The sequence below is a fragment of the Streptomyces sp. NPDC006207 genome (assembly GCF_040613835.1).
In the GTDB taxonomy this organism is placed as follows: Bacteria; Actinomycetota; Actinomycetes; order Streptomycetales; family Streptomycetaceae; genus Actinacidiphila.
Genome location: NZ_JBEXSX010000032.1, coordinates 2,748 through 59,020, shown reverse-complemented (window position 1 = coordinate 59,020; position 56,273 = coordinate 2,748). Strand labels below are relative to the sequence as shown.

Here is a 56,273-nt window from a genome sequence, read left to right as displayed (position 1 = left end):
AACGGGGGGTCAGCGTGGTTCCGCGGCGGCGAGTCCGCCCCAGACGACGAGGCGGTGGGTGGAGGTGAACTCGGGGGTGCAGGTGGTGAGGGTGATGTAGCGGCCGGGTCCGGTCATGTGCCGGCGGGGGTGGACGGTGCTGTGGGGGACGGGGGCGATGACGGTGCCGTCGGAGGGGGTGGTGCGGGGGACGGTCTGCTGGACGACGTAGGTGTAGCGGGTGGTGGCGGTCTCGACGAGGAGGGTGTCGCCGGGGCGGAGCCGGTCGATGCGGCGGAAGGGTTCGCCGTGGGTGTTGCGGTGGCCGGCGAGGGCGAAGTTGCCGGGCTGTCCGGGGCCGGCGGTGTGCGGGTAGTGGCCGGCGTATCCGTGGTTGAGGACCTTGGCGCGGCTGATGCCTTCGGCGATGGGGGCGGTGACGCCGATGCGGGGGATGCGGAGCACGGCGTAGGCCTGGGAGGGGCGTGGGCCGGCGGTGGCGTTCCCGGTGCGGGTGGTGGTGCCGTTGGCCTGGGAGCGGTTTGTGGGTGCGGTACCGGCGGCGACGGCGGCCGTGGATTCCTCCGATGTATCGGAGGTGTCGGCGTCGTCCCACTGTCGTTCCAGGGCGGTCACCCGGTGTGCGGCGGCGGATTGCGCCCGCAGGTTGGTCCACCACAGTTGATGGGCGACGAGCAGCAGGAGGACGGCGCCGAGGGTGAGGGCGGCTTCGCCGGCGCCCCACAGCGCGCGTCCCTGCCAGCGCAGCGGGGCGTGGGCGTGGGCGCGGGTGGGCATGCGGGCACGGTAGATGACGCAGCGTCAGATTCCCAGGGTCGCGGCTGGGCCCGCTGCCCCGCCCGCGGGCTCCCTCACCCGGCCAGGAGCCGGGACACGCTGTAGATGGCCAGGCCCGCCAGGGCGCCCACGACGGTGCCGTTGATCCGGATGAACTGCAGGTCGCGCCCGACGTTGGCCTCGATCTTGCGGGTGGTCTGCTCGGGGTCCCAGCCGGCGATGGTGTCGGTGATCAGCGCGGTGATCTCGTCGCGGTAGGTGGTGACCACGTACGTGGCGGCGTCCTCCAGCCAGCCGTCGATCTTGGCGGTCAGCCGGGGGTCCTCGGTCATCCGCGCCCCCAGCGACAGCAGTGAGGCACGGGCCCGCAGCCGCAGCTCGCTGCGCTCGTCCTCGGCGGCGGCGACGATCATGCCGCGGACCGAGCCCCACGCGGACTCGATGAGTTCCTGGACCTCGTTGCGGGCGATCAGGTCCTTCTTGAGCCGTTCGACGCGGGCCCGGGTGTCCGGGTCGGACTGCAGCTCGAGGGCGAAGTCGGCCAGGAAGCGGTCGATGGCGCCGCGGGCGGGGTGCTCGGGCATGTCCCGCATCTCGGCGGTGAAGCGCACGAGTTCCTTGTAGACGCGTTCACCGACGCGGCGGTCCACGAAGCGCGGTGTCCAGCCGGGGGCGCCCTCCTGGACGGCGTGCATCACCGAGTCGGAGTGCTCGACCAGCCAGTCGTGCGCCCGGACGCAGACCAGGTCGACCACCCGCCGGTGCCCGCCGTCGGCGACGACGCGCTCCAGCATCTTCCCTATCCCCGGGGCGATCTCCTGGGCGTCCGCGCGCCGGGTGATGGCCTCGCCGACCACCGCCTGGACGTCGGAGTCGCGCAGCACGGTCAGGGCGCCGCGCAGCGCCGCGGCTCCCTGCTCGGTGACGCGGTCGGCGTGTTCGGGGTGTTCCAGCCAGGCGCCGAGCCGCCGGGCGATGCCGACCTTGCGCAGCCGGGTGCGGACGACCTGCGGGGACAGGAAGTTCTCGCCCACGAAGTCGCCGAGGGTGCGGCCGAGCGCGTCCTTCTTGGTGGGGATGATCGCGGTGTGCGGGATGGGCAGGCCGAGCGGCCTGCGGAAGAGCGCGGTCACCGCGAACCAGTCGGCGAGGGCACCGACCATGCCGGCCTCGGCGGCGGCCGCGACGTAGCCGGACCATCCGCCGGCTCCCGCCGACTCGGCCCACTTGGCCAGCGCGTAGACCGCGGTGGCCACCAGCAGCAGGCCGGTGGCGATCACCTTCATGCGTCGTACGCCCCGCCGCCGGCCCTCGTCGGCGGGGCTGTATGAGAACGCCGGAGTCGGGTCTTGGTCCGATCCGGTCACCGGGGCCGTTTCCATCCGTCGTATCCACTCCTTCCGCGTATCGTCCACACCACACTCTTCGAGTGGAACGAACAACGAGTTCCCGGCGTCCGACAATGCAGACGGGCAGGCCCGACGTCTCCATGGGATCATGGCGGCAGCGGATCGCGCCGGTTTCCCGCCCTTTGATCCCAGGAGTGAAGCACCGCATGGCCAGATCGACGGGTTATGCACTGCTCGCCGGAATTGTCGCGCTGGTCGCGGTCATCTCCGCCGCGATCTTCGTCACCGTCAGCCGCGCCGACGGCTCCGGCCGCTCCGGGCAGGACACGGTGGGGGCCGGACTCCCGGGTGTCCCCAACCAGGCCGCGCCCGCGGCGTCGGGTGCGTGGGTGGGCACCTGGTCGACGTCTCCCGTCGGGGGCGAGCCGAACAGGCCGGACGGCTACGCCGGGTGGTCGATCCGCAACGTCGTGCACACCAGTGTCGGCGGCACCTCGGCGCGCGTCCACCTCTCCAACCTCTTCGGCCGGTCGTCCCTGCTGATCGGCCGGGCGACGGTCGCCGTCGCGGCGGACCCGGGGTCGCCGGCGGCGGCGGACGGCACGATGCGGTCGCTGACCTTCGGCGGGCGGACGTCGGTGCGGATCCCCGCGGGCGGTGAGGTCGTCAGCGATCCCGTCCAACTGGCCGTGCCGCACGCGACGGACCTGCTCGTCACGACGTACACGCCGAAGGCCTCGGGCCCGGTGACGTACCACCCGCGGGCGCAGCAGACCTCGTTCATGGCGGCCGGTGAGCGCACCGCGCGGACCGACGGTTCCGGGTACACCACCTTGACCCCCTACTGGCGCTACGTCACGGGGGTCGACGTCTTCACGCGGCAGGCGGCCGGGTCGGTGGTGCTGTTCGGCGACTCGATCACCGACGGCATCACCTCCACCTCCGGCGCGAACCACCGCTGGCCGGACCGCCTGGCGACGCGGCTGCGCGGCTCGGGGGACCGGGGGCTGCGGCTGGGCGTCCTCAACCAGGGGATCAGCGGCAACCGGGTGCTGCGCGACGGCGAGAACGGCGGCAATCCCAGCGGCCTGAGCCGCCTCGACCGTGACGCGCTCTCCCAGGCCGGCGTCCGCACGCTCGTCGTCGAGCTGGGCATCAACGACGTCATGCGACCGCCGCAGCGGACCGGCGCGCAGGAGATCCTCTCCGGGCTGCGGGAGATCGTGGCGCGCGGTCGTGAGCGCGGGCTGCGGGTGCTGGGTGCCACGCTGACCCCGTGCGGCGGCCACCCCGGCTCCAACACGCACACCGAGGCGGTGCGGCAGCAGGTGAACGCCGCGATCCGGGCGGGCACGGTCTTCGACGAGGTGATCGACTTCGACCGGGCGCTGCGCGACCCCGGCCGCCCCTCCGCGCTGCTGCCCGCCTACGACTCCGGCGACCATCTGCACCCCAGTGACGCCGGCTACCTGCGCATGGCGGAAACTGTGGAGTTGTCGCTGCTCAAGGGCGGCGCGGCGGCCAAGGTGTGACGAGTACGGACGGACGGCGACACCCATGACGGAGCACACGGGCGGTCTGCCCGGTTACGCGGAGCACTTCAGCGAGCCCGAGGGCTACCTGGACTTCGCCCGCTACGGTCCGCCCTCGCGGGACGTCCTCGACGCCACGGCGGCCGCGCTGGCGGCCTCCGCTGAGGCCGACCACGCCACCGTCAACGACCTGATGCGGGCCGAGCCGCGCGCCCGGGCCGCGGCGGCCCGTCTGGCGGGTACGGACACCGGGCACGTGGCGCTGCTGCCCAACGCCTCCACCGGGATCTTCCACGCCGCCTTCGGCGTGCCCGGCGGCACCGTCCTGGTGCCCTCGGCCGACTTCCCGGCCAACCACTACCCGTGGCGGCGCACGGCCGCCCTCGGCCGGGCGGTGCCGCGCTGGCTGGACGGCGCGCCGACCCCGGACGCGGTGCGCGAGGCGCTGACGGACGACGTGGTGGCGGTCTCGATCAGCGCCGTGGACTTCCGCACCGGCTACCGGGCCGACCTCGCGGCGCTGCGCGAGGTGATCGGCGACCGGCTGCTCGTGGTGGACGCGATGCAGGCGTTCGGCGTCGTCGAGCAGCCGTGGCAGGCGGCGGACGTGGTCGTGGCGGGCGGCCAGAAGTGGCTGCGGGCCAGCTGGGCGACCGGGTTCGCGGCGCTGTCGGACCGGGCCCTGGAGCGGCTTGAGCCCACGCTGACGGGATGGACCGGGGTCGAGGACGTCGCCGTCTTCGACGACACCGAGCACCCGGTCGCGCCGGACGCGCTGCGCTGGAGCATCACCAATCTGAGCCCGGTGACGGCCGCGGCCTTCGCGGCGGCGCTGGAGCTCGTCGAGGGTGTGGGGGTGGCCGCCGTCGAGGCGCACGTCGCGCGCCGGGTCGACGAGCTGATCGACGTGGTCCGCTCGGCCGGCGGGCAGGTGCTGTCCCCGGTGGCCCGCGCCGAGCGGGCGGGCATCGTGTCCTTCGCGCTGCCGGACGTGGACCCGGACCAGATCGCCAAGGCGCTGCACGCGCACGGGGTCACCCCTTCGGTGCGGGCGGACTCCGTCCGGCTGTCGGCCCACGCGTCGACCACGACGGGCGCCGTGGAGCGTGTACGCGCCGCGCTGGCCTCGCTGCGCTGACCGGCCGCGCCTGGCCGGTGCGGACGTACGTCAACGTCATGGACGGGGCGTAGCCCCCCTCGTGGGGCGTTCGTGCCGGAGGGCGAGCTAGGTGTATGCGGTGATGGAGCCGAAGGCGGTGTCGGTGAGGACGCCGGCCGCGGGGGCCACGCGGTAGGTGGCGTGGCGCCGGAAGCCGTCCGCCGCCACGGTCGCGCACAGGAGCGTGGTCCCTCCTCCCGGTGCGGGGAACGGCTCCACCCGTTGGCGCGCAAGCGCCCGGTCTTACGCGCGGTGACCGCCGGGTGCCGCGGAGTTTTCACCCGCCGGGGTGGTGGGCGTCACGCTTTCGGCCTGTCACAGGCTTGTCACGGATGCGCCGCGATGACCCCATTTGTCCAGATGGTGGGAGAGTGTCCGGCGGGCCGTACGGCACGATTGACCCAAGATGTTCCGCCGGCGGCACAACCCTCGGCGGCCGCGGAGGAGTCAGTACAGACATGAGCAGCAGCAACGCTTCCCCCGGCGGCTGGGAGAACCGGCCTTCCGGCAAGAAGCCGAAGCGCACCGGTGCCCGCAGACTGATCCCGAGCTGGCGCGCGGTGCTCGGCGCGTTCCTGTTGGTCGTGCTGGCGTGCGCGGGGGCGTTCATCATCGGCTACCAGCTGGTCGACATCCCCAAGGCGAACGCGGGTGCGGTCGCGCAGAGCAACGTCTACCTGTACTCCGACGGCACCCAGCTCGCCCGGGACGGTGCGGTCAACCGCGAGAACGTGGGCCTGGACCAGGTGTCCGAGGTCGCCCAGCACGCCACGCTGGCCGCCGAGGACCGCAACTTCTACCACGAGTCCGCGATCAGTCCGAAGGCGATGCTGCGCGCGGCGTGGAACACCGTCACCGGCAAGGGCAAGCAGTCGGGTTCGACCATCACCCAGCAGTACGTCAAGAACTACTACCTCAACCAGGAGCAGACGGCGGTCCGCAAGGCCAAGGAGTTCTTCATCGCGATCAAGCTGGACCGCGAGAAGACCAAGGAGGAGATCCTCGAGGGCTACCTCAACACCAGCTACTACGGCCGCAACGCCTACGGCATCCAGGCCGCCGCCCAGGCCTACTTCGGCAAGGACGCGGACGAACTCGACGCCGCCGAGGGCGCGTACCTGGCGACCCTGCTCAACGCGCCCAGCGAGTACGACATCGTGGCCCACCCGGAGAACAAGGCCAAGGCTCAGGCGCGCTGGGACTACGTGCTGGACGGCATGGTCAAGGAGGGCTGGCTGAGCGAGGGCGAGCGCGCCGGGCTGAAGTTCCCGACGCCGCAGAAGGCCAAGGCCGCCACCGGGATGTCCGGCCAGCGCGGCTACCTGGTCGAGGCCGTCAAGGACTACCTGTACGGGGCCGGGATCCTGGACGAGGAGACCTTGCGCTCCGGCGGTTACCGGATCACCACCACCATCGACCGCAAGAAGGAGAAGGCCTTCGTCAAGGCGGCCGAGGAGCAACTCCTGGACAAGCTGGACCCGAAGAAGCACCCGGTGGACAAGTTCGTGCGGGTCGGCGGCGCGTCCATCGACCCGGCCACGGGCAAGGTCGTCGCGATGTACGGCGGCGTCGACTACACCAAGCAGTTCGTCAACAACGCGACCCGCACGGACTACCAGGTGGGCTCCACCTTCAAGCCGTTCATCTTCGCCTCCGCCGTCCAGAACGACTCCACCACCCAGAGCGGCCGGCGCATCACCCCCTACACCGTCTACGACGGCCGGAACAAGCGCGAGGTCATCGGTCCCGACGGCCCCACCGGTTACGCCCCGGGCAACGAGGACGGCGTCTCGTACGGGTCGATCACGGTCACCAACGCCATGGACAAGTCCGTGAACTCGGTCTACGCCCAGATGGCGCAGGACGTCGGCCCGGGCAAGGTCAACGACACGGTGCGGGCGCTGGGCATGCCGGAGAAGGTGAAGCTGGTGACCACCCCGGCGATGGCGCTCGGCACGATGACGGCGAGCCCGCTGGACATGGCGCAGACGTACGCGACGCTCGCCAACCACGGCCGCTACGTCCCGTACACCATGGTGGTGAAGATCACCAAGAACGGGCACGACGTGCAGCTGCCCGCGCGCCGGCCCACCCAGGCCGTCCACCGCGAGGCCGCGGACACCACGACCTCCATCCTGCGTTCGGTGGTCCGGGGCGGCACCGCCACCGCGGCGCAGGCCGCGGGCCGGCCCGCCGCGGGCAAGACCGGCACGGCGGAGGAGGACAGGGCCGCCTGGTTCGCCGGCTACACCCCGGACCTGGCCACCGTCGTCGCCGTGATGGGCCAGGACTCCCAGACCGGCGCCCAGAAGAAGCTCTACAACGTCACGGGACTGCCCCGGGTCAACGGCGGCGGCTACCCCACGCAGATCTGGGCCCAGTACACGGCCGACGCGCTGGAGGGTAAGCCGGCGAAGAACTTCAAGCTGCGGCTGGAGCCCGGTGCCCAGGCCCCGCCGACCTCCGCCCCGCCGGCCACCTCCGCCCCGCCCACCACTTCGGCCCCGCCGACGACCTCGGCCCCGCCGGAGTCCTCCGAGCCGCCCGGCACGGAGGAACCGCCCACCAGCGAGGCGCCGACCGAGCCCAGCGGCCCGGCCAGCCCCGGCGAGGACGGCGGCACCGAGGGCGGCGGACTGCCCATCGGCGGCCTGGACGGCGACCCCGGCGGCGGGGACGACTTCCCGTAGACACGGGGCCGGGCGCCGCCGGGGTTCCCCCGGCGGCGCCCGGCGTGGCCCGGTGCGGCCTGGTCAGCGCAGGTCAGTGCCCCGAGGTCGCCTTCAGGCCGACCACGGACACCAGCAGCAGGCAGATGAAGAAGATCCGGGCGGCGGTCGCCGGCTCACCCAGCACGACGATGCCGAGCACCGCCGCGCCGGCTGCCCCGATCCCGACCCACACCCCGTAGGCGGTGCCGATCGGCAGCGTCCTCGCCGCGTACGACAGCAGCAGCATGCTCGCCACGATGCCGAGCCCCGTGCCGACGCTGGGCCACAGCCGGGTGAAGCCGTCGGTGTACTTCATGCCGATCGACCAGCCGACCTCGAGCAGGCCGGCGGCACACAACAGGACCCATGCCATGACGGGCACCTCCACGATCCTCAAGGGGTCAGAAGGCGTCGTCTTTGCATGGGCCCTGGTACGGCGCGTCTCGTCAGGGGACGAACACGACGATAACAAATCAGAGGTAGAGGCCGGTGGAGTCCTCCGAGCCCTGCAGCCGCTCCGCCGCCACCGCGTGCAGGTCCCGCTCACGCATCAGCACGTACGCCGTGCCGCGCACCTCGACCTCGGCCCGGTCCTCCGGGTCGAAGAGCACCCGGTCGCCGACCTCCACGGTCCGTACGTTCTGTCCCACCGCGACGACCTCGGCCCAGGCGAGCCGCTTGCCGACGGCCGCCGTGGCGGGGATCAGGATGCCGCCGCCGGAGCGCCGCTCACCCTCGGGGACGTCGGAGCGCACCAGCACGCGGTCGTGCAGCATGCGGATGGGCAGCTTGTCATGCGTATTCGAACTCACAGGTACGACGTTACCGGCGTCGCCGGCGCAGTGAGAGCCCGGCCACCACGGCGACCAGCGCCACCGCCGCCACCGCGACCGGCACGATGCGCTCCACGCGCGGCGCGCCGTCCTCCGCCACGAAGTGGCCCCGCAGCTCGGTCACACCCCGGTTGACCGCCACGTACGCACGGCCCGCGGTGCGGTCCACCGCGGAGGCGACCTTCGCCTTGGCGTCCGCCGCGATCGTGCTGGGGTGCACCCGCACCGCGATCTCGTCCAGCGTCGCGGCGAGCGCCTGCCGCTTGAGGGCGATGTCCGCCTCGATCTGAGCAGGACTCCTGCCATCCGACACTGCTCCGCCTCCATCGTCCTTGTCGACCGGTACCGTGCAGACAGTCTGTCAGCCCGTCCGTGCCGATGCCCGTCGGCACCCCGAATCGGAGAACTGCACCATGAGCGAGCGCCTCCAGCCCGGCGACACCGCCCCCGCCTTCACCCTTCCCGACGCCGACGGCAACGAGGTCTCCCTCGCCGGCCACGCGGGTCGCAAGGTCGTCGTGTACTTCTACCCGGCCGCCCTCACGCCCGGTTGCACCAAGCAGGCCTGCGACTTCACCGACAACCTCGACCTGCTCGCGGGCGCCGGCTACGACGTCATCGGGATCTCGCCCGACAAGCTGGAGAAGCTGGCCAAGTTCCGCGAGAAGGAGTCCCTGAAGGTCACCCTGCTCGCCGACCCCGACAAGTCGGTGCTGGAGGCGTACGGCGCCTTCGGCGAGAAGAAGCTGTACGGCAAGGTGGTGACCGGGGTGATCCGCTCCACCGTCGTCGTCGACGAGCAGGGCAAGGTCGAGCACGCCTGGTACAACGTCAAGGCCACCGGCCACGTCGCCAAGCTCATCCGCGATCTGGGCATCTGACGCCCCGTCGGGCCGGGGCCGGTCACGCCCGGGTGTGCGAGCCGGTCAGCGCCGCGTACACCACGACGTTCGCCGAGTAGGACTGGGTGGCGTGGTCGAAGGTGCCGCCGCAGGTGATCAGCCGCAGCTCGGGGCGGACCCCCGAGCCGTACACCCGGTCCGGGCGGAAGCCCGTCTTGTCGACGATCTCCACGCCCTCGACGGCGAACTCGGCGACCGAGCCGTCCGAGCGGGTGACCTCCACCAGGTCGCCCTGGGTGACGGTGCTCAGGGCGTAGAAGACCGCCGCCTTGGTGCGGGTGTCGACGTGTCCGACGATCAGCGCCGCCCCCGCGTCCCCGGGGGCGGGACCGCGCCCGTACCAGCCGGCCACGTTCGGCGTGGTGAACGGCGGCGGGTCCACCGCGCCGTCGGCGGTGAGCCCCCGTTCCACCAGCTTGGCGTGGATGCCGGCCGTGGGGATGTCGATCCGCAGGGGGCGCGCCGGGGACAGCGGCGTGTGCGCCGCGTAGACCTGGGCGGGCCGCCCCGCGGCTGCGGCGTCCGCGGTCGCGGCGGTCGCGGGGGCGCCCGACCCGGAGCCCGGTGGGCCCGGGTGGACGTATCCCCTCAGCCACGCCGCGCCGAGCACCACGATGGTCGCGAGGGTCGCGACAGTACGTCCCTGCACCGGGTCAGTCCCGGGTGCGGCGACGGTGCACGACCAGTCCCGCGGCCCCTGCCACGGCCAGGACCCCGGCCGCCACGATGCCGGGCACGCCCGCCGGCTGCTGCTCCTCCGCCGCGGCCGGGTGCGCCGCCATGGCGCCGCCGCCCGCGGGGACAGGAGCGGACGGGAAGCCGGAGGCGGCCTCGGTGACCTCCAGCGTGCCCTCGTGGGACTTGCCGTCGCAGGTGATGGAGACCCGGTAGGAGCCCGGGGTCAGCCCGGATCGGACCACGGCGGAGGCGTACATCCCGCCGTCGCTGGCCGGGGCGAGTGTGACCGGGGTGACGAACGCGGAGGAGCTGACGGTGCCGGTCTTGGCGCGGTCGCACTGGTCGGTGCGGACGTCGACGTCGCCGCCGGGACCGGCCGTGCCGGGGGTGATCTTCACCGGGCCGCTGCCGACGCCCCCGACACCGCCGACGCCTCCGACACCGCCGACGCCTCCGACACCGCCGACGCCTCCGACGCCTCCGACGCCTCCGACGCCCCCGGTCCCGCCGATGCCCCCGGTGCCGCCGGTGCCTCCGGTGCCGCCGTCGTTGTCGGGGCCGTTGTCCGAGCCGTTGTCCCCGCGGTCGTCGTCGTCCCGACCGGAGTCGTCGCGTCCGGAGTCGTCACGGCCGCCGTTGTCGCGGCCTGAGTCCTCGTGGTCGTTGTCGCTGTTGTTGTCGCCGTTGCCGCGCCCGCTGTCGTCGTCATCGTCATCGTCGTTGTTGTTGTTCTGCCGGCCGTTGTCCTGGCCGTCGTCGTCGCCCTTGTTGCCGAACTGCAGGAGGGGGTTGTTGCTGCCGCCGTCCTGGTCCCCGTCACCCCCGCCTCCGCCACCTCCGCCGCCTCCGCCGAACTGGAACGAGGTCCCGCTGGAGTCGTCCGGTCCGTCGTCGGCCACGGCGGCGGGACCGCACAGCGCGATCAGCGTCGCCGCCGCGGCGGCGCACAAGGGAACGCGGGCGGCTCCCATGACAGAGCCCATGATCACAACCTCCACTCAACCGGGCTCACGTCGTCGGATTGGTCGGCCCCGGTGTTTCGAAGGTCCCTTCCCGCGCGGGCCCTCGCATGCGGTGGTGGTCCGGACGGGTCGGGGGGTCGCCCGGACCGGGGACAAGGGCGGACGCCGCGCGCATGTGCACAGGTCACCCGGCCGGACTAGAGTCCGCAGCCATGACAGCGCGCAAGCCCATCGAATCCTGGCTCACCGACATGGACGGCGTCCTGATGCACGAGGGCATCCCGGTGCCCGGCGCGGACGCCTTTATCAAGCGGCTGCGGGACTCGGGCCGCCCGTTCCTCGTCCTGACGAACAACTCGATCTACACACCCCGCGACCTGGCGGCGCGGCTCAGCCGCATCGGCCTGGACGTGCCGGCCGAGAACATCTGGACCTCGGCGCTGGCCACGGCCCGCTTCCTGGACGACCAGCACCCCGGCGGGACGGCGTACGTGATCGGGGAGGCCGGCCTCACCACGGCCCTGCACGACGCGGGCTACGTGCTGACCGACCACGAGCCCGACTTCGTGATCCTGGGCGAGACGCGGACCTACTCCTTCGAGGCCCTCACCAAGGCCATCCGCCTGATCAACGCGGGGTCCCGGTTCATCGCCACCAACCCCGACAACACCGGGCCCTCGCCCGAGGGGGCGCTGCCCGCCACCGGCTCGGTCGCCGCCCTGATCACCAAGGCGACGGGGAAGGACCCGTACTTCGTCGGCAAGCCGAACCCGCTGATGATGCGCACCGGCCTCAACACCATCGGCGCGCACTCGGAGACCTCCGCCATGATCGGCGACCGCATGGACACCGACGTGCTGGCGGGCCTGGAGGCCGGGATGCAGACCTTCCTGGTGCTGACCGGCCTGACCAAGGCGGGCGACATCGACCGCTTCCCCTACCGGCCGACCACCGTCGTGGACTCCATCGCGGACCTCGTCGACCTCGTCTGACGACGGTGCGCCCCCGGCCGCGACCGGCCGGGGGCGGTGGCACCCTCCACGATCCGGTGCGGCCGCACGGTGACGCCGCGCCGCGGGACGTTCACCGGATGATCATCCGCCGGGCGGCGGGAGTTGGGGGCGGCGGAGCAGGCTCTCCCCCGCATTTCCTCAGCGATTTTGGAAGGGCGTCCACCGATGCTGTCCCGCACCCGCACGGCCACCCTCGTCCCCGGCGCGGTCGCCACCGTGCTCGCCGCCACGATGGTGCCGCTCCTCGGCACCCCGGCGGGCGCCGCCTCGTACGGCACCCCGACGATCTCCCTGTCCGCCTCCTACCTCTCCGGCGCGGTCGGTGCCACCGCCGACCCGACCGTCACGGTCACCGTCGCGCAGAGCGGCGCGGACGCCTCGGCGCTCACCGTCGCCGCCTCCGCCAGCACCAGGACCTCGGTCGCCGGCACCGGCGACGTGACCGTCACGGGCACGGGCGGCAGCCGCACCCTGGCGGTCGCCCCCCGCGCCCGCGGCTACGCCGACCTGACGGTCAAGGTGACCGGCCTCGGCGGCAAGACCGCCACCAAGACGCTGCACTTCGCCGCCTCCGCCGCCGTCACCCACGCCGCCGACACGCGGTACACCACCGGCTCCAGCGACGCCTCCGCCGCCGTGGACGTCGGCGGCGGCTACATGGTCGTCGCCGACGACGAGAGCAACGTGCTGCGGCTGTACCGGCGCGACGGCTCCGGCGCCCCCGTGCGCACCTGGGACATCGGCTCCAAGGCCGGCGCCTCCTCCGAGATCGACATCGAGGCCGGCACCCTGGCGGGGGACACCATCTACTGGACCGGCTCCATGGGCAACAACAAGGACGGCGAGGTGAAGGCCGACCGCTCCACGCTCTTCGCCACCACCGTCACCGGCAGCGGCGCCGACACCCAGCTGACCGTCTCCGGCTACTACGAGGGCCTGCGCGCCGACCTGATTGCCTGGGACAAGGCCGGCGGCAACCGCTACGGCTTCGCCGCGGGCGCCGCCTCCGGTGAGATACCCAAGGCCATCGACGGCTTCAACGCCGAGGGCATGGAGTTCGCCCCCGGCTCGACCAGCACCGCCTACATCGGCTTCCGCGCGCCGCTGGTGCCCCCGGCCTCCGGCGGGAAGGCGCTGCTGGTGCCGGTCACCAACCTCGACAAGCTGGTCGGCGGCAGGCCCAACACCTCCGTCCACGCCACCTTCGGCACCCCGGTCACCCTCGACCTCGGCGGCCTCAGCGTCCGTGACATCCGCCGCAACGCCGCCGGGCAGTACCTGATCCTGGCCGGTTCCTGGGCCGCCGACGACAACAGCGACCCGTACGCCCTCTACTCCTGGGACGGCAACGCCGGCAGCACGCCCGTCAAGCTGCTCGACCTGCCCACCTCCGACCCGGGTGCCTGGGAGGCCATCGTGGACGTCCCGGACCTGACCGCGGCCGGTGCCCGGGCGCAGCTGATGACCGACAACGGCGCCGCCGACCTCTACGGGGACGGCAAGGAGGCCAAGGACCTCAGCCACCCCGAGTGGCAGAAGTCCCGCAGCACCTGGTTCACCCTCGGCGGCTGAACCGCAGGGCCGCACCGCCCATGACCAGCAGCACCCCGGCGCCCGTGAGCATCAGCGCGGGCGCCCGGTGCTGTTCGCCCGTGGCGGCCAGACGCGGTGGGGTGCCCGGTGCGCTGCCCGGGGCGGTCTCGTCGCCCTTGCCGGGTACGGGTGCCGGCCCGGATCCCGTACCGGGACCCGTACCCGGTCCGGTGCCCGGACCGGCGCCCGGCCCGGCGCCCACGGAGGGATCCGGTGCCGGGGACCCGCCCGGGCGCGTGCCCGGCCCGTCACCCGGTCCGGTGCCTTCCCCGCCGTCCCCGCCGTCCCCGCCTTCGCCGCCGTCCGGCTGCCCTTCGTCTTCCGGCCGGCCGGGGCGCGGGGACTGCGGCCCGGCCGTGGCGTCCCGGTGGGGGACGACGTCGAAGTCGTAGCCGGCGGACTCCCCGACCCAGTCGCCGTCCGTGCCGCGACGCTCCATGATCGTGGCCGAGGCCGTGACACGCCCGGCGGGCGTGGGCGCGGTGAAGCGCAGCCGCAGGGCGATCGCCACCTTGCGGCGCGACGGCAGTGTGGTGCCCGGCCCGTCCTTGCCGCCCACCACGGCGATGTTCTCGTCGTTGTCCGTGCGCTCGACGGCCACCGGCCGCCACGAGCGGTCCCGTGCGCTCCGCGATCCCGCGACGGGGGCCGGCACCCGGTACTCCAGGCGGATCTGATCGGGCGCCAGCTTCCGTCCGCGGTCGACGAAGACGAGGACCGGGTGCACGTCGCGCAGCGGCCCGCTCGACGTGTTCTCCAGTTCCACCCGGAACTCCTCGGGCCCGGCCCCCGCCGTGTAGGTGTGGGGGCCGCCCAGCAGCCGGGCGGTGACCGGGAAGGGCTCCGCGGCCGACTGGGGGGCCGCCGCCACGACCGCTGCCGCCGCGACGGCCAGAGCGCTGCACCACCTCATGGGCAGCGAAGCTCCCACGGTCATCCGCTGATATCACCGCGCGACGCGGCGACGGCCCGCCCCCGCACCCGTACGGGCGGCTAGCCGACCGCCGTCTGGCCGAAGAGCGGCGCCAGCGCCAGCAGCGCGGCCCCCTCGGCGACCACGCGCCGCCCGGCCGCGGCGACGGTGACGGGCACCGTGCGGCCGGCCGCGCGCAGGGTGCGCGGGTCCATGGCGGCGGCCACCTCGCGCGCGAAGAGCGCGGGGTCCGCCAGCACGGTGCGGCCGCCGAGCACGACCCGGTCGATGTCCAGCAGGGAGACCAGGTTGGCGGCGCCGACGCCGAGCAGCCGCGCGGCCTGCGCCGTGTCGCCGCGGCCGACGGCGGCCAGGCACAGCGCCTCCAGGCAACCCCGGTTGCCGCAGGCGCACACCGGGCCGTCCAGGGCGACCGCCTGGTGGCCGAACTCGCCCGCGCCGGTGCGGGCGCCGCGGTGCAGGGTGCCGTCGAGCACGAGGCCCGCGCCGAGGCCGGTCCCCAGGTGCAGGTAGCCGAACGAGTCCCCGGCACCCCGGCCCGCCCCCGCGCCGTGTGCACCGTCCGCGCCGTCCCGGTCCCCGTCCACGTCCCCGCCGGGCGGTAGCACGGCGAGGGCCGCCGCGTTGGTGTCCTTGTCCAGCACGACGGGCAGCCCGAGGCGTTCGGCCAGCGCGTCGCGCAGCGGGTAGCCGTCCCATCCCGGCAGGCCCGTGACGCGGTGCAGCACCCCCGCGGTGTGGTCGAGCGGGCCCGGGCAGGCCAGCCCGGCGCCGAGCACCGCCCCGTCCGCGCCGGGCGTGGCGCCGACGGTCTCCCGGACCAGTCCCGCCACCGCCTCCAGCACCTCCCCGGCCGGGCGCCGCAGGTCCAGGGGGACGGTCCCGGCGTCCACCACGCCGCCCGCCAGGTCGGCGAGCACCACCGTCAACTCGTCGCGGTCCAGGTGCACCCCCACGGCGTACCGGGCGCGGCGCGCCAGCCGCAGCAGGGTGCGCGGCTTGCCGCCGGTCGGGGCGCCGCGCCCCGCCTCGTCGACCAGGCCGTCCGCCCGCAGCCGTGCGGTGATCTTGCTGACGGCCTGGGGGGTGAGCCCGGTGCGCTCGGCCAGTTCCAGGCGGCTGATGCCGGCGCCCCCGCCCACGGTCGCCGTCCGCAGCAGGCCCAGGACGAGAGCGGCGTTGTGGCTGCGCAGCGCGGGCAGGTTGGCCCCGGAGATTCCCCTGTTCACATCTCCCATTGTCAGCTTCGCTTGCGCTTTGGCAACAGCGTTGCTTAAGTGGTGCCATGGCTCCCGCACCTCTTCGCGTCGGGCTGGTCGGCTACGGTCTGGCCGGCTCGGTCTTCCACGCCCCGCTGATCTCCACCACCGACGGCCTCGTCCTGGACACCGTCGTCACCGGCAACCCGGAGCGCCAGGCGCAGGCACACGCCGAGCACCCGGACGTCCGCATCGCCGGTCACCCGGACGAGCTGTGGAAGCGCGCCGGCGAGCTCGACCTGATCGTCCTGGCCTCGCCGAACAAGACCCACGTCCCGTTCGCGACCGCCGCGCTGGAGGCCGGACTCGCGGTCGTCGTCGACAAGCCGGTGGCCGGCACCGCGGCCGAGGCGCACGCCCTCGCGGACCTCGCCGACGAGCGCGGCCTGCTGCTCTCGGTCTTCCAGAACCGCCGCTGGGACAACGACTTCCTCACCCTGCGCGGGCTGCTGGAGCGCGGCGAACTGGGCGAGGTGTGGCGCTTCGAGTCCCGCTTCGAGCGGTGGCGGCCGAGCCTGAAGGGCGGCTGGCGCGAGTCCGGCGACCCCGCCGAGATCGGCGGCCTGCTCTACGACCTCGGCAGCCACCTCGTCGACCAGGCGCTGACCCTCTTCGGGCCCGCCGTCCACGTGTACGGCGAGCTGGACGTGCGACGGCCCGGCGCCCAGGTGGACGACGACGCCTTCGTGGCCGTGACCCACGCCGGGGGCGTCCGCTCCCACCTGTGGATGAGTGCCACCACCGCCCAGCTCGGCCCCCGCTTCCGGGTGCTCGGCAGCGCCGCCGGATACGTCAAGCACGGCCTGGACCCGCAGGAGGCCGCGCTGCGCGACGACGCCCGCCCCGCCACCGGCGCCGTGTGGGGCACCGAACCGGAGGCCGAGTGGGGCGTGCTGGGCGCCGGTGACGAGGTGCGCCCCGTGCCGACCGTGCCGGGCGACTACCCCGCGTACTACGTCGCCGTCGCCGCCGCCCTGCGGGACGGCACCGCGCCGCCGGTCACCGCCCGCGAGGCCGCCGACGCGCTCACGGTCATCGAGGCGGCCGCCGTCTCGGCCCGCGAGGGGCGGACCGTGCGGCTCACGCCGAAGGCCTGACCCCAGGCTCTTCCCCGGGGCGTACAGCGCCCGGCCCGCGGTCCGCTCCTCCCGGAGCCGCCGGCCGGGCGCTCCTCACCCTCGGGCGCCGGGACCGCGGGAGTGGTCCGGTGCGTCAGGGGAGAGACGGTGGACCCGCCCCGGGCCGTCCGGCGGCTCCGCAGGCACGCCGACGGACACGGTGGGCGCGAGGACGTAGCCACGGGCGACCCCGACCGCCGCCCAGGCCACCCGTGTCGCCGACGCGCCGTACGCCAGGACTTCCGGCACCGCCGCGCGCCCCAGGGGCGAGGTCCAGGAGACGTCGGGTGCGGATCTTCGCGGATCGGACAGGGACAGTCGTGAGGAGGCCGCGAGCTTGGCCATGGCCGGACCACGTCCTGGAGGCGTAGGAAACACTTCCGGCGACCGGGGTCCTGGGCCGCCCTGTCAGGCTAGGACACCTGAACGCGGCCGGGCTAGGGCGTGTTGGGGGCGCGCGTTCGGGGTGCGTGTCAGTTCGTGGGCTCCGGCCAGTCCGGCAGGATCGTGAAGCACCGGGTCAGCCGGGTCGCCCGAAGCGTGCGCAGCGTGAACTCGTCCCGGCACACCAGCCGTACCCGACCGGAGTGCTCCTCGGCAAGGCGCCGGGCGCGCACCAGCGCCGACAGGCCGCTGCAGTCGATGAACTCCACCGGCCGCAGGTCCACCACGATGTCCGGGCGGTCGGCCCCGGTCAGCGCGTCGAGGGCGGCGGACACCCCGGGCGCGGTGAGCGCGTCCACCTCGCCGCCGAGCGTCACCAGGGTGCTGGACCCGTCGGTGCGCCGGTCGATCCGGGGCATGGTGTCTGTGGCGTCGTCGGACATGGGACGTCTCCGGGGACGGGAGCCTGGCGCAAGCGGCACGGGGACGGGAACGGGACAGGACGCCACCGGGGTCCGGGGTGGTGGGCCCAGCCTATGCCCGACGCGCCGTCGCCGGCCCGGCCGAGGACGAACCCGTGACGTCCCCCGCCGGCGGGTCAGTCACCGGCCCCGCGCAGCGCGTCGGAGTCCACCGTGCCCGCCACGACACCCCGGGCCAGTACCGCGAGCCGCACCCGGTGCGTCCGCGCGTACCGCCGCAGCGCCGTGAACGCCTCGTCGACGCCGACGCCCCAGCGCTCCGCCAGGACGCCCTTGGCCTGTTCCAGGACGACCCGGCTGTCGAGTGCGGCCTGCAACTGGGCGGCCAGCGCCTCCTGCCGCTGCCGGGCCCGTTCCTGGAGTATCCCGATGGCGGCGGCGTCCGCGAAGGCCCGGGCCAGCGCCACGTCACCGCCCGGGGGATCGCCGGGCACCCCGCGGAACAGGTTCAGCGCGCCGATCACCTCGGCCCGGCGCCGCAGCGGCACGGCGTACGTCGCGTGGAAGCCCCGGTCGCGGGCGAGCGGGGCGAAGCGCGGCCAGCGGTCGTCGCAGCGCGCGAGGTCCGGGGCGGTGACCACGTCCGAACCCCGGTAGCAGTCCAGACAGGGCCCCTCCTCCCGCTGCCGGCGCAGGAGTTCGCCCGCGCCGCCGCAGCCGGCCGCGGTCCGCAGCTCACCGCGCCCGTCGTCCAGCAGCAGTCCGGCCGCCGTGACGTCCAGCAGCTCCACGCAGCGGTCGGCCACCCGCTCCAGGAAGACGCCCACGTCGAAGTCGCCGTCCAGGGTGTCGGCGAGGTCCACGAGGACCTCGGCGAGCCGCAGCTCGCGCGCACGGTGCGTCGGGTGCTCTGTCACGTCCGGCTCCAGCCCTCGGCGGACACGGCTTCGCCGGGGGATTCTGCCATGGGGAGCAGACGCGGCATTCGACGGGAAAGACACCGACTGCCCTGATCTGAGGGCCCGTTGACCGTTCGGTATGTCAGGATTGGCGGCGACCGGTCTCGTCCCGCCATCCAAGGGGGAGTGGATGTTCGGCACCAACACCGGCCCGCTGCGCAGGGCGGCCTGCGCCGTGTCCGCCGCCGGACTGCTCTCCGTGGCGCTGGGCGGCTGCTTCGGCACCGGCAAGCCCGGGGGGAGCCAGGACAAGGGCGGCGGCAGCAGCCCCGGGAGCACCGCCGGTGCGCCGTTCTGGGTCAACCCGGACACGGCCGCGGCCCGTCAGGCGGCGCAGTGGCGCCGGGAAGGCCGGGAGGCCGACGCCGCGCTGCTGGAACGGATCGCAGGCCGGCCCGTCGCCGAGTGGATCGGCCAGGACCACGCACAGGACCGGGCCAGGGGCTACAGCGAGGCCGCCGCCCGCGACGGCCGGACGCCCGTGCTCGTGCTCTACAACATCCCGCACCGCGACTGCGGTCAGTACTCCCAGGGCGGCGCCGCCGACGGCGCCGCCTACCGTGCCTGGATCGACGCGGTCGCCGCCGGCATCGGTGAGCGCGAGGCGCTGGTGGTGCTCGAACCGGACGCCCTCACCCACATCGTCGACGGCTGCACGCCCCGCGAGTTCCAGGAGGAGCGCTACGCCCTGCTGACCCACGCCGTGGACACCCTGGGCGCGCTGCCCCGCGTGCGGGTCTACCTCGACGCCGGCAACGCCGGCTGGGTCAGCGACCCCGCCCGCCTGGCCGGCCCGCTGCGGGCGGCCGGCGTCGCCGCGGCGGACGGCTTCGCCCTCAACACCTCGAACTTCTACAGCACCGCCGCGAACACCGCGTACGGCAGGAAGCTGTCCGCGCGGCTCGGCGGCAAGCACTTCGTCATCGACACCAGCCGCAACGGCCGCGGCCCCCTCGACGGCGCCCACGACGAGGCCTGGTGCAACCCGCCCGGCCGCGGTCTGGGCACCCCGCCCACCACCGACACCGGTGACGAACTCGTCGACGCCTACCTGTGGATCAAGCGTCCCGGCGACTCCGACGGCACCTGCAAGGGCGGCCCGCGGGCGGGTGACTGGTGGCCGGAGTACGCCCTGGGACTGGCCCGGCGCGCGGCCTCCTGACCGCCCGCCGGGCCCCTCCCGTCAGGTCACCCGCACCCAGCGCGCCTGCGACGGCGTGCCCTCGTCGTCGGTGACGACCAGCATGTACCAACCCGGCGGCACGATCGACGGGTCCTCGGGGACGGTCACGCTCACCGACCCCTCGCCGCGCTCCACGTCCAGCGCGATCGACCGCTGCTCCACGTCGGTGGCGTGGGTGACCGCGCTCGGCCGCATCAGCCGTGCCGCCTTGATGCGCTGCGCGTGCGCGGCCCGGAAGGTGGCCGTGCCGCCGCGTCGGAGGGCTTGCGGGCCCGCGCCGAGCGAGGGCCGGGAGTCCCGGTAGCGGTACGCCGGGGTGTAGACCTCGATCCGCTGCTCGAAGAAGCCCGGCTTGGTGTCGGCAGGGTCCCCGAAGAGCGGGTTGGACCCGAAGACCGCCACCCGGCCGTCGGGCAGCAGCAGCGCCTCGGAGTGGTAGTTGCGGCCCACCGACGGGTCGGCGGCCTCCCGGAAGGTGTCGTCCGCCGGGTCGTAGATCTGCGCCCGCAGGATGTCGCTGCCGCCGCGGCCCCGGTAGTCGCGGGAGCCGCCGGTGGTGAACACGGTGTCGTCCGGCAGGATCACCGTGTTCAGGTAACGGGTGGGCTCGGGCAGGTCGGGGCCCGTCGTGTACCGCGGGTCCGCGGCGTCCAGGTCCACCACGGCGGTGCGGGTGGTCGAGGAGTGCGACTCGCCGACCCCGCCGCCGCCCAGCACCATCACCTTCTGGTCCTGCGCGGGCGGCAGCAGCACCGAGCCGGCCGTCTCCAGGTCCTCGGCGTGCTCCAGCCCGGGGACCTCGGTGAAGCGGTTGGTGCGCAGGTCCCATACGCCCGGGACACGGCCCTCGTCGGCCGGCCCGTACCCCGCGTTGGCGCCCGAGTAGAAGATCTTCCCGCCCTTCATCAGGAAGAGCGCGGGGTAGGTCGGGAAGTAGCGCTCGCCGGTGTACGCCCACGTCCGGGTCTTCGGGTCGTAGACCTCGTTCTTGCCCGGGACGACCTGCCCGATGTCGTCCAGCCCCGAGACGGAGAGCACCCGGCCGTCGGCGAGGGTGACCAGCGTCGGGTACCAGCGGGCCTCGTTCATCGGGTCGACCGGGACGTAGGCCTCGGCCACCGGGTCGAACTCGTAGGTGTTCTTGATCCCCTGGAAGTCCTTCTTGTCCAGGCCGAGCTTGGTGGCCAGCCCGTAGAGGTTCTCCCGGTCCTCGCCCTCCAGGCCCCGGATCCCGTACTGCGCGGCGGTGTTGACGATGCCCTTCTCGCCCTTGACCAGCGACTGCACGAACACCCGTGCCTCGCTCGCGGTCACGGTGACCTTGCCGGTCCTGGCGTCGACGGTCTTCCTGGCGCGGGGCACGTTGACGGGGAACTCCGACCGGAAGGCCCGGCCGTTCTCGTCGTTGACGAAGACCGTGCCCTCGGGGAAGGTCCGCGGCTTGTCCGGGTCCTCGTTCTTGATGAGCATCGCGCCGCCCGCCCGGTCCACGGCCTCCTTGAGCTTCTCGTAGCGGGCGGTGCCGCCGGCCACCAGCAGCGTGCCGTCGGCCAGCTGGGTGTGCCCGGCGCAGAACATGTCCTTGGGGGTGTCGATCTCCTTGAAGGTGCTCTCCACCGGGTCCCAGAGCACGCTCTTGAAGGACTTGGCCTTGAAGTTCCGCTCGTCGTTGCCGGAACCGGCGATCAGCAGCACCTTCCCGGTGCGCAGCAGCGCCGCGTGGATGGCGTTGACGCGGAACTTCTCGGGCACCTCGACCAGGTCCCAGTGGCCGTACGCGGCCTTGTACCCGGGCTGGTTGATCTTGTAGTCGTGGTACTTCTCCGTCGAGTAGCCGTAGATCGCGGGCGCGTTCATCCCGGCGAGCACCCCCACGGCCGTGCTCCCGACGGCGATCTTCCGCAGTCTGCGGCTGGGTCGGTAGCTCATCGGGTGGCGCTCCTGGAACGGACGAGGGACAGGGACCAGACGGCGATCGGTGCCAGGGCCAGGACGAGGGCCAGCGTCGCCCACGTGCGCATCGCCACGTGGGTGTGGCCGTTGAAGAAGCTGGCGGCGAGCGAGCCGCCGAAGACGAGCAGCCAGAACAGGTGGACGCGGAAGGTGGACAGCAGCCGGTCGGGGCTCGCGGAGTCCCCCTTGGGGGTGACCACGAACCTGCTCTTGCGCCGCAGCACCGCGTCCATCAGCGAGCGGGCGTAGATCGGCGCGGACAGCGCCGACATCACCATGCCCGCCGCGCCCGAGGAGCCCTCCGGCTCGTGGGGGCTGACGTTGTGCCGCCGGTTCCACACGTACAGGCCGATCTGCAGCGCGGCGGCGTCGCTGTAGAGCATCATCCAGACCTCGGAGTCGATCTGGATGCCCGAGGCGCCGAGCCCGAGGAACAGCGCGCAGCTGAGGCCGCCCAGGAGCCAGTTGACCGCCGTCATCGGGTAGTAGACGACCATCAGCGTGTAGTTGAGCAGGCGGCCGGGGGAGAGGGCGAACGGCACCTTCCAGAACTGCTTGATGAGCGTCTCGTAGGTGCCGCGGCTCCAGCGCAGCTGCTGGGTGAAGAAGTCGGTCCAGGATGACGGTCCCTCGCCGACGGCGAGGACGTCCGGGGTGTAGACCGAGCGCCACTTGCGGCCGGTGGCGGGGTTGCGGTGCCGGTGCAGTTCCAGCCCGGTGGCCATGTCCTCGGTGATGGAGTCGTACAGCCCGCCGATGCTTCTGATGGCGCTGATGCGCACCGCGTTGTTGGTCCCGACGAACATGGGGGAGCCGTAGGCGTTGCCGGCCCGCTGGATGAGGGCGTGGAAGAGGAACTGCTGGCTCTCGGCGGCCTTGGTCACCGCGCTGTCGTAGTTGCCGTAGACCTGCGGGCCGACGACGAAGGCGACGTCCGGGTCCCGGAAGTAACCGAGCATCCGCTCCAGGAAGTTGGGGAGCGGGACGTGGTCGGTGTCGACGGAGGCGAAGACGTCGTAGTCGTCGCCGTGGGCGTCGAGCCAGGCGTTGTAGTTGCCGTGCTTGGTGCGGGCGCGGAAGGCGCCGCTGGGCCGGTTCCACCGCTCCACGCCCTTGCGGGTGAAGTGGCGTACGTTCAGGCGCTCGCACAGGCTCTTGACGTCGGGGTCGTCGCCCTCGTCCAGGAGCCAGATGTGCAACGTGCCGCGGTGGCGCAGACGGACCGCGGCCTCCAGGGTCGCCCGCACCATCGCCAGGGGCTCCTTGCCCGGGACGAAGGTGGTCACGAAGGCGACCTTGCTGCCCTTCTCGGGTACGACGGGTACCGGATCGCGTGCGACGAGCGTCGCGTGGGCGTTGGACGTCACGTTGATCAGCCGGAAGAGCTCGATCAGGCCGATGGATATGAGCATCACGGCGTCGGCGGCGACCAGCCAGCCCGGCGCGTGCTCCCGGCGGGTCCAGTGGGCCGGCTGCATCAGCCAGGCGAGCAGCACCGCCGAGAGCACCGGGGCCGCGCCGAGCAGCAGCGCCGCGCGGATCCGGTGGGGTTCCTCCGCGAGCAGGCTGCGGTACTTCACCCGGTACGGGACGCCGGGTTCCGGCTCGGTGAGCGGGCCGGCGAGTCTGCTGTAGTGCTCGTAGTCGTACCGGGGCGCCACTGCGCCGGGTTCCGGCCGGTACGGGCCGGGACGGGACCGCCGGGGTATGACGGGCACGGGCGTGCCGGCCCGAGGGTCGGTCGTGTACTGCTGGGCGCCGGGTGTCGGCGGCATGTGGATGCTCCCCCCGAAGCATGTCGCGCCGCTGTCGCGGCGGTGTTGGCGCCCCGGGCGCTGCGGCCCCCCGCCCCCGGGGCATGCGTGGGCGTTCTGTGGCCTCCGGGTCGCGTGAGGCCGGCTATGACTCGTCAACGACCGGACGACCGTGAGGTAACGCCTGAATCCACCCCTCTCGCCCCCGGGGCCCTCCCCTGGGCCCGCACACGGAAAAGCCGCCGGAATCCGACCCGTTGGCTCACCCGTGAGGGCGCATGGGTCCGGTTGGCGCATGGATGTCCCGCGGACCCAGCGTCCCGGAATGCCCGTCTTGATGGCAAGGCGCGAAACGAGTTGTTAACAGGCCGTATGAGCGATTTGGTCCGGTTGTCGGCTTACAGCTCGGCGGAGGCCTCGTCCTCGGCCGCGGGCGTCCCCATCCGGGCCAGCAGCAGGGCGACGTCGTCGTCGGGGGACTGCAGCTGCGCGCCCAGCACGACGTCGCAGGTGTCCTCCAGCGAGCGGCGGCGGCTCTTGAGCTTGAGGACGCGCATCAGCGTGCGCAGCCCCACGTCGATCGACTGCCGCCGGTCCTCGACCAGCCCGTCGGTGAACAGCGCCAGCAAGGTGCCCTCGGCGAGCTTCCGCTCCACCGTGTGGAAGCGGATCCCCCCGACGCCCAGCGGCACCGCGTTGGGCAGGTCGATCAGCTCGGCGCGGCCGCCGGGCGGCACCAGCACCGGCGGCAGGTGCCCGGCGGTGGAGAACTGGCAGCGGCCCGTCGCGGGGTCGCAGACGGCGTAGACGCAGGTGGCGATGAAGTCGCCCTCGGCGCTGCCGGTGATGTTGTCGAGGTGCGCCAGCACCTCGTCCGGCGGCAGGTCGAGCCGGGCGAAGGCCCGGGTCGCCGTGCGCAGCTGGCCCATGATCGCCGCCGCGTGCAGGCCCTTGCCCATCACGTCCCCGACGATCAGCCCGACCTTGCCGTCCCGCAGCTGCAGGACGTCGTACCAGTCCCCGCCGACCTCCCGGACGGCGGGGATGTAGCGGGCGGAGATCTCCATCCCGTCCACGCGTGGCGGCTCGTGCGGCAGCAGGCTGCGCTGGAGGGTGAGCGCGGCGTTGCGCTCACCCGCGTAGAGCCGCGCGTTGTCGATGGATATCGCGGCGCGGGCGGCCAGCTCCACCGCCAGCGTGCGGTCCTCGTCGTCGAAGGGCTTCTGGTTGCGGGTGCGGAACATCCCGACCGCCCCCAGCACCTCGCCGCGGGCGATGAGCGGCGCGGCGAGGTACGAGTGCGCACCCGCCCGTTTCAGCTGGGCGGCGGCCCGGTCGTCGCGGGCTATGCGGCGCAGCATGCGGCTGCTCACCCGGTGCACGACCACCGGCTGGCCCTCCCGCACGGCCTTGGTGATCAGCCGGTCGTCCGCGTACCGGGCCAGCTCCCCGACCGGGTCGACGGCGCCGATCGCCTCGCTGGACTCGGCGGCCGCGACCGCCAGCGCCCGGAACTCGGCCGACTGCTGGGCGCGCACCTTGGGCACCGGGCCGCCGCGCAGCACCTCGTCCAGCACGTCGACGGTGGCGATGTCGGCGAGCGTGGGCACCACCACCGAGGCCAGTTCCCTGGCGGTCTGCTGCAGGTCCAGCGTGGTGCCGATCCGGGTCCCCGCCTCGGCGATCACCGCGAGCCGGCCACGGGCCTCGGCGATCTCCTCGGCCGCCTGGTGGCGCTCGGTGAAGTCCGCGATCGACGCGGCCAGGCCCAGCACCCGCCCGGTGGGGTCCTGGATCCGGTAGTACGAGATCGACCAGGCGTGGTCGTGCTCCTGGTCGGCGTACGTCCTGACCACGGTGTCCAGGTCCAGCAGCGGCTCCCCGGTCTCCAGCACCTGCCGCATCCGGGCCTCGATCGTCCGGAACTCCGCCCCCGGCGAGATCTCGCGCACCCGGCGCCCCAGCATGGCCGCCGCGGGCAGGCCGTGCAGCTCCTCCATGGCCCGGTTGACGCGCACGATCCGCAGGTCCGTGTCGAAGACGGCCAGCCCGATCGGGGACTGGTCGACGAGGCTGCTGGACAGCGCCATGTCCGTCTCCACGCGCCGCACGGTGGAGAGGTCCGCGCCCAGGCCCAGCGCGTAGACGCCGCCGTCCACGTCGTGCATCCGCATGTTGCGGAACTCCACGTCACGGGTCGTGCCGTCGGCGTGCACGATCGGGAACACGCCCTGCCAGATGGCACCAGCCCTGACCTGCTTGAACAGCTCGGTGACCAGCTCCAGCTTGTCGGGCGCCACCAGGAGCAGGCCGGCGTTCTGGCCCAGGGCCTCTTCCGCCGAGTAGCCGAACAGACGTTCGGCCTCCGGGCTCCACAGCACGATGTGGCCGGTGCGGTCCAGCACCATCGCCGCCACCTGCAGCAGGTCGAGCAGGCCTCCGGGCGAGGCGGCCCCTGGACTCGGCCGGGCCTCCCTGCCCGTGCCGGGCGGCGGCGGATCGTGCTCGCGCATGGCCTCCTCGTGAGCCCCCGTAGAGCTCTCACATCATCGTTAGGGGATATTTTCGCACTGAGTCACCCTGGGCGCCGTCCTTCCCCCACAAAGGGGCGAGGGCGCCCTTCCCGAAGGAAGGACGCCCTCACATTGTGCGCCGCCAGGGACTCGAACCCCGAACCCGCTGATTAAGAGTCAGCTGCTCTGCCAGTTGAGCTAGCGGCGCTCACCGACAGAGAGGATCCTACCTGACCAGTGGCGGTGCTCCCGACCACCTCGTCCAGGAGCGCGGGGTCGTCGTCCAGCCAGCCGAGGCGGACCATCTTCACCCCGGCCTGGAACCGGCTGTCGGCCCCTATCTGCTGCATCAGCTCGGCCACTATCCGCCGCACCGTCCGGTCGGACAGGCCCAGCTTGCGGCCGATGGCCTCGTCCGTCAGCCCCGAGGCGAGCAGCCGGACGACCTCGCGGTGCCGTGCGGCGGGCGCGGCGCCGACGTCGTCGGTGAACAGGTCCGAGGCGGCCGCCCAGCAGTGCTCGAACATCTGGCGCAGCACGGCCACCATGGCGGGGCTGCGCAGGACCATGGCAGAGCCCTCGACCCCCTCGCCGGCCCGGTCGTCCAGGCCCAGGGCCGGTACGACGGCGAGCGTGTGGTCCACGATGATCAGCTTCATGGGCAGCGTCGCGGCCGTCCGCACCTCGCCGCCGTCGTTGGCGTAGGTCCGCAGATGGGCGCGGACGTTCGGCACGGCCGCCGCCGTCGCGAGGTAGATCGACCGCTGCCTGACCCCGCGGTTGAAGAGTTCGCGGTTGCGGTCGTCGGCCTTGAACAGGGGGATCTCCCCCGGCACGGTCGGGTGCATCGAGAGGATCTCGGTGGTGGCGGTGCTGGCCCCCTCGTCGAGGATCGCCGCTATCTGTGCCGGCTGGGCGGCGACCTCGATCCGGGCCTCGGCCAGGTGCCGCATGTGCACTGGCTGGAACTCGCCGGCCACCTGGCTGAGCGCGGCGTGCGCGTCGGTGATCGTCCTGACCAGTTCCTCGGTGCGCCGCCGGCTGCCCTCGACCAGCTGGGCCATCGCCGTGGCGGGCGAGTGCACCGACCAGCCGCTGCGGGAGGAGGGGAACCTGGTCGTGAGGCCGAAGGACGCGAGGGTATGGAGGGCGTCGTCGAGTTCGGCACGGGACCAGCCGGTGAGCGAACACACGCTTTCCGGCGTCCAGTCGGCGTCCGCCAGCGCCAGGGCGTAGAGTTCCTGCGCCCGGGCGCGCAGAAGGTCGTCGTCGGTCACTGCCCGCACCCCCAATGCTTCACGTCACCCCCGGCTTCGATCAGGTTAAGGGGCGGGGCTCGTGTATGGACCCTTCGGGGCCCATCCGGTCCCATGTGTCCGCATAGGGCCATGTCCGAATCCGGAACGTGAAAACTACAGACCAGCGGCTTGTGATCCGACAGAATTCAGTCAGCCGTACGGTTCCTCCAGACCGGAGTAGCGCCCTCGGCCCCGCAAAACCCCAGCTCACACCTCCTGGACAGGTCTGCCATGTCATCGATTCGCCGCAACGTCATTCGTGCCGTAGTGGGTGTCGTAGCCGCCGTCTCATTGGGGCTGATCGGAGCGGCCACGGCCTCCGCCCAGCCCATGCCGGGTGACCTCACCTGGGCGGTAGCCAACGACCTCACCTGGTAAATCAGGCGGGCAGTACCCCCAAAGACAACAACACCCCCCAAATAGCCACACCCCCTCCCCCCACGCTGATGGGCCCGGCATACCTCCCCCCTCTTGCCGGGCCCCTCAGCATGCCCGCGTGCAGGAGGAGGCGGGTATCCGCCACGGCGGATTCACGCCGCACGGAAGCGGTGCGCAAGCGGTTGCGGCACCGGTAGACCTCCTGTGCATGACATTCGCCCACCCCCCAAGTGCCCGAGACGCACGACCCGTTCGGGCTGCCCGTCATGCCCTGCTGACCGCGACCGCCACCGCGTGCGCGCTGGTCGGCGGCACCCTCGTGCTGCCCGCCCCGACCGCCGCGGCGGTCCCGGTCAAGGACCCGGCCGCGTCGGTGCCGCGCGCCGCCGCCCACGACATCACCCTCGTCACCGGTGACGTCGTGCACTTCACCGACCGGCCCGGTACCGCGCAGGACACCGTCACCGTGGACCGCCCCGAGGGCGCGACCGGGGGCGTGAAGATCCAGCAGAGCGGCGGCCGCCTCTCAGTGGTCCCCGACGAGGCCGAGGCCCTGCTGACCGCGGGCAGGCTCGACCGCCGGCTGTTCGACGTGACCACGCTGGTGGCGATGGGGTACGACGACACCCGCACCGGCGGGGTCCCGCTGATCGCCACCTATCGGGGCGGCGTGACGGCACCCGCGGGCAGCACGGTCGAGCGCCGTCTGCCCAGCATCGACGGTGCCGCGCTGCGGGCCGCCAAGGCCACCGCCCGCACCTTCTGGAAGGACGTCGCCGGCACCGCGCCCCGGGCCCGGTCGCTGGACGGGGGCGTCGAGAAGCTGTGGCTGGACGGCCGGGTGGAGGCCGACCTCGCGGAGTCCGTGCCGCAGATCAACGCCCCGCAGGCGTGGGCGGAGGGCTACGACGGCACCGGGCGGAAGGTCGCCGTGCTCGACACCGGCGTGGACGACACCCACCCGGACCTCAAGGGGCGGATAGCCGCCGAGCGGAGCTTCGTACCGGACCAGGCGGTCGCCGACGGCAACGGCCACGGCACGCACGTCGCGTCCACGGTCGCGGGCGACGGCTCGACCTACCGAGGCGTCGCGCCCGGCGCCGAACTGCTGGTGGGCAAGGTGCTCTCCGACGAGGGCTACGGCGAGGACTCCTGGATCATCGCGGGCATGGAGTGGGCGAAGGCCCAGGGCGCCGACGTGGTGAGCATGAGCCTCGGCTCCCAGGTGCCGGACGACGGGACCAGCCCCATGGCCCAGGCCGTCGACACGCTGTCCGCCGACGGTGGGCCGCTCTTCGTCATCGCGGCGGGCAACTCCTACGGGGAGTTCACCATCGGGGCGCCCGGCTCGGCCGCGTCCGCCCTGACGGTCGCCTCCGTCACCAAGTCCGACGAGCGCTCGGACTTCTCCAGCATGGGCCCGCTGACCGGCAGTTACGGCCTCAAGCCGGACATCTCCGCGCCCGGTTCCGACATCACCGCCGCCAAGCCCGGCGGCGGGTACCAGACGATGTCCGGGACCTCGATGGCCACCCCGCACGTCGCCGGGGCGGCGGCCGTCCTCAAGCAGCGCCACCCCGACTGGTCCGGGCGGCAGCTGAAGGACGCGCTGATGAGCTCGTCCACGCCGCTCACCAGCTACACCCCCTACCAGCAGGGCACCGGCCGGGTGGACGTGCTGAAGGCCGTCGACGGCACGGTCCAGGCCACCGGTTCCGTCGCGACCGCCTTCTACGACTGGCCGCACGGCGCCGACGACCCGGTCGCCACCCGCACCGTCACCTACCGCAACACCGGCACGGAGGGCGTCACCCTCGACCTGGCGACCGACGCCGACGCGGCCGCCTACACGCTCTCGGCGCCGTCGGTCACGGTTCCCGCCGGGGGCACCGCCGACGTTACGCTGCGCCTCGACCCGTCCGCGGTGGAACCCGCCACGACCTTCTCCGGCCAGGTCCTGGCCACCGACCGGGCCACCGGCACCCTCGTGGCGCACACCGGTTTCGCCCTGGTCAAGGAGCAGGAACTCTACGACTACACGGTCGAGCTGAAGGACCGGGACGGCAAGCCCGCCTCCGGCACGGTGTACCTGGGCGTGGAGAACGACTTCTACCAGTACCAGTACGCCGTCGACGGCCGGCGCACCCTGCGCCTGCCCCCGGGCACGTACACCGCGTACACCTACATGGACGTCCCGGGCGACGAGCCGGACTCGCTGGGCCTGGCCTTCCTGTCCGCGCCGCGTACGGTGCTGGACGAGCCGGCCACCGTCTCGCTCGACGCGAGCAGGGCGCGGACGATCAGTGCGTCCGTGCCCAAGGACACGGCGGACACGCAGCGGCAGATGGACTTCGCGGTGGTCTCCGCCGCCGGCGGGGTCGTCCGCAGCGGCTACCAGGTGCCCCTGAAGTACGACACGCTGTGGGCCCAGCCGACCGGCAAGGTCACCGGCGCCTCCATGAGCTTCTCCACCCGCTGGCGGCTGGCCGAGAAGCAGGTCGCCGTCGACTCCGTGGACGACCTCGTCGTCCAGGCCGGCAGCACCCTGCGGGAGGGCAGGCGCGAGCTCGCCACGGTGTACGCGGGCCATGGAGCGGCCGCCGACTACGCCGGACTGGACGCGAAGGGCAAGGCCGTCGTGGTGGACCGCTCCGACACGGTCGCCCCGGCCGACCGCGCGGCCGCGGCGGTGGCCGCCGGTGCCGCCCTGCTGATCGTCGTCAACGACGGCGACGGCAGGCTCAGCGAGTACTACGGCGAGGCCGCCGGGCTGCCCGTCGTCTCCGCCATGCGCGGCGACCGCGAGCGCGTCCTGCGCAAGAGGGTCACCGTCACCCAGCGCGCCCACGGCCGCTTCCTGTACGACCTGGTCTCCCAGCACGACGGCGCCATCCCGGACCGCTCCCTGGCCTACGCCCCGGACCCGGACCGCGACCTCGCCCGGGTCGAAGCCACTTACTACGGCCGGACGAAGGCCCCGGGCGGTGGCTTCCGCTACAACATCCCCTCCTACGGCCCCGGCTTCGGCTTCGGCGAGCGCGAGAGCTACCCCTCGCTGCGCACCGAGTGGCTGACCCCGCTGCGCGGCGCGGCCTTCTGGTACGAGGACCACTCCGTCCTCGGCCCGCAGGACGAGACCCTGCAGGAGATGCGCAGCGGCAACGACCGCGTGACGGCCGGCCGTCACTACCGCACCGAGTGGTTCGCCCCCGTCCAGCGCCCGCGCCTCGGCCAGGGCTTCTGGGGCCCCAGCCGTGACGCCGCCGGTGGCCTGCAGTTCAACATCACGCCGTGGACGGACTCGGGCGCCGGCCACTCCGGATCCATGCCGGACGACGAGTACGACACCGGCACCATCGCGCTGTACCAGGGCGACACGCTGCTGCGGAAGTCCGCCGGCCGGGCGCTGTACCTCTTCGACCCGGTCCCCGCGCAGACCCTGCCGTACCGCCTCGTCCTGGACGCCTCGCGCGACGCCGGCCGCTGGCGCACCTCGGTGCGCAGCCGTACGGAGTGGGGCTTCCACTCCGGCGCGGTCCCGGACGGCGTTTGGGAGCAGGACATCGAGCTGCTCCAGCTGGACTACGACGTCACCACGGACCTCGCCGGCGACGTGCGGGCCGGCGCCAAGGTGCCGCTCGGCCTGTCCGCCGCCACCCAGGAGTGGCTCGACGACGTGACGCGGGCCACGTCCGCGACGCTGTCCGTGTCGTACGACGACGGGAGGACCTGGCGGCCCGTGCCCCTGCGGCGTGCCGCCGGCGGCACCGGCCACTGGTCGGCCGAGCTGCGAACTCCCCGTACCCCGGGCGGGTTCGTGTCCCTGCGGGCCACGGCCTCCGACGGCCGGGGCGGCACGGTGGAGCAGGAGGTCGTCCGGGCGTTCGGCCTGAGCTGATCCGGTCCGGTACGGGGTCGGAGGGAGCGGTCATGAGCACCCCCTCCGACCCCGTATGATTGTCCTGCACGCGCCGCTAGCTCAACTGGCAGAGCAGCTGACTCTTAATCAGCGGGTTCGGGGTTCGAGTCCCTGGCGGCGCACAGCGAGAGGGCGCCCCTCCTTCGGGAGGGGCGCCCTTCGTCGTGTTCCGGTGGGCGTCATGCCTCGTGCGCCGGACGGCCCCGGGCCTCAGATGGCCAGTGACAGCAGCACCGGCGCCGCGCGTTCGTTGAGGGTGTCGGCCGCGCCCTTGAGGCGGTGGGCCTGGGTGACGGGGAGGGAGAGGGCGAGGCAGCCGACCGTCCTGCCGACGGTGATCGGGATGGCGGCGCAGACCGTGCCGATCGCGTACTCCTGCAGGTCCAGGGTGGGAGCGCTGGCCGGCTGGCTCTCCAGCTTGGTCAGCAGCACCTTCTCGCTGATCGTGGTCTTGGAGGTGAGCCGTACCGTCTTGTGCCGGGACAGGTGGTCGCGGCGCCCGTTGTGGTCGAGCTGGGTGAGCAGGCACTTGCCGACCGCGCTGGCGTGGGCGGCGAAGCGGAAGTCCACCCACTCGTTGACCTTGGGTGCTTCCGGGCCGTCCGCGAAGTCGACGATCTTGACCTCGCCGTCGTCGTAACGGCTGAAGTAGACGGCGGCGCCGACCTCGTCGCGCAGCGCCGCCAGGATCTTCTTGATCTTCTCGCCGAGCGCCAGGTCGCGGCTGGCGCTGCCGAGCAGGACCAGCGACTCGCCGACGGCGTAGCCGCCGCCGGGCAGCGCGTTGAGGTAGCGCTCGCGGTTGAGCATGGCGAGGAGTTGGCCGAGATAGCCGATGGGTACTCCGATCTCACGGGCGAGCTGCTCGGCGGTGACGCCGTTCCTGTGCTTGTCCACGGTCTCCAGCACGCGCAGTGCGTGCTGGACCGCGTAGACCGGCGCGACCTGTCGGTGCTCAAGCGCCACGGTGTCCCCCTACAGGTGTGACCGTTTGCGTCCTTGCTGTAGCTAGTGGTCACGGCTGCCGGGCACGACAGCGAGCCCGGCAGCTGGGCCGGATTCCACGATAGCCTCAATGCGGTTTGCAGTAGAGCCCGTTGAAGCTTTATGTGGGCGGCCGCAGGCGTATACGCAGGAACGGGCCACTCTGGCATATGCCAACGGCACGGCCCACTTTTCCTCAGAGCACCGCACCGAGGAATTCCCGGGTCCTGTGGTGCTCCGGGGAGCCGAAAATGCGCTCCGGCGGACCCGACTCGACGACCCGTCCGCCGTCGAACATCAGTACGCGGTCCGAGACGTCCCGGGCGAACCCCATCTCGTGGGTGACGCAGAGCAAGGTGATGTCCGTGCTGCGGGCGACGTCCCTGAGCACGTCCAGCACCCCGGCCACCAGTTCGGGGTCGAGCGCCGAGGTCACCTCGTCCAGCAGCAGGATGTCGGGCCGCATCGCCAGCGCGCGGGCGATGGCCACCCGCTGCTGCTGGCCGCCGGAGAGCCGGGTGGGGTGGGCGTCCTGCTTGTCGGCCAGGCCCACCAGCTCCAGCAGCCCGCGGGCGCGCTCGGCGGCCTCGTCCCGGTCCAGGCCGAGGACGTGCACCGGGGCCTCGGTGACGTTGTCCAGCACCTTCATGTTCGGGAAGAGGTTGAAGTGCTGGAACACCATGCCGATCCGGCGGCGCGTGCCGCGCAGGTGCCTCTCGTCGGCCGGCACGAGCCGGCCGCCGCGGCCCGGCATGTGCGAGAAGGGCTCGCCGTCCACGTGGATGACGCCCTCGGTGGGCCGCTCCAGGGTCATCAGCAGCCGCAGGATGGTCGTCTTGCCCGAACCGCTCGGGCCGATCAGGGTGACGCGCTCACCGCGCCGGACCTCCAGGTCGAGGTGGTCCAGCACGGTGTTGTCCCCGTACCGCTTGACCACCTGGTCGAAGCGGACGGCGGGCGCCGCCGGGCCGGACTTGGCGGGGGTGGGGGACTCGTCAGTGAGCAAGGCGCTTCTCCAGCTTCCGCATGAGGACCGAGGTGGGGCAGCTCGCGACCAGGAAGATCACGGCGGCGATGGTGAACGCCTCCAGGTAGGCGAAGTGGTCACTGCCGAAACGATTCGCCTCGTGCACCATCTCGTCGACGGTGATGACCGACAGGAACGGTGTCTCCTTGAACATCGAGATCACGTAGTTGCCGAGGGCCGGCACGATCTTCCGCACAGCCTGCGGCAGCACCACGGCGGACCAGGTGCGCGCCCGCGGCAGCGACAGCGCGACCGCCGCCTCCCACTGCCCCCTCGGCACCGCCTCGATGCCCGCCCGGTACACCTCCGAGGTGTACGTCGCGTAGTGCACGCCCAGCACGGTGATGCCGATCACCAGCGGGTCCAGTCCCGGGACCAGCACCCACACCGCGAAGAGCTGGATCATCACCGGAGTGGAGCGCACGAACTCCACGACCGCCCGCAGCGGCAGCGTCACCCAGCGGCTGGGGGTGCGCCGCAGCACCGCGATGCCCAGACCCAGCGTGACGGCGAGCAGCGAGCCGAGCACCGTGGCCAGCAGGGTGATCCCGAAGCCGTGCAGGATCAGCGGCAGGCCCTCGCGGGCCGTCTCCCAGTCCCACATCAGACCCGACCTCCCGCCGGCTGTCCGAGCCGTGCCTTGGCCACGGCCTCCAGGCCGTTCATGGCCAGTGTCAGCGCGTACGCGAGGACGAAGTAGATCACCAGGAGCAGCAGGTACGCCGTCGCGGTGTCGCCCGTCGTCGAACGGAGCTGGTCCATCTGGAAGGTGACGTCCGAAATGGTGATCAGCGACATCAGCGGGGTGCACTTCAGCAACTGGATCAGCAGGTTGTTGAACGGCGGGATCATCTGCGGCCAGGCCTGCGGCAGGACGACCAGGCGCATCCGCTGCCACGGCGTCATGCTCAGCGCGACGGCCGCCTCCCGCTGCCCGCGGGGCACGGCGTCCAGGGCGCCCCGGACGACCTCCGAGCCGTACGCCCCGTAGTTGAGCCCGAAGGCGACCACGGCGCAGGCGAGCGGCACGAGCTTGAAGCCGAGGATCGGCAGCGCGAAGAACAGCCAGAACAGCTGGACGTACAGCGAGGTGCCGCGGAAGAACTCCACGACCACCCGGGAGGTCCCGCGCACGGGCATCCGCCGCGAGCGCGCCATGAAGCCGAGGACGAAGGCGATCAGCAGCGCGAGCGCCGCGCCGAGGACGGTGGCCTGCACGGTGACCCACAGACCCGCGCCCACACTGGGCAGCGAGTGCGTGAACTGCGTGAAGCCGGACATGGATTCACCGGCGAGGTCACCGGCGGGGAAGGGGTACGAGGACAAGGCGCCGCCTCACGCCGCGCACAGCTGCGCCGTGCGCAGCGTCGCCGGCGGGACCTCCGCCTTGGTGAAGCCGTACTTCCCGATGAGGGACGTGTAGCGGCCGGGGTCGGCGGTGATCTTCTTGAGTTCCTTGTTGAACGCGTCGCGCAGGTTCGTCGCGTCCCGCCGGAACACCGCGCCGCCCGGGCTGTACTGCTTGCGGCCGCCGACCACCGGCAGGAAGGGGTCGAGCACCTCCACCGCGGCGCCCTTGTTGGTGCGGGCCAGCCAGCGCAGCGAGATCCCGGTCAGCGCGAAGGCGTCGATCCGGCCGGAGAGCAGTGCGTCCACCCCGTCCTGCTGCTTGGCCAGGGACTTCACCGAGGTCAGCGGCACCCCGGCGGCATCCGCGTAGTCCGCCTCGACCGCCGCGCTCAGCACGCCGACGGTGACCTTCTGGCGGGCGCAGGACACCAGGTCGCTCAGCCCCTTGGGGTTGCCCGCGCGGACCATCAGGGCGGTCGGCGAGACGAACTCCGGCTCCGAGAAGATCACCTTCTGGCAGCGGTCGGGCGTGATCGCCATCCCGGCGCTGACCACGTCGAAGCGGTCGGCCGTCAGGCCCGGTATGAGCGCGCCGAAGTCGGTGAGCGTGGGCCGCAGTTCCGGCACCCCGAGCGCCGTGAAGATCTCCCGGTGGAGGGTGGGCGCCTCGCCGGACAGCTCGTCGCCGTCCTGGTACCCGTACGGCGCCTCGCCCGCGAAGCCGACCCGCACGTACCCCTGCTTCCTCAGCTTGGCCAGCAGGTCCCCGTCGCCGGTGGGCGCGCCGGTGCCGACCTGCGTACGGCTGCACGCCGCCAGCAGCCCGGGGACCGCCACGAGACCGCCGACGCCTGCGGTACGGGAGAGGAAACCCCTGCGGGACAGGGGACTGCGCTCGGACATGGACCAGACCTCCGGTAGTTCGCTTCCGTGCGGTGCGGTGACCGCACGAGGGCCGCGCCTACCCCGGCGCACAGGGGGCATTCATGCGAATCTGGTGGGGTACCCGATGTACGGAACGTCCGCGGGAGGCAGGGAGCTGCCATGAGCGACAGCACCGAAGGGAACGGCAAGCGCGAGCAACTGGTCGTGGAGCGGGTGCCGAAGGCACTGCTCGTCGGCGGCCGCTGGCGGCCTGCGAGCGACGGGCGCGAGTACGAGGTGGAGGACCCGTCCACCGCGCGACCGCTGTGCGCCGTGCCGGACGCCGGGGCCGAGGACGCCAAGGCCGCGATGGACGCCGCGGCCGCCGCGCAGGAGGGATGGGCGGCCACGGCGCCGCGTGAGCGCGGGGAGATCCTGCGCCGGGCCTTCGAGCTCATCGTGGAGCGGCAGCAGGAACTCGCCCTCCTGATGACCCTGGAGATGGGCAAGCCGGTCGCCGAGTCCCGCAGCGAGATCCTCTACGCCGCCGAGTTCTTCCGCTGGTTCTCCGAGGAGGCGGTGCGCATCGAGGGCGGCTGGCGCACCGCGCCCGACGGCAACGGCCGGATCTGGGTGATGCGCCAGCCCGTGGGCCCGGCGCTGCTGATCACCCCGTGGAATTTCCCCATGGCCATGGGCACCCGCAAGATCGGCCCCGCCGTCGCCGCCGGCTGCACCATGATCGTCAAGCCGGCCCACCAGACGCCGCTGTCCATGCTCGCCCTCGCCGAGATCCTCGGCCAGGCCGGGTTGCCGGACGGCGTGCTCAACGTCCTCACCACCTCGCACCCCGCGGAGATCAGCGGCCCCCTGACGGAGGACCCGCGGCTGCGCAAGCTCTCGTTCACCGGTTCCACGGGCGTCGGGCAGAAGCTCATCGAGCTCAGCGCGCGACAGGTGCTGCGCACCTCCATGGAGCTGGGCGGCAACGCCCCCCTCATCGTCTGCCGGGACGCGGACCTGGAGAAGGCCGTGGAGGGCGCGGCCATCGCCAAGATGCGCAACATCGGGGAGGCCTGTACGGCGGCCAACCGGATCTACGTCCACCGCGACATGGCCGAGGCCTTCACCGGGCGCCTCGCCGAGAAGCTGGGCTCCATGGTCGTCGGCCGCGGCACCGAGCCCGGCACCCAGGTCGGCCCGCTCATCGACGGCGCGGGCCTGGACAAGGTGGACCGCCTCGTGCAGGACGCCGTCTCGGCCGGGGCCCGCGCGGTCACCGGCGGCGCCCCGCTCTCGAACCGCCCCGGGTACTTCTACCCGCCCACCGTGCTGGCCGACGTGCCGCCGGACGCGGCGATGCTCCGGGAGGAGATCTTCGGGCCGGTCGCGCCGGTCGTCACCTTCGAGGACGACGACGAGGCGATCCGGCTGGCCAACGACACCGTGTACGGCCTGGTCGGCTACGTCTTCACGGAGAGCCTGCGGCGCGGCATCCGCTACGCCGAGGAACTGGAGACGGGCATGCTCGGCCTGAACAAGGGCGTCGTCTCCACCCCCGCGGCGCCCTTCGGCGGCGTCAAGCAGTCCGGGACCGGCCGCGAGGGGGGCGCCGTGGGGATCGACGAGTACCTGGAGACGAAGTACGTGGCGGTGGACGTCTAGGCCGTGTCGTCAAATGATCGCCGGCCGCCCGAAGGGCGGGCCCAGCGGCGTCTGGTGCGGTGCATCGCAAGGCGGAGAGTTGTCCTCGTAGTGGGCTACTCGGACGATTCGACAACGTAGCGTGGGGGCACCCCCGGCCGAAGGCTGGGGGAGTGCCGCGCCGGGCGTCGCTGGGCAGGCGGGCATTTGACGACACGGCCTAGGGCCCGGACCCCGCGGGGTCAGGCGCCGCCGGGCAGGCCGTACGCGTCGGCGATGAGCTCGTAGGAGCGCAGCCGCGCGGCGGGGGTGTGGGCGTTGGCCGTGATCATCAGCTCCTGCGCACCCGTGCGCCGCACCAGCGCGTCCAGGCCGTCCCGGACCGCGTCCGCCGTGCCGTGCACCACGTTGCCGAGCCAGGCGTCCACGAAGTCCCGCTCGGCCGGGCTGAACTCGTACGCCTCCGCCTCCTCCGGGGTGGGCACCAGGCCGGGGCGTCCCATGCGCAGCCGCAGCATGGCCAGGGCGCCGCTGAGCACCTGCCGGCGGGCGTCCTTCTCCTCGTCCGCCGCCAGCGCCGCGACGCCGATCAGCGCGTACGGCTCGTCCAGCACCTCCGAGGGCCGGAAGGACCTGCGGTACAGCTCCAGCGCCGGTTCGGTGTTCGCCGCGGAGAAGTGGTGCGCGAAGGCGAAGGGCAGCCCGAGGACCGCGGCCATCCGGGCGCTGAAGGTGCTGGAGCCGAGCAGCCAGATCGACGGCCGCGCGGCGGACTGCACGCCGCCCGGAACGGTGCCCTGCACGGGACCGGGGATGGCGTGGATCCGGGCGTAGGGGTGGCCGTCGGGGAAGTCGTCGTCCAGGAAGCGGATGAGTTCGGACAGCTGCTGCGGGAACTCGTCGGCGCCCTCGTTCAGCCGGTCGGTGCGGCGCAGCGCGGCGGCGGTGGCGCCGTCCGTGCCCGGGGCGCGGCCGAGGCCGAGGTCGATCCGGCCCGGCGCCAGGGCCTCCAGGGTGCCGAACTGCTCGGCGATGACCAGCGGCGCGTGGTTGGGCAGCATGACGCCGCCGGAGCCGAGGCGTATGCGCTCGGTGTGGGCGGCGAGGTGGGCGAGGATCACGGCGGGGGAGGAGGACGCGACCCCGGGCATCGAGTGGTGCTCGGCGACCCAGTAGCGGTGGTAGCCGCGGGCCTCGGCGAGCCGGGCCAGCGTGACACCGGCGGCGAGGGCGTCGCCCGCGGTCAGTCCGCTGCCGACGCCCGCCAGGTCGAGGACGGAGAGCGGGACGGGTGCGCTGCCGAGGGTGGTGCCTCGTACCGGGTCGTTCGTGTCCACGTTCCTGCGTCGCCTCCTGCGGCCGGTTCCTCGTCTACGGCAACGAGCAACCGGAGACCGGCTGCGGCTATTCCCCGGGGCCGGAACCGGGGGCCGGGCCGTAGCCGCGCAGCGCGGCGATCCCCTCGGGCGGCACGGGCCGCGAGTACAGCCAGCCCTGCCCGGTGTCGCAGCCGATCCGGCGCAGCCGCTCCGCCTGCTCGGCGTTCTCCACGCACTCGGCGGTGACCGTCAGGCCGAGCCGGTGGGCGAGCTGCACCAGCGCCTCGACGATCGTCTCGTCGGCCGGGTTGGGGTGCAGGCCGTCGCGGAAGCCGTGCACGAAGCTGCCGTCGAGCTTGAGCGCGGAGACCGGCAGCCGGCTGAGGTAGGCGAGGTTGGAGTAGCCGGTGCCGAAGTCGTCGATGGCGATGCGCACGCCCATCTCCTGCAGGGCGTGCAGCGCCTGCAGGGGCCGTCCGGCCGAGCCCATCACCGCCGACTCGGTGAGCTCCAGTTGCAGCAGCCCGGCCGGCAGCCCGGTGTCGTCCAGGATCTCCGCGACGTCGGCGACCAGGTCGGAGTCCCAGACCTGGCGCACGGCGACGTTGACGCTGACGAAGATCGGGTCGTCGGGCCAGTCCTTCTGCCACTGCCGCGCCTGGCGGCACGATTCGGCGAGCACCCAGCGGCCGAGCTGGACGATGGAGCCGTTCTCCTCCGCCAGCGGGATGAACCGGTTCGGCCCGAGCAGCCCGAAGTGCGGGTGCTGCCAGCGCACCAGGGCCTCCACCCCGCGCAGGCTGCCGCTGCCGAGCTCCACCAGGGGCTGGTACTCCAGCGTGAACTCCCCGCGCTCCACGGCCTGCCGCAGGGTGCTGGACAGCGCCTGCTTGGTCATCCGGTGGGCGTTGCGCTCGGGGTCGAAGAGCGTCCAGCGGGCCTTGCCGTCGGCCTTGGCCCAGTACAGCGTGGTGTCGGCGGCCTGCATGATGCCGGTGGCGGTGGCCCCGGCGGCCTCGCGCTCGACGACGCCGATGCTCGCCGAGACCGCCAGCCGCTGCCCGGCGAGGTCGAACGGCAGCTGCAGCGCGGTCAGTACGGATTCGGCGAGCCCGGTGGCCTGCCCGGTGCCGGTGGAGTCCTCGACGAGGACGGCGAACTCGTCGCCGCCCAGCCGGGCGACGAGCGTCCCGCTGCGCCCGAGCCGGCCCGCGCAGTCCGACAGCCGTCCGGCGACGGCCTTGAGCAGCCGGTCGCCGACCCGGTGGCCGAGGGTGTCGTTGATGGCCTTGAAGCCGTCGAGGTCGAGGTAGCACAGGCCGATCCGGCCGGTGCGGCTGTCGGCGCCCTCCAGCGCGGTGGCGAGGCGCTCGAAGAACAACTGCCGGTTGGGGAGCCGGGTGACCGGGTCGTGCATCCGCAAGTGCCTTAGCTGCTCGCGCAGTTCACGGGTCTCGCCCAGGTCCTCGACGGACATCAGGACGCCGCCGGGCACGGGCACCACGACGACCTCGGCCCAGACCGTGCTCCCGTCCGGTCCGCGGACGGGTCTGGTGCGGCGCAACTCCCCGCGCCGGCCGGTCAGCACGTCCTCGTACTCGGCGTACTCCGGGCTCTCCCCGAGCGGGGGGACCTCGCCGCCGGCGCCGGTGAGGCCGACCAGCTCCGCCGCGGTGCGGGCGGTGAGCAGCACCGGGTCCGCGCCGAGCAGCGCGCCGAGCGCCGGATTGGCCTCGCGCACCCGGCCGTCGGGACCGACCAGGGCCATCGGCAGCCGGGCGACGTTGAAGGCGGCGCGGTAGTCGCGCACCTCCGAGGCCGGACGTTCCGGGGCTGACCGTTCCGGGGCCGAAGCGTGACGTTGAGTGACCGTCGTGGCCGCCGCCTCGGGCTCGAGGTCCGGGCTTCCCGAGGGTCCGCCCACCGCTTGCTCCCGCATAGGTGTCGTCTCGCACACATGGTCGTGGAGGAATCGAATGACCGCCAAGAGGCGGCGTTCATGCTGGAAATGTGCCGATCATAGACGTTGGGGAATTGCCGCGGCCACCGCCGTCGTGGTGATTCTCGGCACGTGGGATGCGATCTTGATCATTTGTGATTGGCCGCTGAATTCCATTGATCGCTTTTCGTCACTCATTACGCACTGTAGTGATCGGACGGTAACCCGGGCGGCGCAGCACAACAGGGCAAAACATAGCAAACCGTAGCAGCGTGATGTGGGTGTCCCGACCCCGTACGGGAGGTCCACGTGCCGCTGTCAGGGCTACCCAAACGTGCGCATCGGCGCTTCCGCCGGCGCGTCCGCGGGCATGCCCCCGACGGGCTCCGGGCGGCTGTCGCCGCCGTCAGCGTCTTCGCGGCCGTCGTCGCGTGGACGCTGGTCACCGGCCCCGCGGCCGGGGGCTCCGACTCCTCGCTGTGCGCCCTGCCGCGGACCCGGGCACACCACTCCGAGGGCGTCAGCGCCTGGAACACCGCCTACCCGCGGGCCCGTGGCGACGTTGACGCGCTGATGGTGTTCCTGGCGTTCCCCGACGCCGCCCCCACCATCAGCCCCGGCGAACTGGCGGCCGATCACTTCCCGGCCACCGCCGACTTCTTCGCCCGGGCCTCGTACGGCACCTTCCGGCTGCGGCCGCGCATCCTGCCGCACTGGCTGCGCATGCCCGCGGCGTCCACGGCGTACGGCATCGGCCGGGACTGGAGCCCCGCCCTGCGCGCCCGCTACCTGCGGGACGCCGTGGTGGCGGCCGACCGGGAGGTGGACTTCTCCCGGTACGGGGTCGTCTACCTGGTGGCCGACCCCGACGCGCCCGGCGTCGACCCGGACGCCACCAAGGTGGTCAACCTGGGCAGACCGGTCCGTGTCGACGGTGCGGACCTGCACCGCTTCGTCACCGTCTTCGAGGGCCACCCGCCGGACGTCAACGTGCTCGCCCACGAGACCGGGCACGCCTTCGACCTGCCCGACCTCTACTACCGGCCGCCCCAGGGCAGCAACGCCGACTGGGACACCCACGTCGGCGACTGGGACCTGATGGGCAGTCAGTTCGGGCTGGCCCCGGACTTCTTCGCCTGGCACAAGTGGAAGCTGGGCTGGCTCGGGCGCTCGCAGGTCCGCTGCGTCACCGAGGGCGGCACCCACACCTTCCGCCTGAGCCCCGTCGAGCAGCGCGGCGGCACCAAGCTGCTGGTGCTGCCCGCGGGCCTGGACGGAGCCGTCGCCATCGAGGCCCGCGCCGCCCTCGGCAACGACCGCCTCAGCTGCGGCCAGGGCGTCCTGATGTACCGCGTCCGGGCCGACGTGTCGTCAGGCGACGGCCCCGTGGACGTCATCGACGGCCACCCGGGCAGCGGCGACTGCTGGGAGTCCTCGGTGTACCCGCCGCTCGCCGACGCGCCGCTGCGCAGCGGGGAGACGTACGCCCTCGGCCGCTCGGCGCACGTCCACGTGGCGGACCGCCACTCCGACGGGTCCTGGACCGTCCAGGTCACCCAGGGCTGAGCCGATGCGAGGACCCCGGGCGCTCGCGGTCCTGGCATCGGTGCTCCTCTTCGCGGCCGGCAGCACCGCCGCCACCGAGGGCGCACCCGCAGCGGCCCCGCCGGCCGACCGTCCCTGCGCGCTGCGCGCCGCGCCGGGCGTCACGATGTCCGAGGGCTTCGGGGGCGCGGACGGGAGCGAGTTCGCCCGCGCCACCGGCGAGGTGCGGGCGCTCACCCTGCTCGTCGACTTCCCGGACAAGCCCGCCCCGTACAGCGCCGCCGAGCGCTACCGCGAGTTCTTCCCCGCCGTGCGGCACTGGTTCTACCGCGCCTCGTACGGGAAGCTGCGCTACGTCTCCACGCCGGTGCTGCGCTACATCCGCATGCCGAAGCCCTTCACGTCGTACGGGATAGGGCGCGGCTACGGCTGGCGCACGCACACGGCCATGATGCGGGACCTGCTGCGCGTCGCCGACCGGAAGATCGACTTCTCCGGGTACGACCTGGTCAACGTCCTCGTCACGCCCAACGCCGGGCCGCCCGCCGAACAGGCCGTCCTCTCGGTGACCTGGACCGGCGCCTCGGCCGCCACCACCGACGACGGCACGAGCCTGGACCGGGTCTCCCTGGTCTACGGCCACGACCAGTCCGGCGCGCGGGTGCTCAGCCACGAGAACGGCCATGCCTTCGGGCTGCCCGACCTGTACTCCGTCGAGGACTTCGGGCACACCGACACCCTCGCGGGCCAGTGGGACGGCATGTCCCTGGACTGGGGGCTGCAGGGCGACCTCTTCGCCTGGCACAAGTGGCGCCTGGGCTGGCTCGACGACTGGCAGGTCGTCTGCGTCCGGGACCCGGGCGCCCGCTCGGTGCACCTCACGCCGGTCGAGGTGCCCGGCGGCCGCAAGGTGGCCGTCATCCCCCTCGGCCGGACCCGCGCGTACGTCATCGAGGCGCGCGCCGCCCGCGGCAACGACAGCGAGGCCTGCCGCGAAGGGGTGCTGATCTACCAGGTGCGCACCGACGTCGACTCGGGACACGGACCCGTCACCGTCGAGGACGCCCATCCGCGCACCACCGCCTGCGAGTACAGCAGCGCCACCTTCAACGCGCTCAACGACGCGCCGTTCTCCTCCGGCGCACGCTTCACCGACCGCGGCCGCGGCCTCACCGTCGACGTCCTCGGCCGGGACCCGGACGACGAGGGCTGGACGGTGCGGATCACCACCTCGCGCCCCCTGTGGGACGGCCCCTAGGGCCATGGCCCCGACATGACGAAAGGCGCCCTCCCGATGGGAGAGCGCCCAGGTCAACGGCTGTGCCGTGAGTGCGCCGCCAGGGACTCGAACCCCGAACCCGCTGATTAAGAGTCAGCTGCTCTGCCAGTTGAGCTAGCGGCGCTCGCTGACGTCGTAGAGATTAGCATCCGCTTGCGGGCGGGTGAAAATCGATAATCAACCGGCCTCCGCGCGGGCCGCCCGGACGCAGGCCCACAGCAGGACGTCGGCCCCGGGGAGCCAGGGGCGGCGCGTGTCGGGGGCGACCAGCCAGCGGGAGCGCCCGTGGCCGGTGTCGCCGTACGGCGGGGGCAGCGCCACCGAGTCCCCCTCGCCGTGGCAGAGCACCGGCGGCACCGTCAGCCCCCACTCCTCCCAGGTCAGCAGCCCGGGGAGGCGTGCGGCGGTGCCCGGCTCGGCGAGGAGCAGCACCCTGCCGCGGAGCATGGCGGCCGGGCCCGAGCCGGGGCCCGAGGACCACAGCTGCTCCAGGACCCGGCGTCCGAACAGGGCCGGCAGGTTCAGCGCGTCGAAGGCCGTCCCGCAGGGCAGCACGCTGGGCGCCGTGGGCCGTGCGGACCACAGCGCCCGCACGCTGCGCGGGAAGGCGCTGGCGGAGGCCAGCCAGTCGGCCCCGTCGGGGGTGGGGTACTGCGCGTACGGATATGGGTGGGAGGCGGACTCCGGCACGCCCCCCGGCCATGTGTGCCACTGCCAATCACTCATGACCCATACAACTACCGTGAGTGAACGTTTCGCTACGCGACATCGCCCGAAGGCCGGACACGCCCGCCATGTGTCGGGTACCTTGCCCCGAACGCATATGCCAGGTGCGTCGTCAGGACAGCGCTGCGTCCCCGCCCCGCATCAGGCCCTCGCCGAACTCGATCATCCGCTTGGCGTAGTCCTCCGACCAGCCCGCCTGCGCACCGATGGCGGCGGGGGTCAGCCGGTCGAACCGCTTGGGGTCGGCGAGCTGGGCCGCTGCTATGGCCTGGAACTCCGTCGCCCGGTCCGCGGCCGCGCGGAAGGCGAGGGTGAGCTCCGTGGAACGGGCCAGCAGCTCCCGGGGGTCCTCGATGGACTCCAGGTCGAAGAAGTGCTCCTCGTCCTCGGCCAGGGCGGCGGGCTCGAACAGCAGCTGGGCGGGTTTCAGGCGCGGGGCGGGCTGCTTGCCCGCCGCGCTGTGAGCCGACTGCGGCTCGGACATGAACGTACCTCCAGGATCGTCAGCGCCTTCCATTGTCCCGCCCCGCGCAAGAGTGCCCCGGGCGACGGCCGGCGCGTTACGGCCGCCAGGCCACGCGGTGCTCGGACAGGTGGGCCAGCACGGCGTGGTTGGCCTCCCAGCCGTCCGGGAACTTCACGGTCACCCCGAGCTGGACGGGCTCCGTCGAGGGGTGCTCGTCCAGCAGCTCCGAGACCCCGGCACGGCACACCACGATGCACGCGTGCCGGTGGCGCGAGGCCAGCACGCACAGCCGCCCCGTCTCCAGGTGGAACGCGGTGGCGTCGGGACGCCCCGACAGCGGGTGGAGCACCACGGTGACGTCGAACTCGCGGCCCTGCAGTCGGTTGGCGGTGTCCACGGTGACCCCGGTCACGCCCAGGTCGGCCAGCGCCGCGCGGACCGCCGCCGCCTGGTCGCGGTGGGCGGTGCCCACGGCGATCCGGTCCGGGCCCACCGGGGCGGTGCCCTGCTCGGAGACCGCCACGCCGCCGCGGTCCAGCAGCCGCCGTACGACCAGTGCGACCGCGCGGACCGCCTCGGGGTCGGTCCGCGGGGTGCGCCGTGCGGGCAGCTCCAGCAGGCCCCAGCCGGACGCCGCGGCCTCGTCCACCACCCGGTCCGGGCCCGAGCCGTCACCGGGCACGCCGAAGGAGAGCCGCCGGTCACCGTGGTCGGTGCCGCTGCGGAACGGGGTGTACGGGTAGAAGGCGTCGGAGACCAGCGGCGCGGCGGAGGCCGGCAGCCGCCAGGAGACCGGCAGCCGGTGCTGCGGCAGTCCCGGGTTGTGGGCCAGCAGGGTGACCACCGCGCTCGCCGACGGGTCGTAGCTCAGCCCCGCCCACTGCTCGGCGCCGACCACGCTGAACGGATCCAGCTGGCCCGGGTCGCCGACGAACAGCGCCCGCTCGAACAACCCCGCCACCTGCAGCAGCGCGTCCGAGCGCATCTGGTAGGCCTCGTCGACGATGGCGTGCCGCCAGGGCTCGGTGTCCTTCACGAAGGCCCACTTCGCGGCGGTCGCGATCACCACCTTGGCCCCGGCGAGGTCGGCCGCCTTGCTCGACTTGAGCACGGCCTCGTGGCGGTCGAGCACCGGGTCCGGGGGCGAGTCGCTGCCGTGCAGCCGGCCGATCGGCAGTCCGGGTTCGGCGGTGGCCAGCCGGTCCACCAGGTCGTCCACCTGGGCGTTCGTCTGGGCGACCACCATCAGGGTCTCGCCCGCCGCGACCAGCTCACGGGCGGCGCGCACCACCAGCGTGGACTTGCCCGCGCCGGGCGGCGAGTCCACCACGACGCCGCGGTGCGTCCCGTGCAGGGTGTCGTGCAGGATCCGCTCGGTCGCGGTGCCGGCCGCCCGGGCGGCGTCGCTCACCGGGCTCACAGATAGTCCTCCGTGGTCGCGGGGTCAGGGCTCTCGGCGACGGCGGCCGCGGTCGTGCCCGCGGTCACGCTCGCGGCCGCGGTGCCCGGGGGTCCGCCGTGCGTCCACGGGGTGTCCTCAGGCTCCGGCAGCCCGGCGCCGCCACGCGGCGCGTGCTCGAACAACGTCCAGCACACCTCGTCCCCTTCCTCCGGCACCGTGCCGGGCTCGGGGACCTTGCCGCGGCCCATGCCGTTCACCACCCGCAGGAGCACCGCACCGGGCCCGGCCCACTCCACGAACTGCGCCTGCTGCGTACGGCCGTCCGTCAGCGCGCGGTAGAGCTTCGCGTCCTCGTCCAGATGCGGCCGGTCCTGTGTGAGGACCGTCACCAGCGGGCGCGGCTTGGGCACCTTGCCCTCGCTCATCGCCATCTCCACCCGGACCACCCGGCCCGCGAAGGCCTCGCCGGCCAGTCGGCGCCCGGCCATCACCAGCGGGTCGTCCAGCGCTTCCTGGGCCTCCAGCCGCACCTGGGCGGTCTCCCGGCCGGCGAGCTTCTGCGCCGCCGACACGGCGTCGTCACGGCGGGGCTGCGGCGGCTCCCCGGCGCGCACGCGGTCCCGGTGGGAGGTGTACGACCAGCGGTCCCGTTTCCAGCGGTCCGCGACGCGGGCGCCCTCGGGCAGCTCGCGCAGCAGGTCCAGTGACCGCCACACCGCGTCCCAGGTGGGGCGCATCTGGGCGGCCAGCAGGCGGGCGATGTCCTCGCCGGCCCCGGTGATCCCGGCGTCATAGCGGGCGGTGGCCGGGGCGAGCACCGTGTTGTCGAAGACCGGGTCCGTCGCGGGGCCGGCCGGCGGGAACGTCAGCAGGCCGTCCGGGCCGCGGTGGGACTCCGCGCGGCGGGCCGCCTCCATGCCCGTCATGCCGTCGGTGGGTTCGATCCAGGCCAGCAGGGCGCCCAGGTGCTGGTCCTCGAGGTTGCTCTGGCCGGTCGCCCAGTGCCGGGTGAGCAGTTCGGTGGCGGACAGCAGCAGCGCGGAGCCGGGGGTGCGGGCGCGTTCCCCGTAGTGGGTGAGCCAGCGGCCGAGCAGCGGCACCCGGGCGGGGACCGGGTGCGGCTCGTCGGGGTCGTCCTCGGCGGTGCGGCGGAAGCGGGTGGAGCGGCCGAGCAGGCGCACGTACTCCACCGCGGGGGTGTTCGCGACCACGATCTGGGGTGCGTCGGCGCAGACCTCCGACTCCTCCCGGTTGCGGGTCGCCGGCTCGGTCTCCGTGTCGTCCGCGTAGGACTCCAGGTAGGGCAGCACGACCTGCGCCAGTTCGGCCAGGAAGGCGAAGCGCAGATCGCGGTCGCGCGGCTGCGGCACCGCCAGCAGCCGGGGCTCGTCCCGGTCGGTGCCGACCAGGGCGCCCAGCGGGGCGCCTACCTCACCCGCGGTGGTCAGCGGGACGAGGACCAGCGGCCGGTCCGACAGATGGCGGTGGCGCACCGTCGCCAGCGGGGTCGCCCGGCCGGTCGCCATGGCCTCCGCGCGGGCCAGCACCGAGATCAGCGACATCCCAGCGCCTCCTCCCGCAGGGCCTGCGCCCGCCGCAGCGCGGCGACCGCGGGATCCGCCGGATCGCCCTCGGTGCCCAGCGCGGCCGCCAGCACCTGCTCCACTTCGGTCAGGGCGCCCAGTTCACCGCGCACGCCGCGGCCGAGGACCTCGACCGCGCCGCAGGCCCGGGCCTGGTCGCGGCAGTGGAAGGACAGCTCGCAACTGGCCAGGCACTCGGGCGCGTACGCCGCGGGCAGCAGGTCCACCGCATCGGAGAGCTCCGCGGCGGGGCGGGTCGCGGTCCGTCCGTCGTCGGTGAGCCGCAGGTCGAAGGTCGTGCCCTCGGGGAGGGCGGCGGCGATCTCCTCGATCCGGGTCAGCCGGGCCAGCTGCCGCCGGGTGACCGCCAGTTGTTTGCGCACGTCGACGAACTCGGCGGCGGGCAGGTTGGAGAAGTCCTTGGGGCACACCAGCAGCACCCGGTGCTCCGGGGTGCCGAACCCCAGCCGCTCCAGCGCCAGGACGTACACGGCGGCCTGGCGGGCCGCCGCGCCGACCTTCACGGCGTCCGCGGAACCGTCCAGGATCGGGAAGGACTTGACCTCCACCACCGTCCACGAGCCGTCCGGCCGCACGGCGATGGCGTCCGGCTCGAGGTAGACCGGGGAGTCGGCGACCTCGAGCACGAGCAGGGGGTGGTCGAGCAGCGTCCACCGGCCCGCCGCGGTCGCCTCCTTGAGCGCGAGGCGGGTACGGGCCACCCGGCCCTCGGGGCCCGGGGCGGACAGATCGGGCAGCACGGCGTCCGCGGTCTCGGGCGCGCCCAGCAGGCGCAGCAGCTCGGCGCACCCCGCGGCCTTCACCCGGGCCTCGAAGGCATGGCCCCGTACGAACGCGAACTGCGACTGCCCGTAGGGCGCGGGGTTGCCCAGGACGCGCGCCACCGCCGCCTTGTCCACCCCGGCGGCGTCCAGCAGCGCCCGGCGGCGGCACCCGGGGTTCGCGGCGAGCGCCGCCAGGGCGCGCGCGTCCATCGGGCGCGGCACGGTCGTCGGGCCGCGCAACGCGGCCAGCCGCTCTCGCAGATCGTGCGTAGTGCTCACCCGGGCAAGTCTCGCACCCCCCACCGACAACGCGGGCCACAATGCGGAGGCCGCGGGTCCGCGACCTCCGCCGGAGGGTCAGCGCCGCGGTTCGACCGCGGTTCCCGGCAGGAACCCCACGTCCGCCGGGGCGACGTCGCGGGAGGTCGCGACGACGGTGGAGGAGGCGGGCCGCGGCGTCGCGAACCGGCTGCGCGCCCCGTCGCGTATGAGGTCCACCACACGCAGCGCGGGCCGCGCCAGCAGGAAGCCGATCCCCATCACGGCGATCCCGGCGAGGGCGTCCAGCAGGTAGTGGTTGGCGGTGCCCATGACCACGAGGGTCGTGCCGAGGGGGTAGAGGACGCCCAGGGCGCGGACGAAGGGCGTGCGGCCATGGCGCCAGAGCATGATGCCGCACCACAGGGACCAGCCGACGTGCAGGCTCGGCATGGCCGCGTACTGGTTGGTCATCCCGCCCAGCCCGCGCGGCGCGCTCGCCTCCGCGCCCCACCAGCCGTACGAACCGTACTGCGCCATGGTGTCGACGAAGCCGTGACCTGCGGCCAGCAGCCGCGGCGGCGCGGTCGGCATGAGCGTGAAGCCGATCAGGCCGACGAGGGTGGACATCAGCAGCCATGTGCGCGCGAAGCGGTAGACGGTCGGCCGCCGGCGCCACAGCCAGACCAGCACCAGTGGGGTGACCAGGTAGTGGAGCGAGGCGTACCAGAAGTCGGCGGGAACACCGAGCGACCGGTAGCGGCTGAAGAGGGAGTTGAGTGAGCGCTCGGGGTCGATGCTGAGCGCGCGTTCCAGGTGGAGTATGGCGATGCCGTGGTCGACAGCCCGGCCCACGTCGCCGCGTACGAGGAGGCGGCCCGCGGTGTAGAGGCCGTAGACCACCGCGATCAGCGGTAGCTCGGTCCACCAGCGGAGCCCGCCCCGGTAGGCGGACGCCCGTGGGGCGGTGGTGCTCATCGTCATCCGGCCGTTCTCCCCCCATCTCTCCCATTGAGAGTCGCTTCGATCTACCGTACGACGTACGCTAGGCAACCCGGGCAGCGCCCCCGACTATTCCCTTCACCACCGATTCGTCCTGGATTCACGGAGCCGTGCTCGGGAAGACGTGCGAAAAGACGCCCCGCTTCCTCCCCGGGTTGCCCGGGAACGCGGGAGAATCAAGGAAACCGCTCGACCTTCCGACCGCTCGCGCACGATTCCCCCCGACCGGACACACATCCCTCATGACTGTCACCCCGCCGGCCCGCTCCCCACGGCGCCGCGTCCCCCGCAACACCCTCAACCCCGACCGCATCCTCGACGCCGCGGTCGGGCTCCTCGACCGCCACGGGCCCGAGGCCTTCACCATGCGCGTGCTCGCCCAGGAGCTCGGCGTCGCGACCATGGCCGTCTACTCCCACTTCAAGGGCAAGGACGAGATCATCGACGCGGTCAACGAACGGCTGCTCGCCGAGATCGAGATGCCCCCCGGCTCCGGCGTGCCGCGCGAGCAGCTTATTGAACTCTGTGTCGGTGTGTACCGGCTTTTCAGTGAGCATCCCTCCGCGCTGCAACTGCTGACGAGCCGCCCGCTCCGCGGCGACGAGGCCATCGCCGTCATCGACCGGATGCTCTGCCTGCTGATCACGGCGGGACTGGACCCGCCCGCCGCCGCGCGCGCCCAGGTGGCGCTGATGCAGTACACGGTCGGCGCCGCCCTGTGGGTGGTGCGGCGCAAACGCGCGGAGTGCGAGGAGGCCGAGGCCGGGCTGCGCGAGAGGATCCGCAGCCGGCTCGCCGACCTGCCGCCGGACAGCTACCCCTCGCTCGTGGGGCTGGCCCCCGAACTCGTCGCGGCGCAGCAGTCCGGCCGCGCGCAGTACGAGGCCGGGCTGTCCGCGCTGCTGGACGGCCTGCTCCGCTCCTGAGCGCGGCGCGCACGGGAGCGCCCCGGCCGGGGCGGGGTGTGAACTGCCGGCCGGGGCGCCCGTGTGGGGGGAGGGGGATGGTCGCGTGCGGCCTCAGCCGCCGTAGGACGCGAGGGCCTTGGAGAAGGCGCCCGCCTCCTGGAGGATCGAACTGCACGTCGCGTCGGCGACGTTCTTGGCACCCCCGGGGCACTGCTTGTCCCGCGTGCCCGACCACATCGACAGCCAGCCCAGGCCCTTGGACCGGGCGAAGGTCACCAGCTGCGTCGCGTCGTCGACCCTGAAGACCTCCGTGGTGACGTCGTTCACGCCGATCATCGGGGTGACCGCGACGGCCTTCCAGGCCGCGGCGTCCGACAGCCCCAGCACGCCCTTGAGCTGTCCCTGGGTGGCGGTGGCGGCGTCGATCGCATAGCCGCCCATGTCGCCGCTGAAGGAGGCGCCGTAGTCCATCGCCATGATGTTGACCGCGGTGATCCGCACACCGTGGGACCTGGCGTCCGCCAGCAGGCCGACACCGTCCTGGGTGAGGCCGGTCGGCATCACCGGCAGGGTGTAGGAGACCTCCAGGCCGCTGTGGCTCGCCTGGAGCTGCGAGACGGCCTGCGCCCGGCGGGTGTTGGCGGCCGTGTTGGCGATGGCGCCGCCCTCGACGTCGAAGTCCACCTTGGTGAGCTTGTAGGTGTCGACGACCTTGGCGTACGCCGCGGTCAGCGCGGAGACCGAGGAGCAGGTCGTCGCCAGCTCCGAGCCGGACGCGCCGCCGAAGGAGACCCGTACGTCACCGCCCGCCTTGCGCAGGTCGCCGATCTGGGCCGCGACGCCGTCGTTCGCCAGGTCGCTGACCCCGCCCCACTTGGGCGTGCAGCCGCCGCCGTCGGTGACGAAGGCCAGGTTGTACTGCTTGACGCCGGTCGCCCGGGAGTGGGCGAGCAGGTCGAAGGCCGGGTAGAGCGAGGTGTCGACGTACGGCGCGAAGCCTGCGGAGGACGGCGAGCCGGTGCCCGAGGTCGGACTCGCGGTCGCGGTCGGGGTCGCGGTGGCCGTGGGCGAGGAGGTCTTCGTGGGGGTGGCGGTCGGCGTCCTGGTGGGGGTGGCGGTCGCCGTCGGGCTCACGGTGGCGGTGGGGCGCCCGCTGGGGGAGGCGGTCACGCCGTCGTCGACGGAGCACTTCACGTCGTTGATCCGGCAGTTGACCGGATCGCCCGCCTTCGCGGCGGACTTGGTCACGAAGCCGAACTCGGCCGTCTTTCCCGCGGCGATGTCCTTGTTCCAGCTCGCGGGGCGCACGGTCACGTGCTGCCCGGACGCCGTGTAGGTGGCGTTCCAGAGCGAGCTGATGCTCGTGCCCGCGGGCAGGTCGAACTTCAGCGTCCAGTCGGACAGCGTCGCGTTCGAGGAATTGGTGATCTCGTACTGGCCGGTGTACCCGGTGCTCCAGTCGCTGGTCTTGCTGTACGCGGCACCGACGGTGGCGGCCTGGGCCGAGCCCGCGAGCGCGAAGGCCCCGGCCGCGACGACCGCGCCCGCGGTCACGCCCCCGAGGAGGGCGACCTTGCGGGTGGGACGACGACGATGTGAGTTCCTCATGAGGCCGCACGCTAGCGATGCCGATTCGGACAAATGCCCAGTTCCGTGCGGGCGTTCGACTTCTTATGGCGCGCTTAAGATCAGGCTAAGCACGGCCTGAGGCAGGGGGCGCCGCCGCCTGCTGCTGGCCACTTGCGATGGGCTTCGCTGTCCGTGGCAGTACGGGTGCGGCTGCCTGATGCCGCGGTCGGTGGCTCCCGCGGTGGCTCCCCCCTTTCGAACAGCTGGAGAGCTGCTTGTCACCGTGGCGGATTTACAGTGGGCCTTTCCTATCCCTAATGACCTGCGGTTTCACCCGCTTGAACCCCTGCTGGGGGACACCTCGGGAATCGGGGCTTGCAGCCCGTTAGCGGCTGACTGGCAACGGCTCCCCGTAGGCCCGGCCATGGCGACGACCGACACTCGTCATGGCCTCCGCTCGTCATGAGGGAGTGGGCCTCAGGTGCCTCTAACTGAGGCCGTCCAGCACACGGGCGGTACTCAGGGTGTCGGGGTGATCTTCGCCCAGAATGCGGCGGCGCCGGGTCAGGGTGTCCTCGCCTAGGGCGCGGGCCTGCCCGACCTTGCCGAGATCGGCCAGGTCGATGGCGAGGTTGTGGGCGGTGCTCAGGGTGTCGGGGTGGTCCTCGCCCAGGACACGGCGTTGCCTGGCGAGGGTGTCCTCGCCCAGGGCGCGGGCCTGTTCGGTCTCGCCGAGCGCGGCCAGCCAGACGGCAAGATTGTGGGCGGTGGTCAGGGTGTTGGGGTGGTCTTCGCCCAGGACACGGCGTTGCCTGGCGAGGGTGTCCTCGGCGAGGGCGCGGGCCTGTTCGGTCTCGCCGAGCGCGGCCAGCCGGACGGCAAGATTGTGGGCGGTGCTCAGGGTGTCGGGGTGGTCCTCGCCCAGGACACGGCGTTGCCTGGCGAGGGTGTCCTCGCCCAGGGCGCGGGCCTGTTCGGTCTCGCCGAGCGCGGCCAGCCGGATGGCAAGGCTGTGGGCAGTGGTCAGGGTGCTGGGGTGGTCCTCGCCCAGGACACGGCGTTGCCTGGCGAGGGTGTCCTCGGCGAGGGTGCGGGCCTGTTCGGTCTCGCCGAGCGCGGCCAGCCGGATGGCAAGGCTGGTGGCGGTCATCAGGGTGCTGGGGTGGTCCTCGCCCAGGACACGGCATTGCCTGGCGAGGGTGTCCTCGGCGAGGGTGCGGGCCTGTTCGGTCTCGCCGAGCGCGGCCAGCCGGATGGCAAGGCTGGTGGCGGTCATCAAGGTGTCGGGGTGGTCCTCGCCCAGGACACGGCGGCGTCGGGTCAGGGTGTCCTCGTCCAGGGTTCGGGCGGCGGCGTGGTTTCTGGTGTCGGCGTATGCGCGGGTCAGGTAATTGGCGGCCACCAGGGTGTCGTCGTGGTAGGGGCCGAGGGTACTGGCCCATGCCTGGTGGAGGCGCTGGAGGCGTTGCAGGACGGTGTGGGGTTGGCCGCGTTCCATCAGGTACCAGCACGCGTCACAGGCCGCGTAGCGTGCGCTGGTGGTGGTGAGGTCGGTGGGGTCGATAGCCAGCAGGTGGGGCAGCAGGTCGGGCCAGCGCGGCCAGGTGCTGGGGTCGGCGGCGTCGCCGGGGTAGGCGGCTTCGATGACTCGGCTGGCGTTGTCGGCGGCTTGGGCGTGCTGGTCGACGCTGAGCTGGTCGCGGAGGACGGCTTGGGTGAGGCGGTGTACTTGGACGGTGCCGGCGTAGATGCGGGCCAGGCCGTGCCGGTCCAGGGCGGTCAGCACCCGTTGCACCGTGCGCGGGCTGGCCAGGATTCGGGTCACGGCGTTGTCGCCGGGGTCGTCGGGCAATTTGGAGACGTGGAGGGGGAAGGGGTCGGGGGCCAGGAGGGCGCAGGCGTTGAGGAGGGCGGCGGCGTCGGGGTCCTGGTCGGTCAGGCGTTGGGTGCTGAGGCGGATCTGTCCGGCCAGGGAGTGCGGGTAGTCCAGCGGGGCGTCATTGTCGACGGTCTCAGCGGCATTGCGGGCGAGGTGCTTCTGGTACTGGTCAGGGGTGAACGCGGTCAGGGCCTCGGCGGCCTGCACCAAGGCCAGCGGCAGGTCGTCCAGCGCCCGCGCGATCCGGTCGGCATCCGTGTCGTTGAGGTCCGGAGTGCGGCTGCGCAGCAGTGCGACGGCTTCCCGGCGGGGCAGGGTGTCGACTCCGATGGGGGCGGCAAGGCTGTGCCAGCGAGGGTTGCGGGAGGTGATCAGCACATGCCCCGGCCCGTCCGGCCGATACGGCCGCAACGCGGCGGGGTCGTCGGCGTTGTCGAAGACCAGCAGCCACCGCGACCGCCCCCGCAACTCCCTGTTCAACGCGGCCAGCGTCTGGTCCATGAGGGTGTCGGGTTGGGCTGCGCCGGTCTCCACTGCGAGGGCGGCGAGCTGGTCGGGGATGAGGGCAGGGTCTTCGGCGTTGATCCACCAGGCCAGCTCGTATTCGTTGCTGAAGCGGTGGGCGTACTCGATGGCCAACTGGGTCTTGCCGACCCCGCCCCGCCCGTTGAACGCCAGCACCGCCACCGTCCCGGCCCCGGTCAGCCGTACCCGGGTGCTCAGCAGCGCCTCGTCCCGGCCGGTGAAGCCCGCGTTCCGCCCGGGGATGTTCCACACCCGCGGCAGACCACCGCCCGGCAACCGCGGCCCTGTCGCCCCCACCCGCTGCAACCTGCCCACCGCGCCAAGCTGCCCCGGAAACCCCGGACTCGTCTCCGGCACGCCGGCCGGGCCACGCACCGCCCCGAGCAACGCCTCCCGAGCCGCCGCCTCCGCCATGCCGAACAGGTCCCGGTAGAGGATCGGTTTCAGAATGGGCGGGACGGTCACTTCCTCGATACGCAGCGGCACCATCTTGTCCCTGGCGGCCAGCACTGCCGTCCACTCATCCGTGGTGAACCGGCCAGGGTCGAAATACGCGGCGGAGTACAACGCAACCATCCGCCCTTGCTCCAGCGCCTGGTTCATCCGCCGAACAAAGCTCTCCCCGACTCCCCAATGCCAGGTGTCCAACTCGACGTCATAGCCGGCGTCCGCGAGCTGCCAGGCCACCCACTCCGCCCACGCACGATCCGGCGTCGCATAACTGACGAACAACCGCCCGCCACCCGCAACAACAGTGCCCCCACCGTCCACGCAGCACCCCCGACCTCACCCATACGCCACCACCGAGGCTAGAACCACCACCCCCCACCCCACCCCCACTTCGACACACAACACCCGGAGCCGCGAGCCGCGCTGATCGCCACAGGGTCTCGGGCAGCCCTTCCGCCCCGGCGAGGTCGTCGAGGCCCGCGGAGTGTCCGGGTGGGCGTCGCCGAGAACCTACACACACCGGGGAAGCGGGGTCTCACGCCAGATAGAAGGCACTCGATCCAGGGAACAGGTGCTTCCGCTTGACGGACCGTTCTACAGTGGGCCTTTCCTATCCCTTCTGGCCTGCGGTTTCACCCAGTTGGCCCCCTGCTGGGGGACACCTGGGGAATCGGGGCTTGCAGCCCGGTACCGGCTGGCCAGCAAGGTCTCCCCGTAGGCCCGACCCTGGCGACGACCGACACTCGCCGTGGTCTGCGCACGTCATGAGGTAGTGGGCCTGACGTGCCTCTAACTGAGGCCGTCCACCAGGCGTGCCGTGCGCAGGGTGTCGGGGTGGTCCTCACCCAGGACACGGCGGCGCCGGGCCAGGGTGTCCTCGCCCAGGGCACGGGCCTGCTCTGTCTCACCGAGCCCAGCCAGATGGACAGCGAGGTTGGAGGCGGTGGCCAGGGTGTCGGGGTGGTCCTCACCCAGGACACGGCGCTGCCGGGCCAGGGCGTCCTCGCTCAACGCACGGGCCTGCTCTGTCTCACCGAGCCCAGCCAGATGGACAGCGAGGTTGGAGGCGGTGCGCAAGGTGTCGGGGTGATCCTCACCCAGGACACGGCGCTGCCGGGCCAGGGCGTCCTCGCTCAACGCACGGGCCTGCTCTGTCTCACCGAGCCCAGCCAGATGGACAGCGAGG

Annotated in this window: 47 protein-coding genes and 3 tRNA genes; 16 read left to right on the top strand and 34 right to left on the bottom strand. The window is 72.8% G+C overall.

What is annotated here, in order from left to right:
- Positions 1 to 9: 9 nt before the first annotated feature.
- Together ABZ312_RS24840 and ABZ312_RS24835 are read right to left on the bottom strand one after the other, a co-directional pair.
- Entirely contained in the window at positions 10 to 777 is a 768-nt protein-coding gene (locus tag ABZ312_RS24840; protein WP_500438828.1) for a class E sortase, read from the bottom strand.
- Positions 778 to 851: 74 nt separating this feature from the next.
- On the bottom strand, positions 852 to 2,159 hold the full coding sequence (locus tag ABZ312_RS24835; protein WP_500438827.1) for a DUF445 domain-containing protein: 1,308 nt from the start codon (positions 2,157 to 2,159) through the stop codon (positions 852 to 854).
- A gap of 173 nt (positions 2,160 to 2,332) precedes the next feature.
- Here ABZ312_RS24835 and ABZ312_RS24830 point away from each other — a divergent pair, with 173 nt between their 5' ends.
- The 3 genes from ABZ312_RS24830 (at position 2,333) to ABZ312_RS24820 (ending at position 7,507) form a co-directional block, all read left to right on the top strand.
- Positions 2,333 to 3,658 carry an SGNH/GDSL hydrolase family protein gene (locus ABZ312_RS24830; RefSeq protein WP_500438826.1) on the top strand — a complete coding sequence of 442 codons (1,326 nt, stop codon included), beginning with the start codon at positions 2,333 to 2,335 and terminating at the stop codon, positions 3,656 to 3,658.
- 25 nt (positions 3,659 to 3,683) lie between these two features.
- Positions 3,684 to 4,796 carry an aminotransferase class V-fold PLP-dependent enzyme gene (locus ABZ312_RS24825; protein ID WP_500438825.1) on the top strand — a complete coding sequence of 371 codons (1,113 nt, stop codon included), beginning with the start codon at positions 3,684 to 3,686 and terminating at the stop codon, positions 4,794 to 4,796.
- A 479-nt stretch (positions 4,797 to 5,275) separates the two neighbouring features.
- Positions 5,276 to 7,507, top strand: a complete 2,232-nt coding sequence (locus ABZ312_RS24820) for a transglycosylase domain-containing protein (RefSeq protein WP_500438824.1) — start codon at positions 5,276 to 5,278, stop codon at positions 7,505 to 7,507.
- 73 nt (positions 7,508 to 7,580) lie between these two features.
- Here ABZ312_RS24820 and ABZ312_RS24815 read toward each other — a convergent pair whose 3' ends face one another.
- The 3 genes from ABZ312_RS24815 to ABZ312_RS24805 all read right to left on the bottom strand — a co-directional run bounded on the left by ABZ312_RS24815 (position 7,581) and on the right by ABZ312_RS24805 (position 8,674).
- On the bottom strand, positions 7,581 to 7,901 hold the full coding sequence (locus tag ABZ312_RS24815) for a DMT family transporter (protein ID WP_089225959.1): 321 nt from the start codon (positions 7,899 to 7,901) through the stop codon (positions 7,581 to 7,583).
- 100 nt (positions 7,902 to 8,001) lie between these two features.
- The gene (locus tag ABZ312_RS24810) at positions 8,002 to 8,340 is read right to left on the bottom strand and encodes a GroES family chaperonin (RefSeq protein WP_026251892.1); all 339 of its coding nucleotides are present in this window, start codon (positions 8,338 to 8,340) and stop codon (positions 8,002 to 8,004) included.
- 10 nt (positions 8,341 to 8,350) lie between these two features.
- Positions 8,351 to 8,674 carry a DUF3618 domain-containing protein gene (locus tag ABZ312_RS24805; protein WP_361801395.1) on the bottom strand — a complete coding sequence of 108 codons (324 nt, stop codon included), beginning with the start codon at positions 8,672 to 8,674 and terminating at the stop codon, positions 8,351 to 8,353.
- A 100-nt stretch (positions 8,675 to 8,774) separates the two neighbouring features.
- On the opposite strand from ABZ312_RS24805, the gene bcp reads away from it, so the two are divergent.
- Entirely contained in the window at positions 8,775 to 9,242 is a 468-nt protein-coding gene (gene bcp / locus ABZ312_RS24800; RefSeq protein ID WP_500331320.1) for a thioredoxin-dependent thiol peroxidase, read from the top strand.
- 22 nt (positions 9,243 to 9,264) lie between these two features.
- On the opposite strand, the gene ABZ312_RS24795 is transcribed toward bcp, so the two are convergent.
- Both ABZ312_RS24795 and ABZ312_RS24790 read right to left on the bottom strand, forming a co-directional pair.
- Positions 9,265 to 9,912 carry a class F sortase gene (locus ABZ312_RS24795; protein WP_500360375.1) on the bottom strand — a complete coding sequence of 216 codons (648 nt, stop codon included), beginning with the start codon at positions 9,910 to 9,912 and terminating at the stop codon, positions 9,265 to 9,267.
- A gap of 4 nt (positions 9,913 to 9,916) precedes the next feature.
- Positions 9,917 to 10,924 carry a hypothetical protein gene (locus ABZ312_RS24790; RefSeq protein ID WP_500438823.1) on the bottom strand — a complete coding sequence of 336 codons (1,008 nt, stop codon included), beginning with the start codon at positions 10,922 to 10,924 and terminating at the stop codon, positions 9,917 to 9,919.
- A 191-nt stretch (positions 10,925 to 11,115) separates the two neighbouring features.
- Here ABZ312_RS24790 and ABZ312_RS24785 point away from each other — a divergent pair, with 191 nt between their 5' ends.
- The gene (locus ABZ312_RS24785) at positions 11,116 to 11,895 is read left to right on the top strand and encodes an HAD-IIA family hydrolase (protein WP_499512058.1); all 780 of its coding nucleotides are present in this window, start codon (positions 11,116 to 11,118) and stop codon (positions 11,893 to 11,895) included.
- A gap of 186 nt (positions 11,896 to 12,081) precedes the next feature.
- Positions 12,082 to 13,488, top strand: coding sequence for a hypothetical protein (locus ABZ312_RS24780; RefSeq protein ID WP_500438822.1), 1,407 nt, complete (start codon positions 12,082 to 12,084; stop codon positions 13,486 to 13,488).
- Here the strand turns inward: ABZ312_RS24780 and ABZ312_RS24775 are convergent.
- Positions 13,472 to 14,422, bottom strand: coding sequence for a hypothetical protein (locus ABZ312_RS24775; protein WP_500331326.1), 951 nt, complete (start codon positions 14,420 to 14,422; stop codon positions 13,472 to 13,474). The genes ABZ312_RS24780 and ABZ312_RS24775 overlap by 17 nt on opposite strands.
- An 80-nt stretch (positions 14,423 to 14,502) precedes the next feature.
- Positions 14,503 to 15,681 carry an ROK family transcriptional regulator gene (locus ABZ312_RS24770; protein ID WP_500438821.1) on the bottom strand — a complete coding sequence of 393 codons (1,179 nt, stop codon included), beginning with the start codon at positions 15,679 to 15,681 and terminating at the stop codon, positions 14,503 to 14,505.
- A 47-nt stretch (positions 15,682 to 15,728) separates the two neighbouring features.
- On the opposite strand from ABZ312_RS24770, the gene ABZ312_RS24765 reads away from it, so the two are divergent.
- Positions 15,729 to 16,799, top strand: a complete 1,071-nt coding sequence (locus ABZ312_RS24765; protein ID WP_500438820.1) for a Gfo/Idh/MocA family oxidoreductase — start codon at positions 15,729 to 15,731, stop codon at positions 16,797 to 16,799.
- 75 nt (positions 16,800 to 16,874) lie between these two features.
- Here the strand turns inward: ABZ312_RS24765 and ABZ312_RS24760 are convergent, their stop codons facing one another.
- The 3 genes from ABZ312_RS24760 to ABZ312_RS24750 form a co-directional block, all read right to left on the bottom strand.
- Positions 16,875 to 17,165 carry a hypothetical protein gene (locus ABZ312_RS24760; RefSeq protein WP_500331332.1) on the bottom strand — a complete coding sequence of 97 codons (291 nt, stop codon included), beginning with the start codon at positions 17,163 to 17,165 and terminating at the stop codon, positions 16,875 to 16,877.
- Positions 17,166 to 17,293: 128 nt separating this feature from the next.
- Positions 17,294 to 17,647 (bottom strand): STAS domain-containing protein, encoded by a 354-nt coding sequence (locus ABZ312_RS24755; protein WP_500438819.1) that lies wholly within the window; start codon positions 17,645 to 17,647, stop codon positions 17,294 to 17,296.
- 155 nt (positions 17,648 to 17,802) lie between these two features.
- Positions 17,803 to 18,543 carry a GAF and ANTAR domain-containing protein gene (locus tag ABZ312_RS24750; protein ID WP_500331335.1) on the bottom strand — a complete coding sequence of 247 codons (741 nt, stop codon included), beginning with the start codon at positions 18,541 to 18,543 and terminating at the stop codon, positions 17,803 to 17,805.
- Positions 18,544 to 18,715: 172 nt separating this feature from the next.
- Here ABZ312_RS24750 and ABZ312_RS24745 point away from each other — a divergent pair, with 172 nt between their 5' ends.
- On the top strand, positions 18,716 to 19,747 hold the full coding sequence (locus ABZ312_RS24745; RefSeq protein WP_500438818.1) for a glycoside hydrolase family 6 protein: 1,032 nt from the start codon (positions 18,716 to 18,718) through the stop codon (positions 19,745 to 19,747).
- Between the two features lie 21 nt (positions 19,748 to 19,768).
- Here ABZ312_RS24745 and glxA read toward each other — a convergent pair whose 3' ends face one another.
- The 5 genes from glxA to ABZ312_RS24720 form a co-directional block, all read right to left on the bottom strand.
- Positions 19,769 to 21,697, bottom strand: coding sequence for a radical copper oxidase GlxA (glxA, locus tag ABZ312_RS24740; RefSeq protein WP_500438817.1), 1,929 nt, complete (start codon positions 21,695 to 21,697; stop codon positions 19,769 to 19,771).
- Positions 21,694 to 23,496, bottom strand: coding sequence for a glycosyltransferase family 2 protein (locus ABZ312_RS24735; protein WP_500331340.1), 1,803 nt, complete (start codon positions 23,494 to 23,496; stop codon positions 21,694 to 21,696). Before ABZ312_RS24735 ends, glxA begins: the two co-directional genes overlap by 4 nt.
- A gap of 377 nt (positions 23,497 to 23,873) precedes the next feature.
- Positions 23,874 to 25,988 (bottom strand): SpoIIE family protein phosphatase, encoded by a 2,115-nt coding sequence (locus tag ABZ312_RS24730; RefSeq protein ID WP_500331342.1) that lies wholly within the window; start codon positions 25,986 to 25,988, stop codon positions 23,874 to 23,876.
- 135 nt (positions 25,989 to 26,123) lie between these two features.
- Positions 26,124 to 26,196 (bottom strand) — tRNA-Lys (locus ABZ312_RS24725).
- Entirely contained in the window at positions 26,159 to 26,395 is a 237-nt protein-coding gene (locus ABZ312_RS24720) for a hypothetical protein (RefSeq protein ID WP_499516844.1), read from the bottom strand. Before ABZ312_RS24720 ends, ABZ312_RS24725 begins: the two co-directional genes overlap by 38 nt.
- On the opposite strand from ABZ312_RS24720, the gene ABZ312_RS24715 reads away from it, so the two are divergent.
- The 4 genes from ABZ312_RS24715 (at position 26,394) to ABZ312_RS24700 (ending at position 31,705) form a co-directional block, all read left to right on the top strand.
- Complete coding sequence (locus tag ABZ312_RS24715) at positions 26,394 to 26,693, top strand: hypothetical protein (RefSeq protein ID WP_500331344.1); 300 nt, start codon at positions 26,394 to 26,396, stop codon at positions 26,691 to 26,693. The two genes, ABZ312_RS24720 and ABZ312_RS24715, sit on opposite strands and share 2 nt — an antisense overlap.
- A gap of 246 nt (positions 26,694 to 26,939) precedes the next feature.
- The gene (locus ABZ312_RS24710) at positions 26,940 to 27,224 is read left to right on the top strand and encodes a hypothetical protein (protein WP_500331346.1); all 285 of its coding nucleotides are present in this window, start codon (positions 26,940 to 26,942) and stop codon (positions 27,222 to 27,224) included.
- A gap of 648 nt (positions 27,225 to 27,872) precedes the next feature.
- Positions 27,873 to 31,562 carry a S8 family peptidase gene (locus ABZ312_RS24705; protein WP_500438816.1) on the top strand — a complete coding sequence of 1,230 codons (3,690 nt, stop codon included), beginning with the start codon at positions 27,873 to 27,875 and terminating at the stop codon, positions 31,560 to 31,562.
- Between the two features lie 70 nt (positions 31,563 to 31,632).
- Positions 31,633 to 31,705: transfer RNA gene (locus tag ABZ312_RS24700), tRNA-Lys, on the top strand.
- Between the two features lie 88 nt (positions 31,706 to 31,793).
- Here the strand turns inward: ABZ312_RS24700 and ABZ312_RS24695 are convergent.
- The 5 genes from ABZ312_RS24695 to ehuB form a co-directional block, all read right to left on the bottom strand.
- Positions 31,794 to 32,549 (bottom strand): IclR family transcriptional regulator, encoded by a 756-nt coding sequence (locus ABZ312_RS24695; protein WP_500438815.1) that lies wholly within the window; start codon positions 32,547 to 32,549, stop codon positions 31,794 to 31,796.
- 214 nt (positions 32,550 to 32,763) lie between these two features.
- Complete coding sequence (gene ehuA, locus ABZ312_RS24690) at positions 32,764 to 33,573, bottom strand: ectoine/hydroxyectoine ABC transporter ATP-binding protein EhuA (RefSeq protein ID WP_499512043.1); 810 nt, start codon at positions 33,571 to 33,573, stop codon at positions 32,764 to 32,766.
- A complete protein-coding gene (gene ehuD / locus ABZ312_RS24685) occupies positions 33,563 to 34,198 on the bottom strand; it encodes an ectoine/hydroxyectoine ABC transporter permease subunit EhuD (protein WP_500331429.1) in 636 nt (211 codons plus the stop codon). Before ehuD ends, ehuA begins: the two co-directional genes overlap by 11 nt.
- Positions 34,198 to 34,875 (bottom strand): ectoine/hydroxyectoine ABC transporter permease subunit EhuC, encoded by a 678-nt coding sequence (ehuC, locus tag ABZ312_RS24680; RefSeq protein WP_500359281.1) that lies wholly within the window; start codon positions 34,873 to 34,875, stop codon positions 34,198 to 34,200. The genes ehuD and ehuC overlap by 1 nt, the downstream gene beginning before the upstream one ends.
- A 54-nt stretch (positions 34,876 to 34,929) precedes the next feature.
- A complete protein-coding gene (ehuB, locus tag ABZ312_RS24675; RefSeq protein ID WP_500438814.1) occupies positions 34,930 to 35,847 on the bottom strand; it encodes an ectoine/hydroxyectoine ABC transporter substrate-binding protein EhuB in 918 nt (305 codons plus the stop codon).
- Between the two features lie 141 nt (positions 35,848 to 35,988).
- Between ehuB and ABZ312_RS24670 the strand changes: the two genes are divergently transcribed.
- The gene (locus ABZ312_RS24670; RefSeq protein ID WP_500331425.1) at positions 35,989 to 37,473 is read left to right on the top strand and encodes an NAD-dependent succinate-semialdehyde dehydrogenase; all 1,485 of its coding nucleotides are present in this window, start codon (positions 35,989 to 35,991) and stop codon (positions 37,471 to 37,473) included.
- A gap of 221 nt (positions 37,474 to 37,694) precedes the next feature.
- Here ABZ312_RS24670 and ABZ312_RS24665 read toward each other — a convergent pair whose 3' ends face one another.
- Both ABZ312_RS24665 and ABZ312_RS24660 read right to left on the bottom strand, forming a co-directional pair.
- The gene (locus ABZ312_RS24665; protein WP_500438813.1) at positions 37,695 to 38,789 is read right to left on the bottom strand and encodes an LLM class flavin-dependent oxidoreductase; all 1,095 of its coding nucleotides are present in this window, start codon (positions 38,787 to 38,789) and stop codon (positions 37,695 to 37,697) included.
- A 67-nt stretch (positions 38,790 to 38,856) separates the two neighbouring features.
- Positions 38,857 to 40,710 (bottom strand): putative bifunctional diguanylate cyclase/phosphodiesterase, encoded by a 1,854-nt coding sequence (locus ABZ312_RS24660; protein WP_500438812.1) that lies wholly within the window; start codon positions 40,708 to 40,710, stop codon positions 38,857 to 38,859.
- Positions 40,711 to 41,025: 315 nt separating this feature from the next.
- Between ABZ312_RS24660 and ABZ312_RS24655 the strand changes: the two genes are divergently transcribed.
- Together ABZ312_RS24655 and ABZ312_RS24650 are read left to right on the top strand one after the other, a co-directional pair.
- Entirely contained in the window at positions 41,026 to 42,276 is a 1,251-nt protein-coding gene (locus ABZ312_RS24655; protein ID WP_500331433.1) for a M6 family metalloprotease domain-containing protein, read from the top strand.
- Positions 42,277 to 42,280: 4 nt separating this feature from the next.
- A complete protein-coding gene (locus tag ABZ312_RS24650; RefSeq protein WP_500331420.1) occupies positions 42,281 to 43,513 on the top strand; it encodes a M6 family metalloprotease domain-containing protein in 1,233 nt (410 codons plus the stop codon).
- 72 nt (positions 43,514 to 43,585) lie between these two features.
- Here the strand turns inward: ABZ312_RS24650 and ABZ312_RS24645 are convergent.
- The 7 genes from ABZ312_RS24645 to ABZ312_RS24615 form a co-directional block, all read right to left on the bottom strand.
- A tRNA-Lys gene (locus ABZ312_RS24645) sits at positions 43,586 to 43,658 on the bottom strand.
- 53 nt (positions 43,659 to 43,711) lie between these two features.
- Positions 43,712 to 44,260, bottom strand: a complete 549-nt coding sequence (locus ABZ312_RS24640; RefSeq protein WP_500438811.1) for a bifunctional DNA primase/polymerase — start codon at positions 44,258 to 44,260, stop codon at positions 43,712 to 43,714.
- Between the two features lie 112 nt (positions 44,261 to 44,372).
- The gene (locus ABZ312_RS24635) at positions 44,373 to 44,744 is read right to left on the bottom strand and encodes a DUF8844 domain-containing protein (protein WP_499512035.1); all 372 of its coding nucleotides are present in this window, start codon (positions 44,742 to 44,744) and stop codon (positions 44,373 to 44,375) included.
- 76 nt (positions 44,745 to 44,820) lie between these two features.
- Entirely contained in the window at positions 44,821 to 46,146 is a 1,326-nt protein-coding gene (locus ABZ312_RS24630; protein WP_500331416.1) for an AAA domain-containing protein, read from the bottom strand.
- The gene (locus tag ABZ312_RS24625) at positions 46,143 to 47,690 is read right to left on the bottom strand and encodes a hypothetical protein (RefSeq protein ID WP_500438810.1); all 1,548 of its coding nucleotides are present in this window, start codon (positions 47,688 to 47,690) and stop codon (positions 46,143 to 46,145) included. The genes ABZ312_RS24630 and ABZ312_RS24625 overlap by 4 nt, the downstream gene beginning before the upstream one ends.
- Positions 47,681 to 48,775, bottom strand: a complete 1,095-nt coding sequence (locus ABZ312_RS24620; protein WP_500438809.1) for a hypothetical protein — start codon at positions 48,773 to 48,775, stop codon at positions 47,681 to 47,683. Before ABZ312_RS24620 ends, ABZ312_RS24625 begins: the two co-directional genes overlap by 10 nt.
- 78 nt (positions 48,776 to 48,853) lie before the next feature.
- The gene (locus tag ABZ312_RS24615) at positions 48,854 to 49,738 is read right to left on the bottom strand and encodes a phosphatase PAP2 family protein (RefSeq protein ID WP_500331411.1); all 885 of its coding nucleotides are present in this window, start codon (positions 49,736 to 49,738) and stop codon (positions 48,854 to 48,856) included.
- A 260-nt stretch (positions 49,739 to 49,998) separates the two neighbouring features.
- Here ABZ312_RS24615 and ABZ312_RS24610 point away from each other — a divergent pair, with 260 nt between their 5' ends.
- Positions 49,999 to 50,682 (top strand): TetR/AcrR family transcriptional regulator, encoded by a 684-nt coding sequence (locus ABZ312_RS24610; protein ID WP_499512030.1) that lies wholly within the window; start codon positions 49,999 to 50,001, stop codon positions 50,680 to 50,682.
- Positions 50,683 to 50,775: 93 nt separating this feature from the next.
- On the opposite strand, the gene ABZ312_RS24605 is transcribed toward ABZ312_RS24610, so the two are convergent.
- The 3 genes from ABZ312_RS24605 to ABZ312_RS24595 form a co-directional block, all read right to left on the bottom strand.
- Positions 50,776 to 52,272: a cellulose binding domain-containing protein gene (locus tag ABZ312_RS24605; protein WP_500438808.1), complete on the bottom strand. Its 1,497-nt coding sequence runs from the start codon at positions 52,270 to 52,272 to the stop codon at positions 50,776 to 50,778.
- Positions 52,273 to 52,720: 448 nt separating this feature from the next.
- A complete protein-coding gene (fxsT, locus tag ABZ312_RS24600) occupies positions 52,721 to 55,408 on the bottom strand; it encodes an FxSxx-COOH system tetratricopeptide repeat protein (RefSeq protein ID WP_500438807.1) in 2,688 nt (895 codons plus the stop codon).
- 468 nt (positions 55,409 to 55,876) lie between these two features.
- Positions 55,877 to 56,260 carry a tetratricopeptide repeat protein gene (locus tag ABZ312_RS24595; protein WP_500438838.1) on the bottom strand — a complete coding sequence of 128 codons (384 nt, stop codon included), beginning with the start codon at positions 56,258 to 56,260 and terminating at the stop codon, positions 55,877 to 55,879.
- Between the last annotated feature and the right edge of the window lie 13 nt (positions 56,261 to 56,273).

Bases quoted from the DNA above. Each gene is read 5' to 3' on its own strand.
- ABZ312_RS24840 (WP_500438828.1), bottom strand. From the start codon at position 777: ATGCCCACCCGCGCCCACGCCCACGCCCCGCTGCGCTGGCAGGGACGC.
- ABZ312_RS24835 (WP_500438827.1), bottom strand. From the start codon at position 2,159: ATGGAAACGGCCCCGGTGACCGGATCGGACCAAGACCCGACTCCGGCG.
- ABZ312_RS24830 (WP_500438826.1), top strand. From the start codon at position 2,333: ATGGCCAGATCGACGGGTTATGCACTGCTCGCCGGAATTGTCGCGCTG.
- ABZ312_RS24825 (WP_500438825.1), top strand. From the start codon at position 3,684: ATGACGGAGCACACGGGCGGTCTGCCCGGTTACGCGGAGCACTTCAGC.
- ABZ312_RS24820 (WP_500438824.1), top strand. From the start codon at position 5,276: ATGAGCAGCAGCAACGCTTCCCCCGGCGGCTGGGAGAACCGGCCTTCC.
- ABZ312_RS24815 (WP_089225959.1), bottom strand. From the start codon at position 7,901: ATGGCATGGGTCCTGTTGTGTGCCGCCGGCCTGCTCGAGGTCGGCTGG.
- bcp (WP_500331320.1), top strand. From the start codon at position 8,775: ATGAGCGAGCGCCTCCAGCCCGGCGACACCGCCCCCGCCTTCACCCTT.
- ABZ312_RS24790 (WP_500438823.1), bottom strand. From the start codon at position 10,924: ATGGGCTCTGTCATGGGAGCCGCCCGCGTTCCCTTGTGCGCCGCCGCG.
- ABZ312_RS24785 (WP_499512058.1), top strand. From the start codon at position 11,116: ATGACAGCGCGCAAGCCCATCGAATCCTGGCTCACCGACATGGACGGC.
- ABZ312_RS24780 (WP_500438822.1), top strand. From the start codon at position 12,082: ATGCTGTCCCGCACCCGCACGGCCACCCTCGTCCCCGGCGCGGTCGCC.
- ABZ312_RS24775 (WP_500331326.1), bottom strand. From the start codon at position 14,422: ATGAGGTGGTGCAGCGCTCTGGCCGTCGCGGCGGCAGCGGTCGTGGCG.
- ABZ312_RS24770 (WP_500438821.1), bottom strand. From the start codon at position 15,681: ATGGGAGATGTGAACAGGGGAATCTCCGGGGCCAACCTGCCCGCGCTG.
- ABZ312_RS24765 (WP_500438820.1), top strand. From the start codon at position 15,729: ATGGCTCCCGCACCTCTTCGCGTCGGGCTGGTCGGCTACGGTCTGGCC.
- ABZ312_RS24760 (WP_500331332.1), bottom strand. From the start codon at position 17,165: ATGGCCAAGCTCGCGGCCTCCTCACGACTGTCCCTGTCCGATCCGCGA.
- ABZ312_RS24755 (WP_500438819.1), bottom strand. From the start codon at position 17,647: ATGTCCGACGACGCCACAGACACCATGCCCCGGATCGACCGGCGCACC.
- ABZ312_RS24745 (WP_500438818.1), top strand. From the start codon at position 18,716: ATGTTCGGCACCAACACCGGCCCGCTGCGCAGGGCGGCCTGCGCCGTG.
- glxA (WP_500438817.1), bottom strand. From the start codon at position 21,697: ATGAGCTACCGACCCAGCCGCAGACTGCGGAAGATCGCCGTCGGGAGC.
- ABZ312_RS24735 (WP_500331340.1), bottom strand. From the start codon at position 23,496: ATGCCGCCGACACCCGGCGCCCAGCAGTACACGACCGACCCTCGGGCC.
- ABZ312_RS24730 (WP_500331342.1), bottom strand. From the start codon at position 25,988: ATGCGCGAGCACGATCCGCCGCCGCCCGGCACGGGCAGGGAGGCCCGG.
- ABZ312_RS24715 (WP_500331344.1), top strand. From the start codon at position 26,394: ATGGCCTCGTCCGTCAGCCCCGAGGCGAGCAGCCGGACGACCTCGCGG.
- ABZ312_RS24710 (WP_500331346.1), top strand. From the start codon at position 26,940: ATGTGCACTGGCTGGAACTCGCCGGCCACCTGGCTGAGCGCGGCGTGC.
- ABZ312_RS24705 (WP_500438816.1), top strand. From the start codon at position 27,873: ATGACATTCGCCCACCCCCCAAGTGCCCGAGACGCACGACCCGTTCGG.
- ehuD (WP_500331429.1), bottom strand. From the start codon at position 34,198: ATGTGGGACTGGGAGACGGCCCGCGAGGGCCTGCCGCTGATCCTGCAC.
- ehuC (WP_500359281.1), bottom strand. From the start codon at position 34,875: ATGTCCGGCTTCACGCAGTTCACGCACTCGCTGCCCAGTGTGGGCGCG.
- ehuB (WP_500438814.1), bottom strand. From the start codon at position 35,847: ATGTCCGAGCGCAGTCCCCTGTCCCGCAGGGGTTTCCTCTCCCGTACC.
- ABZ312_RS24670 (WP_500331425.1), top strand. From the start codon at position 35,989: ATGAGCGACAGCACCGAAGGGAACGGCAAGCGCGAGCAACTGGTCGTG.
- ABZ312_RS24660 (WP_500438812.1), bottom strand. From the start codon at position 40,710: ATGCGGGAGCAAGCGGTGGGCGGACCCTCGGGAAGCCCGGACCTCGAG.
- ABZ312_RS24650 (WP_500331420.1), top strand. From the start codon at position 42,281: ATGCGAGGACCCCGGGCGCTCGCGGTCCTGGCATCGGTGCTCCTCTTC.
- ABZ312_RS24640 (WP_500438811.1), bottom strand. From the start codon at position 44,260: ATGAGTGATTGGCAGTGGCACACATGGCCGGGGGGCGTGCCGGAGTCC.
- ABZ312_RS24635 (WP_499512035.1), bottom strand. From the start codon at position 44,744: ATGTCCGAGCCGCAGTCGGCTCACAGCGCGGCGGGCAAGCAGCCCGCC.
- ABZ312_RS24625 (WP_500438810.1), bottom strand. From the start codon at position 47,690: ATGTCGCTGATCTCGGTGCTGGCCCGCGCGGAGGCCATGGCGACCGGC.
- ABZ312_RS24615 (WP_500331411.1), bottom strand. From the start codon at position 49,738: ATGACGATGAGCACCACCGCCCCACGGGCGTCCGCCTACCGGGGCGGG.
- ABZ312_RS24610 (WP_499512030.1), top strand. From the start codon at position 49,999: ATGACTGTCACCCCGCCGGCCCGCTCCCCACGGCGCCGCGTCCCCCGC.
- ABZ312_RS24605 (WP_500438808.1), bottom strand. From the start codon at position 52,272: ATGAGGAACTCACATCGTCGTCGTCCCACCCGCAAGGTCGCCCTCCTC.